We start from the raw sequence: 40453 nt of genomic DNA, 5'->3' as shown, positions 1-40453 counted from the left end.
GAGAAGGCTGGTTTTGAAGCCGATGACTTAATTGGCTCGCTGGCCGAAGTGGCCAAAAAGGAAGACGATCTGCAAGTAATCATCATGACTGGCGATCTAGACACTCTACAGCTCGTTGAGGACGACAAGGTCGTGGTCTTCACTATGAAGAAGGGCATGACCGACACTTTTATATACAACGAGAAAGAGGTTAAAAAGAGATATGACCTCGAACCATATCAGCTCGTAGATTACAGGGGTCTTAAGGGTGATCCATCAGACAACATACCTGGTGTGGTCGGGGTAGGGGAGAAGACTGCCTCGGCTTTGATAAAAGAATTTGGGGGACTAGATAACATGTATGTGGAGCTAGAGAAGAGGAGCGGTAATAAAAAAACGAAGAAGAAAAAAGGGGATCTCTCCGAAAAACTGATAGAGAAATTGCTTACTAACAAAGACCAGGCTTATTTTTCAAGAAAATTATCCGTTATATCTCGTGATGTCCCGGTAGATTTTAATATCGAGAAGGCAGAGTGGCTGAACAAACTAGACAAAGACAAGCTAGAGAAAACGCTCAAGGATTATGCGCTATTCAGCTTGGTCAAGAGAATGCCAGAGATATATACTGCCGATCCGGCTGAGACAAGTCCGAAAGAAGAGGCCGCTAACTTGGATTTATTCAGCGCCAATGACAAGACATTTGACGAAGAGATAAAGTCAAAAGACGAGATCAAGTCAGCTTTGACGGAGTTAGTCGGAAAGACTTTTAGTTTCATTGTCGTCGATAACCACTTAGTGGTTGCTGATGCAGAGAAATACAAAGTCTGCGTCATATCCTTAGATTCAATCTCGCGTTACGACGTCTTAAGGGATTCGCTCAAGAGCTTAATGGCTGATAAGGACACTAAAAAATTAACACATGATTTAAAGGAGCAGGCTAAGTCCCTGCGAAGGATGGGCATTCACATCGAAGGTACGATATTCGACTCAAAGCTGGCGGCGTATTTATTGAGTTCTGAACAAAAAGGGTATGACTTGGAAAAAATTTATTACTCGGAGTTAGAGAGGAATTTGGAAAATACTGCCAAGGGTAAAGTAATTGCCATAGCGGAGCTTAGGAGCGGGATGATGCGAAGGATGGACGTCCTCGGTCTTTTGAGCGTGTTCAATGATATCGAACTACCTTTGGCTCCTGTGCTCGGAGAATTAGAGTTGGTGGGAGTGAAGATAGACAGAAGAGTTATAGGGGATTTGTCCCTAGCCATAAATGATGAGGTGCAGAAATTAGAAAAAGGGATATATAAATTAGCAGGCGAAGAATTCAATATAAATTCGCCTCAACAGCTGGGGCATATAATATTTGACGTGCTTGGATTGAAGGGCAAGATAAGGAAAACCGGAGGCGGAGCGCTATCAACTGCGGCCGCTGAACTTGAGAAGTTAGCCGATGAGCATCCCATCATAGAAGAGATAATTAGATATCGAGAGATTAATAAGCTTAAGACGACGTACATAGATCCATTCCCGGAATTTATAAACGAAGATACTGGCAGGTTATATACGACTTTAAATCAGACTGGCACGAGCACGGGCAGGCTTTCAAGCCAAGAGCCGAATCTACAGAATATCCCAGTTCGCACAGAGATGGGCAATAAGTTCAGGCAAGCGTTTATCGCTGATGAAGGCTACGAACTTCTATCGTTGGACTATAGCCAGATTGAGCTCCGAGTCGTTGCCCACATATCTAAAGATGAAAAGATGATAGAGACTTTTAGAAATAACGAGGATATACACACCAGAACCGCCGTAGAGATATTTGATGTTAAGCCCGAAGACGTAAAGCCCAACATGCGCCGCGATGCGAAAACTTTAAACTTCGGAATACTTTATGGCATGGGCCAAGTCGGCTTCCAGAGGGCATCAGGCGTGTCGCGCGATAAGGCCAAAGAATTTATCCATAAGTATATGACCGAATTTCCTGGCGTAGCCAAGTATATGGAGAGGACGAAAATGGAGGCGCATCGAAATGGATTCGTGCGTACTCTATTTGGTCGCAGACGGCAGTTGTCGGAAATAAATTCCTCAATGCCTCAGGTGGTAAGCCAAGCCGAGAGAATGGCCATTAATGCCCCGATACAGGGGACCGCCGCTGACATGATAAAAATTGCTATGGTCAATGTAAGTAAATATCTGCACGAGAATTATGAGGAGAGCGATATAAGAATGTTGCTCCAAGTGCATGATGAACTGTTGTTCGAGGTGAAAAAGACTTTAACCAGAGAGTTGGAGCCCAAAATTAAGGAAATGATGGAGGGCGTATTGAAGATGGATGTGCCTATAACCGTAGACTCTAAAGTTGGCCCCAATTGGGCAGATATGGAACCTCTGAGATCTCAGGAGATACAATAAAATGCCAGAACTTCCCGAAGTGGAAACTATAGTCCGTCAGTTGCGCGAGAAAATAATCGGTTTAAAAATAACCGATTTTTGGGCTGATTGGCCAAGATCCGTAAGGCAAGCCGGCGGGATTGATGGAGCCAGAAAGCAGATGAAGGGCAGGAAAATTCTAAAAGTTAATCGAAGAGCCAAATACATAGTCGTAGACATCGAAGGCCCAAAAACAATTTTCGTACATCAAAAAATATCAGGGCATTTACTATACGGCAAATGGGCCAAAAACGAGCAAGGGTGGACTAGTAGGATCAAGGGGCCGCTCAGCGAAGACTCCGCCAACAAATATATTAGGATGGTTTTCTATCTAAACAACGGCTATCAGGTTGCTCTTTCTGATCCAAGAAGATTCGGCAAAATGATATTAGTCGACGATCGCGAACTTAAAAATTTAAAAGAGATTCAAGAACTTGGCCCAGAGCCTTTAGAAATTAGTCTTAGCGATTTTTCTAAGCTTTTTAAAAACAAAAAAGGAAAGATTAAGCAGATCTTAATGGATCCCAAATTTATAGCCGGCATAGGCAACATATATAGCGATGAAATATTGTGGCAGATAGGCGTGCATCCTTTATCAAAACCAGAGAACCTAAAAACTGCTCAGATAAAGAGTATGTATTCAGCTATGCAAGGTATACTCAATAAAGCCATTAAGTATAAGGGAGATAGCATGGATGACTTTAGAACCCTAACCGGAGAGAAGGGGGAATATCAGGAGATGCACAAAGCCTATCAAAGGACTGGTGATAAGTGCGACAAGAAGGATGGTGGTATAATTAAAAGAATAAAAGTCGGCGGTCGATCGGCGCACTTTTGTTCTAAGCATCAAAAATCTAAATAGATTATGACTAGTATAGCCAAGAAGATAAAAAGAATATTTTCGACTCTAAACGTAAATATAATCCTGGTGGGCATTGGGCTCGTAGCGTTTATTTTCGCAGGAACCTTTTTCGTGTGGTGGAACAAGGAGATTGTAATTAACGGAGGAGAAGGGGAGGTAATTGTAGATAACAAGCTGAGCTCTATCGCTGGCTTGCCCTGTGAAAATTATATGCAGAGGCCGATAAGCGTCATGATGCCATCTGATCCTGAGCCGCGGCCATTATCTGGCATAAGCCAAGCAGATATGGTTTTTGAAATGCCAGTTACACCCGGAGGCGTTACTAGATTTATGGCGGTTTTTCAATGCGAGAAGCCTGCAGAGATCGGCTCTATAAGGTCTGCCAGAAAAGATTTTGTGCCTTTGGCCGCGAGTCTTAAATCAATATATGCTCATTGGGGAGGAGAGCATGGCATATTGGCCGAGTTAAATAAGCATGTGATTGATAATCTTAATGCTCTAGTATATGACGGCTCAGCTTTTTTTAGAAAATCTACGGCCAAAGCTCCGCATAATGGTTTTACAACTTATGAGAAAATGCTTGGCTTAGCGGAAAAGTTAAAATACGATTTGGTTGATAATTTTTCTGGCTATCTTCATCAAACAAGTAAGCCGAATAGAAATCTCAATAATATAGTTGATAGTATCGATATCGATTATCCAAGCCCATATAATATTAGGTGGGTGTATGTGTCCAATGAGAACGTATATAAGAGGACTAGGGGAGGCAGGCCAGAGACAGACAAGAACAGTGGCCAGCAGGTAGCTGTTGGCGTCGTGATTGTTATGAATACGACCGCTAGCTTCTTATATGATCAGTATATAGACGTCAATGTTACCGGATCTGGCCCAGTTAAGATATATCAGGACGGCATGATGATTGTTGGTAACTGGAAGAAGGATCCTGCGACGCTTGATTCGAAATTATTTTTTCTAGATGATCAAGGCAAGGAGATAGAACTAGCCCCGGGAAAGATATGGGTAGAAGTAACAACGGACTAAGGTGATAATTTTTCTTTACGGACAAGACGGCTATAGGCTCAATGATAATTTCAGAAAGATCATTGAGAGCTATAAGATTAAGCATAAGAGCGGTTTCAACCTCTTTAATTTTGATTTTGCCGACAACTTTGATTTCTCAAATTTTGAGGACGCGATAAAAAGCACTTCTTTCTTTAGCGAGGTTAAGCTAATCGCCGTAAAAAATTCCTTTTTGGCCAAAAAGGAGCTTGAGAAAGTTATTGAATTGATGAAGGCATTTGATCTACCGAAGAATAAAGAGATCGTACTTCTTTTTGGGGAAAATAAAACCGAGGCGGAGCTTAATAAGCTATCTAAGGATTTATTGGCATATCTAAAAAAGAATTCTGAGCCAATTAGGAATTTCGAGCAACTGAAGGGAGCTAAGCTGGAGGCTTGGCTCAGTGGGGAGTTTGCATTGGCAGGATCGAAAATACAGCCTCTAGCCATCAGGAAGCTGATAGATATCGTGGGAGGGGATAGCTGGGCACTTAGCAACGAGATTAATAAATTGTGTAATTATAGGCCGGGAGGTACGATCGGAGCGGGAGACGTGAGCCTCTTAGTGAGTGAAAAAATCGATTTAAATATATTTGACCTTGTAGATGCACTCGGATCGAAATCAAAGGCCAGGGCCTTTGAGCTTTTATACAAAGAGATTAGCACGGGTCGCGATCCGTACTATATATTAACGATGGCCATATACCAATTTAGGAACTTGCTCATAGTAAAAGATTTAATGTCGCGGTCCATCCCCAGGGGAGAGACGGCGAAGAAGGCCGGATTGCATCCTTTCGTCGTACAGAAGGCTTCGGCTAGTGCTTCTAAGTTTTCTATGCCTGAGCTAAAAAATCTATATACAAGACTGCTTGAAATTGATATAAGTACCAAGACTGGCCGGGGCGATCTAACTGATTATCTATTCGGCTTTGTTTTAGCCTAAATATCCAATGAATAAAGACTATTATTATCTTCATGCCGGTCGCGCATCTGATCTTGAGAAAAGTGGTGACCGATTGATATATAGGGCTTTAGAAATAATGCCTGGACTAACTGCTTGGGCAACTTTCGCGTTGGTGGTCCTCCTGTCTTTTAAGACACCGGTCTTCATGGCATTTTTCATTATTGCTTTCGATGTTTATTGGCTGGTAAAAACTATATATCTATCTCTCCATCTAAGGGTTTCATATAGAAAGCTAAAGGACAATCTTAAGATAAATTGGCTTAAAAAATTAGAGACGATGTCCTCGGCTGATTATATTAATGATGGTCTAAAATCATGGCAAGAAATATATCATTTTGTTTTTCTGCCAGTATATAAAGAAGACTATGCCGTGATCTCGAGTTCGGTTGAAGCTCTTCTCAAGTCTAATTATCCTAAGACAAAAATGGTGGTGGCGTTGTGCTACGAGGGTCGTGCTGGCGTAGAGACCGAGGATACGATCAAGCGCGTAGAGACCGAATATAAAAATGGATTTTTTCAGTTTGTGACGATCAGGCATCCCGAAAGATTAATCGGCGAAATGGCTGGCAAGGGTTCAAATACGTCTTATGGGGCGGCCATCGTTAAGGAGACTATCATAGACAAATTGGGCATCGATTACGAGAAGATAATCGTCTCGAACTTTGACGTGGACACGGTTATCTATCCGGAGTATTTTGGTATTCTAACTCACACATTCCTGACGACGAAAAATGCCTTGCGAGCTTCTTATCAACCAGTACCCTTGTATGTAAATAATATTTGGGAGGCGCCATCGTTCGCCAGAGTAGTGGCCTTCGCGGCAACATTCTGGCACACCATAAAACAAGAAAAATCAGAGACGGCTACTACGTTTTCATCTCATTCGATGTCCTTTAAGTCGTTAGTCGACGTGGGCATGTGGCAGAGAAATATGGTTTCCGAAGATTCTAGAATATTCTGGCAGTGCTTCCTTCGATATGACGGAGATTATCGAGTGGTCCCGTTATACTATCCAGTATCTATGGACGCCAACGTAGCATCTTCAAGCTGGCAGACTCTAAAAAACGTATATAAGCAACAGAGACGCTGGGCTTACGGCGCTGAAAATGTGCCTTATTTTATGTTTGGCTTCATCAAGAACAAAGCTATTTCGTTCGGTAAGAAATTCTACTACGGGTTTATTGTGGCTGAAGGAAACCACTCTTGGGCTACTAATGCCGTTTTGTTATTTATACTTGGCTGGTTGCCGGTTATAGTCGGTGGGCCAAAGTTTAACCAGACTGTGCTATCTTTTAATTTGCCGTATTTGACTAGGTGGATACTGACCCTTTCTACCTTCGGTCTAATATCGTCAGCTATTCTATCCATAACCCTATTGCCGCCAAAACCGATTAAGTATGGCAAAACTAAATACGCCTGGATGTTGATTCAGTGGATACTTTTCCCGGCTACAACGATATTTCTCGGTGCTATTCCTGCCATTGATGCCCAGACTCGCCTAATGTTTGGTAGGTACATGGGCTTTTGGGTTACTCCCAAAGTTAGGAAGTAGTTATTCAAAATGAGTGAGTTTCTGGAATTGGGCTAATCGCTCCCTGAGAGGGGAGCATTTTTTTAAATTAGGATCTTGTTTAAGCAATAGCCTCGCTTCGGTGCGGGCTTTTTTTATTAATTCAATATTAGCCAAGGAGGCCATAGCTAAATCGGGTAATCCAGACTGCTTAACGCCGAAGAACTCACCTGGTCCACGGATGGACATGTCTTTTTCGGCCAATAAGAATCCGTCGTCTGTATCGACTAGGGCCTTGAGGCGTTTGTTCACGGCCTTGTCGCCGGTGGATGAGAACAAAAGACAATATGACTGGTGGATGTCGCGACCGACGCGGCCACGAAATTGATGCAATTGAGCCAGGCCGAATCTTTCGGCATTTTCAATCATCATGATTGTGGCGTTGGGTATGTCCACCCCCACTTCAATCACTGACGTAGACACCAAGATGTCGAACTCCTTATTCTTAAATTTATCCATAATCTCATTCTTCTCTTTGGCCTTCATCTTCCCATGTAGCATTGCCACTTTAATCTCTGGGAATATCTCGGTCGATAGCTTTCTATATTCCTCTTCCACGGCTTTCATGTCGGCCCATAAGATATTCATCATGCTTTGAGCACCGCGATTTTTTATTTCTGCCTTAGGGTCGCTAAGCTCAATGCGCGGGCAGATTACGAACACTTGCCGACCACGGCCAACCTCTTCGCGTATAAACTGGTATGCTGAATTTCTCTCATCCGGCGTTACGATGTTGGTTATTATTTTTTGCCTATTCTTCGGCTTCTCTCTGATTATTGAAATATCAAGATCTCCATATATGGTTAGGGCTAGGGTGCGGGGGATGGGCGTGGCGGTCATTGATAATAGGTGCGGCACGTAGCCTGCGTCTTCTTGTTTTACGAGTGCCGATCTCTGAGCTACGCCAAAGCGATGCTGCTCATCTATTATTACCAACGCTAAGTTTTTAAACTTGACATCTTTCTGAATGACGGCATGGGTGCCGATTATGATTTTTACTGAGCCGCTAGAGATTCTCTTTTTAAGCTCCGATTTTTTTATAGATTCACCATTCAATTTAGCCTGTGAACTTGTGAGCAGGCCTACGCTAGTAATCTGGCTCGAAAGCAGATTGACTATATTCCTATGGTGTTGTTGAGCTAAGACTTCTGTGGGAGCCATGAATACCGTTTGGCATCCGTGCTCGGCCGCCTGAACTGTAGCTATTAAAGCCACGACTGTTTTTCCACTGCCGACGTCGCCTTCCATTAGGCGGTTCATCGGATATGGCCTCTCTAGGTCTTTCAATATTTCCCAAGCCGCCATTTTTTGATCTCTGGTCAGCTCGAAGGGTAGCGTCGAGATGAAGTCTTTTATGAGCTCTTGGCTGAACTTAATTGATATGGATTTCTGCTGGTTTATCTTCCTTCTTTCTAGCAATGCTTTTATTTGAAAAAGAAAAAGATCATCAAACGCCAGCCTCTCTCTGGCTATGGCCACGTCTTCTTGCTTCTCTGGATAATGTATCAGGCGTATGGCGTCATTCAGGCTTAGGAGATTGTATTTTGACTTAATTTGTTCGGGCAGCGGATCGTCCAATTCCAAATTGGTCAGGATCGGTTTTAACAGGAATCTTAGATATTTAGAGCTCACGCCCTCTGTTTCCGGATATGTCGGCACTAGACCGGTAGTATGGGTCAGGCCGGTCTGTGCGATTTGCCCATAACCAACATTGCCGATCTTCTCATAGGTGGGGCTAGATAAGTGAATGCCTCTTTTCCCCAAGTTAACTTTGCCAGCCATACTGACGAGCGTTCCTTCGGTGAGGTTGTTGGCTATGTACGGCTGATTGAACCAGACTGCGTTAATCGCACCACTATCGTCTTTAACTATCGCATTGGTCACAGTCATGTGCCGTGGAAATATTTGTCGGTTAGTAATCTTTACGATCTCGCCCTGGATGCTTACTTTTTGGCCGGGCTGTACGTCTGCGATAGGGGAGACTTCCTGGTAGTCGTCGTAGCGAGCCGGAAAGTGCCAGAGCAGATCTCTTAGGGTGCTAACCCCAAGTCTTTTCAATCTAGATACGTTACGAGGTCCGACATGACTTAGATTTTCGATTGGAGTTAAGAGGTCTTGTTGCATGCGCGCATATTATACAATTTTAATGACCAAACTAAAAGCGTAACTCGATTCATGCCCTCGTGAACGGTCAAAATGAACTGCTTCATTTCGACCCCGAATTGTAGTTCGAGCTCCTGCGAGGACGTTGGACAATTCGGCAGAACATATCCCACGAAGTGGGATCAAAGTCGATTCTGTTCCGTAGGAACATGAATAAAAAACAAACAACCCTTTGAGGTTGTTTGTTTTTTATTCATTGGTGCCCTCGTGAAGAATCGAACTTCAATTACTAGATCCGCAATCTAGTGTCCTATCCGTTGAACGACGAGGGCCCTCCTAATCTCTGATTTACGTCAGAGCTTCGAAGGGCGAGCATAACCATATACAAGCTATGCTTGTCCGCCGAAGCTCGGATGCTAGGATGAGCGAAGGTGGAAACGACGAGGGCGCTTTACTAAAATCCGAATTTTTCTAACAATGCCTCAATTAATCCGCGCTCGACCCTTCTCTCGTCTAGATGATCTATCAGCAAGGATCGTACCTCGAGCGGATTTCTATTGGCTATGGATATATTTATTCTCGGTAGATACCACTTCTTCATGGTAATGATCAACCTTTTGTCTTGCCGCTCATAGTCTATCCAGAAAGAGTCAATGTCTTTATACTCATATTGTCTGTCGTCTAAACTTATACCATGGATACTCAGTATGGTCATTATCTTCGAAGGCTTTCTATTCATAGTCAAACCGACGACTATGCAAAATAGTATAAGAAGAAGCGATAGAAGCAGATTCGTTCTAAAGAATATAAGTAAGCCTGCGGCGATGACTAGGAGTACCAATAATACATGCAATCCGACTTTGTTCTGTACTGGTTCTGAGTCTGGGACTTCCCATAATATCTTCCTATCTCCACGATGGGTTTCTTCTGACTTGCCTTGTGCCGCTTGGGGCGTCTTATGATTGGGCGTTTTTAAAACCGACTCTTCTGGTGGAGTTGATTCTTGCTCGGGACCCTTCTTTCTCAGATCGATTATATTTGCCACGGTATTTTTACTAACTGCGGAGAGGGTGAGATTCGAACTCACGGTACCCTTACGGGTACGCCGCATTTCAAGTGCGGTGCGTTAGACCACTCTGCCACCTCTCCATCTTTTTTAAATACTGATGCGGAAGCGGGAGGATTCGGCCTCGGCTCTAGCTTCGCCGTCGCTCAGCTCGGCCTAGCCACCAGCTCACAATTTTTCTTGCTAGAAAAATTGTTCCGCTGTTCGAATCCTTCCACCTTACATATGGCAACATTTAAATACACCCAATGGCATATTTAAATGTTGATGCGGAAGCGGGAGGATTCGAACCTCCGATACCCTTGCGAGTATGCCTGATTTCGAATCAGGTGCTTTCAACCACTCAGCCACGCTTCCAACATTCTAACTCTAAGTAATCTAACATCAAAACCTCATTATATAAAGGTCTTAAATAAAGAAGCGCTCACCTGGGGGCAGGTGAGCGTGGTGCCAGAAGCGGGACTCGAACCCGCATGACCTTTGGGTCAACGGATCCTAAGTCCGTCGCGTCTGCCAATTTCGCCATTCTGGCACATGAGGCGAAGGGGTGGTGGGCCCAGCTGGACTTGAACCAGCGACCAGCCGATTATGAGCCGGCTGCTCTGACCAACTGAGCTATGGGCCCACATGACACTGCTAGTTGCTACCGTCGTCTGGCCACACCCCGAAGGGCATGGCCGGTGGGTCTTGGTGATCGGCATCGTGGAGTTTACCGACTTGCCGTGATCCGGCAGGGCTCACTAGACGAATGCCGAACATCATCTCGAGTTGGGCCAACGTTCTTATCGCTGGCACTTGCCGCTGAAGCAATTCGGGTCCGCCCGGTGGTGCCAAACCAACTCTCGACTTTGCCATTGCGTCCTCTTAACTCCGGCTGAGATCCGGGATGTCGGCCAGGTCTTGCCCAGCCAATTCCGGGAACTGGCTGGCCGGGATGAAGGCCGCTCTGGTCATCTGAAGGGCCTCGGCTACATCGAGCCCCGGTAGCCCCTTGCCCCGAGCGAGCATACGTCTGCGCCTGAGGCCTCTCTTGGTTACGATGACCGTCATGACCTGGGCCTTGGCCAAGTCCGCCAGGACCTGCCCATGCAAACTAGTCGAATCAAACATTTTGCCTCCCTGGAAATCGAAACATGCGATAGAAACGGGAAGGAACTTCGAATGAGCATATTATATCATCAAATATAGTATTTAGTCAAGCATAATAAAAGGCCCCGTTTGGGGCCTCATTCCCGACGGACACTATGAGCGGCGTCCTATGTCTATTTATCCTGTTTTTCCTGACAGGTGATGCACAGGATAGCCCATGGTAGGGCAGCCAGACGAGCCGGGGATATGGGTCCTCCGCAGTCGCGGCATATGCCGTAAGTGTCATCTTCGACTTTCTCTAGTGCTAGCCTAATTCCCTTATCTTGGGCGGCCAGCCGATTAAGATCGGCGGCAACTTTATTCCTTCTCTCCATCTCAGCGGCCCTCGATGCCGGATCAAGACGATTCGTCTGAGCTGGTAGCTCGCCTCGAGCTCTCTTAATCTCGTCGTTAGTTTGGGCTAGTTTAGCCCTTAGAATCTCTCTTATGTTTGTGGGCATTCTTTACCTCAGTGTGAGTTGGTAAGGGACGACAAACGATTCGGTTATTGTAATACAAATATGTCGAGAGCGTCAAACATCAGTTTGCTGCTAACCGAGTTTTCAATCCGATCAATTCGATTCTTTCATTTGTGACAACCCATCTATAGATGGCTGGGCTAACTATGGCAGATAATATGATATTTCCGATGAGGTGATTTAGGGTAAATGGGATCTGGCCAATAAATGCCGAAGAAAAGGTCTGGCCCCAAAAGATCGGCCCGATAGTTAATCCGGTTAAAGCGTCGTAAGCTATAGTTCCGATAATTCCATAAATTATATAATTCATGGCGCTACTTTTTCTGTTCTTAAAATACGCGTACGATCCTATTCCGACCAGCCCATAGGCGATAGCTGTAATCATAGTCCACGAGCCGACTTTGTTAGTGGCTATATCAAATATGACGATGCTTAGAAATCCGAACATAAATGTACCGAGCCAATCAAACTTTTTTGAGAACGGCATCATGGTTACTAGAATAGGCTCGATATTAGGTGGACGAAATGGAGTTAATCTAATGGCGAATATAACAAGCCAGCCGAGGAGATATTTTATTGAAGATCCGATGGTCATATAATTAAATAGCCACCGCAACGCGGTGGCTATTTAATTTAAATTAAAAATGAAAAAGCCTTTCGCGGGCGGAATGGTTAATTCTGAGGGACCGGACTTACCCCAAGGAGGGGATTACCGTTGCGCGACAGTGCTGGATTCTCACCAGCTTCACCTCAGACCGTTTTTATTGTTGTTAAGCTAAATAATATTAATCAATAATTATCTTTTTTACAATAACATAATTTTTTATCTGAGTTCCTTGGACTGTGATTCGTGCTCCATCTGGAAATACAGGCCTGGGACACGATTCAATAGATATTGGATCCTGACACATGGTCTTGGTATCGAAATACAATCTAACAGACATAGCCGGTGATCCAGGGGTCTCATATATCAGATAAAATTCGTTTGGCTTCAGCTTGGGATCGCTCATGTGGAAATTCCCGACGTGATTGAAATTCACCGACTTATCGGCTATGGGCGTGGCAGTTGGCGTGGGCGACGTTTCTGAGTTATTTATTCCAAGCTCTAAAACGAAAACAAAATAAATCGCAATTGCGATGAATATAGCAAGGCTAACTTTCCAGATTGAATCTTTGATAATCATTCTATTAATTATCCCAGAAATTAGGTTTTTATCCAAAGCAATATTTTACTATCAACAATCCATCTAATCCAATGTCGGTCCGTATGCTACAATTAAAGGATTAACAACTAGTAGGGGATTATCTGGGCTTAGGCCTCGACATCTTCTGCATCTATGAAAAAAGATACCATAATATGGGTCGTGGTCGCTGTGTTGGTTGTGCTCGGCATTTGGATCGTATCTAGGAGTGACGAACCAACCAGTAATAATGATTCGCAGGTCGTCTTATCGAGTACGCCAGTTTCTACGGGCGTAATAGCTAAGCCGAAGGCCACGCCGAAAGTTAGTGGAGAAACAATGACATATACTCAGGCCGTAGTGGCCTATCAGGGCAAGAGAATCCAGTTCAATGAATCGTGTCAGGGTAATCCTGGCCAAGTTGCCTTGAAAAAAGGAGATAAGATCATGCTAGATAATCGTTCAAGTATGCAGATCTCTCTAGCCATGGATGGCCGAGAAAATATTATTCCAGCCTATGGCTGGAAGATAGTCACCGTAACCACTGCCAATGCTTTGCCCTATAATTTAGGCATACATTGCACTTCTAGTAGGGACTCAGTCGGAAACGCGGCTCTCATTAATCTTCAGGCTAGTATGTCGCAGGGACTCTAGTCTGTTAATGAAATTAACAAGAGCCCCAGCTACGGCGTTGTCGTAGCTGGGGCTCTTGTTCGTCTAAATCTAGTAATTAAAAGCGGCTATTTCTAGCCGCGGTGATCGATCCCATGCTTGACTGCACATTTGGCACAAACTTGACCCATACCCTCAATATAGTTTCTGCGGTCATCTATGTGAGTGCTCATCTTGTATTCTGGCGTATCTTCTCCACACATGACACAAAAATCTGGATCGTCTGGGCCGCGTTTTCTATCGATGGCTTGTTTGACTCTTTCGTTCATGGCGAGCCTCGCCTGGATCTGCGGCGAATATATTACAATATGCGACAAGCGTCAACGGGTAGTTGCCGCCTTTTCCAAGCCCCGCTCGATAGGGGAGGCTGTCTCCAGGGTTACTATGGTAATACGAGATTTAGATTTGCTAAATTATGATAAAGAAAAAGGCGGGTAATCAGACCCGCCTTCGCAGCCTTACGAGGCTAGCCCTATGGGCGGCATATCCTAGCGATAAATATACCAGCACCATAAGTGAGTTGAACCAAATACAGTCAACGGAATAAATTGGACCATTAATTCTACCTAGTCTAGTGTGGACGATGGCTTGAAGGATGGTAATTCCATGAAAGGCCGTTAGGTAAAACGTTGGTCCTGAGAATGACTCGATCTCTCGTGAGCTCGTAAAGATCTTGCGGGCATAATAAATCATAGAGACTAGTAGGATTACCATACTTTGAACGAACCAGATTAAGTGTGATGCTGAACGGAATGTAATGCCTAGGAAGATCGTAGTCTCCATCTAGAACCTCCCCCCCCAATCATGTAAAAGAATACAAAAACAATACCGCATTTACGCGGTATTGTCAATGCGAGATTGTGGTAAAGAGAAAGCCGACGTTAGTCGGCAGAGTGTTCTAAATTATGTGGCAGCTTTAAGACCTGTTGCACTGTTTCCTTTTTTGTCGGTAGTCATTTCGGTTGCCGCATCCATGAATGCGATAAGCCGGTTGGCTTCTTCTGAACCGCTAACTAGCGCGCTTGTGAGAGTATAGGCATTGTCGACTGCGGCACGTTCGAGCATGCTGCCTTCGGCATTAACCATAGCCAGGTCCGCGGCCAATTGAGAGATTCTTCTTAATCTCTTGGCGGATGGGCAATCGCATGCCAGAACGTCGGTAGGTATATTTGAAGCTAACAACGATACGATAACGTGCTTCTTGAGGCCCCGTGCCCAATATGGGCCATCTTGATCGTAGACCCGATCGATAATTGGATCTTCTCGATTGATAATTGTAGCCAATTCTTCCAATGATCTGGCGCAGTCGCACATAGGGCACCCTCTTAGCGGAAACGAGCTGAAACTAAAATACCACTCTCGTGGGATTCGTCAATCCCATGTTGTGGGGGGGGGTGGTCTCCTACGTCAAAACTTCGGAAGACTAAAAGAGGACGTTACTGTGTCCTTCCGGAGCTCGAAGAGCGAAGGAGGAGAACCTGGTTAGCTTCTTATTATGGCAATGCTGAGTTTGGATTTATGAGATCATGGTAAATAAAAAAGACCGTTCTCGGTCAGCGAGCCAAATTAGGCATAGTTCTTATCGCTCAGCATTTCGCCACGAGCCTACCCTGTAATAGGCGGCCCAGGTGAAGTATCTCTCGGATTTTGACGGCCGGAACAGAATCCAATGCCCGTCTTCTTTCTGTTTCAGTTCATAGTCGAGATAGATACCCACGGCTTTTAAGGCCAGACCGGCTGTAGCCTCTGGGTTGTCTTTCCCGGTACCCTTGTCTACCACCCTCAGTGAATCCCAATGGGTGTCGGTCCAGTTCTGCAATTCAATAATTTGCTCGGGATAATAAACCCCAGCATATCCAGGCAAAGATACGTGCCATGCCTTCATTAGCTTGCCGTCTACGTAATCATGTCTTTCATAACCAGTGGCGATTTTGAATAATCCAAGAGTTAGGAAGATTGCGAACAAAATTGACAGAAGGTTCGTCATAAATTACTCCAGCCAGCCGAGATCTTTCAGGGCTTGACATTCATCGCAGAGATTCGGTCGCGTGGTGTAGCTTTCCGGAACTTGAATGTCGGCGCCGCAGCTGAGGCAATCGAAGTGCATCGGTGAGCCAGCGCAGAGACGACTGTTGTCGACTCGTTCTCGCGTCTTGTTCTCTTCGCGTCTGGTGGCAAGTGCCACAAGAGCCGCCTTCTTTCCTCGAGTCGTAGCTAGGGCCATATGTCTTATTCCTTTCGAAGAACACGAAACTAAAATACCACTCTCGTGGTATTTGTCAATCCCATGTTGTGGAGGTTGGGCTCCTACATCAAAACTTCGGAAGACTAAAAGAGGACGTTACTGTGTCCTTCCGGAGCTCGAAGAGCGAAGGAGGAGAACCTGGTTGAGAGGGTACTATAGTAATACAAGATTCAATTTCATGAAGAGTTGGGTATAAAAAACAAAGGACCTCGCACCAGACGGAGGATTGAGGTCCTGAGTCTTGGGGCGGGGTGTGATCTAGGCCCTGTCGGCGGCCTTGAGCAAAGGAGAAAGCCTCTCCTCTAGGTGGGGAAACATCTTCACCATTTCTGCGACGAAAAGTGTCAACATCTCGTAAACTCTTTCGACGTAGGCCATTGGAATCGTCAATCCATCATACTCATATGAAGAGTAAATGACCCTTGTTTTACCCAGTATGAACTCTACTACGATCTGCGACGGCCAGCCTTTCTTGAAGAATAGGTGCCAGGACGCATTCCCGTCGCTGAAGAATATCTTGTCATGATACTGAACAGCAGCATTAATGAGCTCGGTCGAGCCAGTAAGTCCGAGGACTGTTTTGACCACAAGGTCAATCTCATCACGCATTGCGTCAATAGTCCTCGAACCAGCAATGATTCTTCTGACGACCTCTTTCGCTTCCATGGCGTCCTCTCCTGTCTCCAGGAACCCTCTCGGGTTGTTAATATTAGGGCATCTCTGCCCAGCTAATAAAACAATACCGCATCTCTGCGGTATTGTCAATCCTATGTTGCGGGGGCAGGATTCGAACCTGCGACCTCCGGGTTATGAGCCCGACGAGCTGCCACTGCTCTACCCCGCAGAACCAGTATATATAATTATCGAAGATTTACAAACTTCATTGACAGATATCTGCGCCATGGTATTATATAGATGCGCCGTTTTAAGGAGAGGAGAGGGTGATGTGGCTACAGAACGTTCTTGCGTGGCTCGACCGGGTTATCTCTAGCGTATTCTGTCTTGAAGCTTGGGGGTGGGGCGGGCGATATCGATGACGCCTACCAGTGGACCTACTTCGTGACTATCGGTCCTGTTATCAAAATCGTAAATATGAGAGGAGAGGTAGTCGAGGCAACTGGCTACTGGTCAGTTCGTCATTATTACGATGAACAGGGGAAACTTTTGAAGCGGATCCCCGTCAGGAAGGATCTCGGATGCGGGAAGCGCCTGGTGAGGTAGTCAAGTTCTTTCGGATTATCTCCGGAGATGCGTGGCCGTTTTGAATCCTGTCGAAGTCCAGCATCCTCTGCTGACATAGCCCCGATGAGGCCGAGCCCTCATCGGGGCTTCATCTTTTTTAGTTTACAGAAGTTGATTGACTAAGGATTCTTAAAACTTTAAGATTTCGGTAGTTCGTTAACTAGAGGAGGCTTGGAATGGATGTCATCTCAGCCGCTGAACGCGAGTTAGATGTTCTTAGAGTTCAGAAGGATAGAATTAGAAATCGTCAGCTCGAGGCAATTCGAAGAAGCTTTATATCTTGTCCCAAGTGTCATAAAGAGAGTCGACTTAGCAATTGGACCTTTATCCAAATTAAATGGTATACGCCACCAAGTGGTTGCACCGAAGGAGATTACTGGAATACGTCCGAAACGAAATTTTGCTACTTAGTCTGTCCGAAATGTGGAATTGAGAGCTATGTCTATGTACATCCCCAGAAAAATAAGATAGTACGTTTGGTAGATAAGAGTAGCTTTACGACTGCGCAACTATTTAAGACGGTGATAGTTAGAGAGACTAGACCGCTTGGATAGGATTGACCAATACCACAAAAGTGGTATTTTAGTTTCACGTTCTTTGGAGAATTGTTATGCCCGAACCGTCACAAGAGAGATTAATGAAAGATGCGATACGAGTTCTCAACAATCCTTTCTGGATTAACGGTCTTGAAGCGGGGAAAGTACATCAAAGACTTCATGATGATCATGATGGTACCCATGCTGGCACTCTGAATGTACTTATAGGCCCAGATGGAGATTGCCACACATGGAATGACGGCCAGCCAGGCCAATCGCTTAGGTTTAGGGTTCCCGTCTTGGGCGGAGGCATGAGTCCGAGAGTCAGGAATGCCTTAATGATGCTTGCTTTTGCCATAAAACTAGACAATGAAGATTATCCCCAAAGGTCGGAAGATTTAGAATGACGCCCGCAACCGCGGGCTTTTTTATACCCAACTCTTTGCGATTATTTTCGTAAGTGAGTCTGCGCGTCTTGCGCTGTCTCTCGTGGGTTCTTTCTTCTGCATTTATGTATTGAAATGATGAGTTTTATGTTGTAGAATATGTGAGTTAATCGCTTTTTCTATGTCGGCGTAGCTTCCTCCTTCGCTCGTCCTAATGTCCGAGCTTCGGTGGACAGGTGTAGCTTATTCCTAGTTATACTTGTCCTTCGAAGCTCTGATGTAAATCAGAGCGTAGTAGGGTCGGCGTAGCTCAGGGGTTAGAGCGAGCGTTTCATAAGCGCTAGGTCGCTGGTTCGATTCCAGCCGCCGACACAATTTTATATATTATTACGTTAACTAGAGGTGGGAAGATGTTATTTTCGAGAGGCCCGCGCAGGCGCGACGGCGCCGAGCGAGAGGGTGATTTCTCAGGAGAGAAATACAGCCCGTACTCGAGAAAACAATATCTTCCTGCCTCCGAGATGAAATGGAACCAAAGCACAAATTACACACGTTTGAATCTGGATTGAGATTAATAACCGTGCCCATGGAGGGGACTAAGACGGCCACAGTTTTAGTTATGGTTGGTACTGGATCAAGATTCGAAACAAAGAATATAAATGGTATCTCGCATTTTCTTGAGCACATGATGTTTAAGGGTACGACCAAGAGGCCAGACAAGGTTCAGATTGCTAAGGAGCTTGAATCTATCGGAGCCGAATACAATGCTTTCACGAGTAAAGAGTATACAGGATACTATGCCCGAGCTAGCGCCGAAAAACTGGACCTAATGACTGATGTCATCTCCGATATATTTTTGAACTCATTATTAGATGAGAAGGAGATAGAGACAGAGAAGGGCGTAATCGTCGAAGAGATAAATATGTATCGTGATATGCCTAGTCGTTATATTGGCGATTTATTCGAAGGGCTACTATATAAAGATCAGCCGTTAGGTTGGGACGTGACCGGAGAGAAGGAAATAGTTACTGCGTTAAAACGAGAAGATTTTGTTAATTATTTTAATACTCATTATATCGCCGAGAATACCATAGTAGCTATAGCTGGAAATATTACTAATGAGCAGGGCCGAGCAGTTGTCGAGAAATATTTCACGAATGCTCGAGAAGGCAAGCCGATATCAAAATTGGCAGTAGACGATAAGCAGGCCGAACCGCAAGTATTGATTCATTGGAAAGAGACTGATCAGGCCCATTTTAATTTGGGCGTCAGGGCTTTCGATATGTTTGACGAGAGAAGATATGCGCTGAGTCTTTTGAGTTTGATATTTGGAGGCAGTATGACTTCAAGATTGTTCCAAGAAGTAAGAGAGAAGAGGGGGCTGGCTTACTATGTTGGCGCCAGCGCCGATTTGCTTACTGATTGTGGAATGTTTACGACTAGGGCTGGCGTCAATAAGGATAAAGCCGTCGAGGCGGTCGAGGTGGTGCTTGATGAAATGAGGAAATTAAAGAATGATGGCGTGACCGAAGCCGAACTCCAACAAGCCAAAGATCATCTTAACGGGAGTATGGCCATTTACCTTGAGAGCTCTATGAATATGGCCTCTGACTATTGCGACTCGGTATTATTTGAGAATAAGGTTTTGACGCCGGAAGAAAGACTAGATAAGATTAATAGGGTAACACTAGAAGAAGTTAATCAACTGGCTAGGGATCTCATTGATAATTCTAAATTAAATTTTGCGATTATTGGTCCGTATAAAGATACGGAGCAATTTAAAAAAATTATAAAAATATAGAGATGGCAGACAACCAACACGTCCACATAGATATATCTTCGTCTAGCATGTTCAGAGCGATCATGATTATCGTGGGATTCCTTCTGCTCTATGTTCTTAAAGACGTAGCGGTTATATTTTTGTTCGCGCTTATTGTCGCTTCGGCGATCTCGCCATTTGCTAATTGGCTCGACGGCAAGGGCTTTCCGAGAATACTAGGCGTGCTATTACTCTTTCTCATCGTAGTCGGCCTAGTCATAACAGTTTTCTCGCTTGTAGTGCCATATTTGGCTCAAGAAGCTTCTCAGTTGGCCAATGCCTTACCGAAATTCGTTGATAAAATTACCAATTCGTTGGAAGCGGCTCAAAAGGGTGCGCCTAAATATTTAGATTTTCTTGGAGAGATTCAGAATGTCCTTGATGGAATTTCGTCTTATTTCCAGCAGGCGTCTCAATCGGTGATTGGACTTGTCGTTAGCGTGTTCGGTGGCATATTCTCTTTCTTTGCCATAGTGGTCATATCTTTTTACCTATCAGTTACGAAGAAGGGTATCGAAGTTTTTATCGGTTCGATAATTCCGGAGAGATACGAGACTTATGTTTTGGATCTTTGGAAAAGGTCGGAAATAAAAGTTGGTCGTTGGTTGCAGGGGCAGATGTTGCTTAGTTTAATCGTTGGAGTTGTCGTATATATAGGATTGTCTCTTATGGGTATCAAATATGCCTTAGCTTTGGCCGTGTTGGCGATGGTATTTGAAATAGTCCCAGTTGTCGGGCCAGTGCTTTCAGCCATGCCGGCCGTATTCTTGGGCTTCATGCAGTCTCCGGCGTTAGGCGTCTGGCTTGTTATATTTTATGTAGTAGTCCAGCAACTAGAGAATCATATTCTTGTCCCATTGGTAATAGGCAGAACTACGGGTTTAAATCCGGTCGTCGTGATTATAGCCCTACTCGTGGGTGCTCAACTCGCCGGAATACCTGGCATGATATTGTCGGTACCGGTAGCTACGGTTATCGTTGAGATTCTTGACGATATGGCCAAGCACAAGGAATCAAGAAAGGGCGCCGCCTAAAACTAAGACCCTAATTCTATTTAGAATTTAGTGCTTGGAATTAAATATGTTATATATAGTCGCTACTCCAATCGGCAACCTCGAAGATATAACGTTGAGGGCTATTAATGTCCTAAGCAATGTTGATTTGATTTTAGCTGAAGATACTAGGGTCACTAGAAATCTCCTTGAAAGATACAACATCAAGAAAGATATAATTAGCTATCATCAACATAGCGATTTTAAGAAGATAGATCAGATAATAGAGATGCTTAGAGATAATAAGAAGTTAGCGCTAGTAACTGATGCTGGTACACCGGGCATAAACGATCCAGGCAACTATTTAATAATGAAGGCGTTGGAAGAGATCCCAGATCTGATGATTGTACCTATCCCGGGAGCAAATGCAGCCATATCGGCGTTGAGTGTTAGCGGCTTTGCTACAGATAAATTTGTGTTCCTTGGGTTTCCGCCACACAAAAAAGGTCGGCAGACATTTTTTAAGAACATTGCCATAATAGACGAGACAGTTGTTTTTTACGAATCAAAGCATAGAATATTGAAAGCCTTGGACGAGTTAAAGAAACTATCGAATATAGATGCCAGAAAAATAATGGTTGGTCGCGAACTAACTAAGCAATTCGAAACAATCTATCGCGGAGACATCGATCACATAACCAAATCGCTATCTGGCGATAATCTCCTCGGCGAATTTGTAGTTGTCATAGCCAATAAATAATAATGAAAAATAAATTTTACATAACGACGGCGATAGCTTACGTGAATGCGGAACCGCACATCGGCTTTGCTTTAGAATTATTACAAGCGGATGTTCTGGCTAGGCACCATCGCTTGATGGGGGATGATACGTATTTCTTAACTGGTACCGATGAGCATGGCTCTAAGATAGCTCAGGCAGCAGAAAAGCATGGCAAAGATACCCAACTATTCGTGGATGAAATAGCCCAGACATTTATTGATCTGACCAAGAAGCTAAATATCTCCAATGATGACTTCATAAGAACCTCTGATCGAGTGAGGCATTGGCCGGCGGCTCAAAAGATTTGGCAAAAATTAGCAGAAAGTGGAGACTTGTATAAAAAAGATTATGAAGGTCTATATTGTGTGGGTTGCGAGGCCAATAAAAAGAAGAGCGACCTAGAGGACGGCTTGTGTCCGATTCATAAAACCGAGCCCCAGTTAGTCAAAGAAAAAAATTGGTTTTTTAAACTCTCGAAATATACTGGAGTTATAAAAGAGAAGATAGAGAAAGATGAATTGAAAATTGTACCGACGTCGAAGAAAGGTGAAATTTTGAATTTATTGGATGATGCCGAAGATGTTAGCTTCTCTCGTCCGACTGCGACGCTTAAATGGGGGATACCAGTCCCAGGCGACGACACGCAAACAATGTATGTCTGGACCGATGCTTTAACAAATTATATCTCAGCACTTGGCTATCCCGAAGATCCAAAATTCTCGCAATATTGGCCCGTGGACGTGCATTTAATAGGAAAAGATATTCTAAGATTTCATGCCATGTATTGGCCGGCGATACTTCTGTCGGCAGGGGTAGAATTGCCCAAATCAATTTATGTCCATGGCTTCGTAACGGCTGAGGGCGAGAAGATGTCTAAGTCACTGGGAAATGTTATCGACCCCAACCAATTAATCGAAAAGTATGGTGTTGATGTGACTAGATATTTCTTATTGAGAGAGATCCCGTCCGATGATGACGGTGACTTCTCGTTTAAGAAGTTGGAGGATAGATACAACGGCGACTTGGCCAATGGTTTGGGCAATCTGGTTCAGCGCGTGGCGACTCTAATCGAAAGTAAGCTTGACGGAGAACTAGTGTATAAGAAGGAGGTCGTAGCAAAAGAGGTGGGCGAAAATCCAGAAATTAAAGAATTTTTTGACGAGTCTGGCTATGGTCAATTAGTCAACGAGTTCAAGCTTCACGAAGTTTTGGGTAATTTCATATTCTCTAGAATTGCAATCGCCAATAGATTTATTGATACCAATAAGCCTTGGGAGGTTATAAAAAATAATCCAGCCGAATTTTTAGAGATTATGACTGTTCTTGCGGCCATGATCCACAATATTTCTTGGCGGCTACAGCCATTTATGCCAGAAACAAGTCAAAAAATATTTGCCGTTTTTGGCGATAGCGGAGAGAGGCAAATTCAAGATAACTATAAATTCTTGATCAAGAAGGGCGCTGGGCTTTTCCCTCGTTTACAACAATGAAAATAATCGATACTCATTGTCATCCGCAATTTCCAGATTACGATAACGATCGTGAGGAAATGATAAAACGCAATCTAGTCGATGGCGTTTTTATGATAGCCATCGGAGCCGACCTGAAATCGTCTGAGGGGGGGATAGCTTTAGCAAAAAAATATCCTAATCAAATTTGGGCTACGATTGGAGCTCATCCTGACGAGATCGGAGAAGATTTTGCAATCGAAGATTATAAAAAAATAATTTCAAAACAAGTCGTGGCTATCGGCGAGGTTGGATTAGATTACTATCGAACGCCAGAAGAAGATAGAAGAAAAAGGCAAAAAGATATTTTTTTGGAATTTATAAATTTGTCCCACGAAGCCAAGCTGCCATTGGTAATACATTCTCGTAACGAGAAGCTAGGAAAATCGGCTCATGATGACTTGGCGGATATATTGAAATCGAATGACGGACTGACTGTGGATGGCGTGGCTCACTCGTTTACTGGAACAGTCGACGAGGCTAAGAAATACCTCGACTTAGGGTTTTATTTAGGATTCAATGGAATAATAACTTTTGCCAATCAATACGATGAGGTCGTCAGATATGCGCCCATGGAACAGATACTTCTGGAAACGGACGCGCCATGGCTGTCGCCGGTGCCATATCGTGGCCAACGAAACGAACCAATACGTGTTATCGAGGTAGCCAAGCGCGTGGCTGAATTAAAAAATATAGAATTAGCCGAAGTCGTAAGCATATGTAATCAAAATGCGAGAAAGCTGTTCGGCATAGATTTTTAGTATTAGTTGTTATAGCATGGGGTTAGCTCATTGATTGGGGCGCACATGAGATTAATACTCGGAAGCGATTTACACGGCTATTTGCCAGCGAGTGTCCCAGAGGGGGACTTGATGATATTGGCGGGAGATATTCTGCCCGAAGAGGGTATCTGGGATTTTATTACCAACAGACTTAATCCATGGCTTGCGAAAGCTCCTGTCAAACGAACTGTCTTGACTTGGGGTAATCACGACTGGCCGATGCCTGATCTGACGATGGGCGTTAAGAGCGCCAATGTCTTAGTTGAGCAGGTCATTAAAATCGGAGGAATAAAGATATATGGCTCTCCTTGGAGTCTGCCATATATGAGATGGGCATGGATGGCTCCAGAGAGGACGCTGGCAAAGATCTATCAGGACATACCTAAGGACGTCGACGTTATCGTTTCTCATGCACCACCCTATGGCTGGGGTGATATGAATAGTAAGGGGGAGCATTGGGGCAGTCGTAGGCTTAGGTTTCGTATGGAGGCATTGCCGAACTTAAAGCTTCTAGTGTGTGGGCATATCCATGAAGGTTATGGTCGATATGGTATCGTCGCCAACGTAAGCTCTGTATACAACGCCGAAGGTAGATATATCCCACGAATTGATCCGTGGACTGTCGTCGATATTTAATCCCGCCACGGCGGGATTTTTTGATTTAATGAGCCAGTTTTTATATACTGCATATATTATGAAGATATTCTTAGATGATCAGGGTAATGACGAAAGAAGGAGCTGGGCGCCTGAAGATTGGAGGCGAGCTATCAATTTTCTCGAATTCAAGGAACTAGTAGAAGAAGCTTTGAGGACGGGAGAGGTAATCGAGGCGATCAGTTTTGATAATGATTTAGGCGATGGAGAAAAAGATGGTTGGGAAGTATTGAAATGGTTGTCCGAAACACATCCTGAGATGATGGAATCGGGACCAGAACTGAGCGTACATTCAGCTAATCCCGAAGGCAGAAAAGCCTTGGAACATCACATAGATTTTTGGAGGAGAAACTATAAAGAAATGGGTGAGGCTAAAAGTAGGCCTGATCCGTGGGCAGAAATAAAGATTAAATAATGAAGAAATACAATCCAGGCAAAATAGAAAAGAAGTGGCAAAAATATTGGGAAAAAGAGAAGATGCATGAAGCCGTGGCCGGAGCGAATAACCATTTGCTATTGGTAGAGTTTCCGTATCCTTCTGGTAATCTACACATTGGCCATTGGTACGCCTTTGCCTTGCCAGATATCTTGGCTCGTTATGAGAGAATGAACGGCAAGAACGTGATGTATCCAATCGGTTTTGATGCTTTCGGTTTACCAGCAGAGAATGCGGCTATTCAGAGAGAGACTAGCCCCGGCGATTGGACCAAAAAGAATATCGCTTACATGACTAAACAGCTGAGAAGTATGGGTGCGACATTTGATTGGTCAAGGCAAGTCGAAACAATTGACTCAGAGTATTACAAATGGACTCAATGGATGTTTCTGAAGTTTTACGAAAAAGATTTATCCTATCGAGCCGAAACACCAGTCAATTGGTGTTCAAAAGACAAGACGGTCCTAGCTAATGAGCAGGTGGTAAATGGTAAATGTGATCGTTGCGGCACGGACGTTGAGCAAAGAAAGTTATCACAGTGGATGTTTAGAATAACTAAATTCGCAGATGACTTAGTTGACGGTCTCGATCGAGTCGATTGGCCCGAAACAACTAAGCTAGCTCAGAGAAATTGGATCGGCCGATCGGAAGGATCGATGATTAGTTTTAAAATAAAAGATTTTAATAAAAGCATCGAAGTATTTACTACTAGAGCCGACACTCTTTTCGGTGCAACCTATGTGGTCTTAGCACCTGAGAATGAATTAGTTAAGGATCTTAAGCCCTTCATAACCAACTGGGATGAAGTTGAAAAATATATTACTGAAGCCAAAAGAAAATCTGAGTTGGAGAGAATGACTAATGTTAAAAGTAAGACCGGAGCTCAGCTCAAAGGTGTGGTAGCTATTAATCCGATTAACGGCGAGGAAGTGTCGGTTTGGGTGGCTGATTACGTATTAGCTCATTACGGTACGGGTGCAGTTATGGCTGTGCCGGCACACGACCAGAGGGACTACGACTTCGCCAAAAAACACGGAATAGCAATTGTGGGGGTTGTATCGCCTACATATTTCGAGGGGCATGTTTCAGTCAGTGCTAACCCAATGGAACATCTAAAGAAGCTGATCTCTGATATATCATCAGGAGAACTTTGCTACGAGGGGGATGGGTTGCTTATGAGCTCTGGTAAATATACGGGGATAGGCTCGGAAGAGGCGAGAACGAAGATTGTCGAAGAGCTCAAGTCTAAGGGGCTGGGAAGATTGATCAAGCAGTATCGCTTACACGATTGGATATTATCAAGACAGAGATATTGGGGCGTGCCCATACCGATAATCAAATGCACGGAGTGCGGCTATGTACCCGTACCAGAGAAAGATCTACCAATCAAATTGCCCAAGCTAGATGATTTTAAACCATCTGACGATGGCCGATCGCCACTAGCTAAATCGGGCAAATGGCTAAAGGCGAAATGTCCCAAGTGTGGAGGTGAGGCTGAGAGAGAAACCGATACCATGGATACGTTCGTAGACTCGTCTTGGTACTTCATGCGCTACGCTGATCCTAACAACAAAGGAGAATTTGCTAGTCAGGAGAATATGGATGCTTGGTTGCCGGTGCCTCTGTATGTTGGTGGTGCCGAGCACAATACTATGCATCTTTTGTATTCCCGATTTTTCACCAAAGCTTTGCATTCGTTGGGGTATGTAAAATTCGATGAACCTTTTCTCGGTCGCGTTAATCACGGCATAATTCTTGGACCTGATGGCCAGAAAATGTCTAAATCTAGAGGTAACGTTGTCGATCCCGATGTTGAGGTAAAAAATTACGGAGCTGATACGGTTAGAATGTATTTATCTTTCATGGGACCATATGAGCAGGGCGGCCCATGGGATCCGAAAGGTATCAATGGTGTTTCAAGATTTTTGAATCGAATCTGGAATTTCGTTTCAAGACATGAAGATAAAAAACTAAAAGTTTACGAAAAGCCGGAGATCGATGTCGAGATTGCCAGGGCTATTAAGAATGTGGGGGGCGACATTAAAGAGCTGAAATTTAATACGGGCGTTAGCGGATTGATGAAGATGCTTAATAGCCTGGAAGAGATTACAGGCGAAGAATATAAATTGAGCAAAGAGCAGTATGAATTAATTCTGAAGGTGGTTGCGCCATATGCACCACACATCGCCGAAGAGTTGTGGCAAGAAGTTTTAGGTAATGAGAAATCGATTCACCTAGAATCGTGGCCGAAGTTTGATGAGACACTACTCAAAGAGGAGTCATTTAATCTGGTCATCCAGATAAACGGCAAAGTAAGGGATGCTATATTAATGAAGGCTGGCCTGCCAGAAGACGAAGTTAAAAAGTTAGTGATGGCTAATGAAAAAATACAGAAATATATAGATGGCCAAGTGATTAAAAAATTCATATATATACAAGGCCGCGTGGCCAATATTGTCATATAAATAATATGAGTCACGATATCCCAGATCGAAATATCAAATCACAAGAAAAACCAAAGCCAGAAAGCCAGGGAGTTGAATTGTCTCCGGAAATTGTAGAGAAAATAATGGAGAAAGTCAGAGATCTTAATCTGGCAGATACCGCGGTTACCGCATTGAACACTAATTTGGATGATGAGGAGTCTAGGCGAACATTGATGATACAACTTCAGAAGGGCTTACTAGGTAAGTCTCAGGCTGCTTCAATGCCATCAGATTACAATATGGATGTGTGGTATAAGCAAGCTAGAATAGAAAAGAAAGCGACCTTATGGTGCAATATCGTTGGAAGAAGCGCGAAAGAAGCATCAAAGACTTATTATTTAGATGAAATCTCAATCTGTTTTTCCCTAAAGGGATTTAGAGAGGAGTTCCCAATGCGTGATGTTATGGCTAGAAAGGTGGGCAAGGCAAAAACTTTTAGGATTAATACGCCTGCCGCAGGGTCGGAAATTCTATCAGCACTGGGCTTGGGTAGGGACTTAGATATTAGCCTTTCTGATTTAATAATAAAAATTGAGGAATATATAAAAGTAAATGGTCCAAGGTTGAATGCTGGTTGTGAAACAACAGAAAAGGATGGAGTCCTAACGTGGACACCGGGAATCAATTTATTGAACGTATTAAAAAAAATCAATGAGAAAAAGAATTTTGACCCATTATTTGCTTATATAGATAGTGAGTGGGGCTACGCGATTAAACATCGAGTTCCTCCACGTAATTTCTATGGGATAATCTTGCGGCCTCGTGAGCCAAATGGGGAATACATAACCTACAATACTAGCCAGACTGAGTCAGTCCGAGAATTCAGTAACGATCCCGAGGCGATGAAGAAAAAAGTAGCTATATTGGCTAGATTAATGGTAGTGGCATATAAAGGAAGAGAGGGGCTTATCATGCCGATTTATGATAAAGATTGTAATCTACTTTGGCCAAAGCAGATGAGTTATGAAGAAGTTAAAAGATTTGTGGCGGAAAGAGATGGGAGAGAGAAGGAAAGCGTGGACGGAGAGGTCAAGCCAGAATTGACCGGGGACTCTAAATGGGATAATATTAGCGAGTAATAATTCCTTCGGGAAGGGTCGAGAATCAAAATGAGTGCTTACTGACTGACAGTTTGTTCATGAATTTCAGCGAAGCTGGAGCGTGAACGACGAACAGTTTTAAAGACAATGGCACAAGATCGAGACAGAGAGTTTGTAGAGATGATAATCAAGGAAATCGTTAACCACCCTGATGACGTAAATGTTACTAGGACAGTTGACGAGCTTGGCGTTCTTCTCTCCGTTAAGGTTAACAGAGAAGATATGGGTCTTCTGATCGGAAGAGCTGGATCAACAGCTAAGGCCATCAGAGCTTTGGCAAGAATTGTCGGTATGAGGAATAACGCAAGAGTTAACCTCAGAATCGAGGAACCAGAGGGTGGAAGAATGGAGCCGGCTGCACCAGTTGCTGAGCCAGGCAAAACTAGAGATGTCGAAGACGTTATGAACGACCTCGGCAATCTATAATACGAATTTTAAAAAACAGGCCCCGAACGGGGCCTGTTTTTTAATTAACCCCGTTAGAGAATTTTCTCTAGCGGGGTTGGCAATAATCGTGTTTAACGAAGTGGCGTTTTGTGATAGAGTTTTCCGAGAACATTGAAAGGCTGGATACGCATGAAGGTCACCTTCATTTGTCCAAGACAGACAAATATGAACCTGGCTTCAGTTTCTTTTTTTAATCTTCCCAATCAGGCGATTCATCTACTTGCTTCTATCACGCCGACAAGCTGGGACGTCGAGCTTGTAGATGAGAGCAGGGTGGCAATTAACTTCGATACCAAGACCGATCTTGTTGCTCTGACGGCTTTATCTGCCCTAGCTCCACGGGCCTACGAGATCGCTGGCAAGTTTAGGGCGCGCGGGGTAGCGACGATTATGGGTGGTATACACGCTTCGGTGATGCCAGAGGAAGCGGCAAGATATGTTGATTCAGTTGTAATTGGAGAGGCCGATGAGATTTGGCCAGAGATACTCAGGGATTTCGAGCGTGGTGAAATGAAGAGTATATATAGACCATCCTTGCCGAGTAGCCTAGACCTTTTGGAAACCAGAGAGATTCCAAAGACGCATAGGGTTAGATTTATTGACTGGTTGCCGATATCGTTAAGAGTCACCTATATGCAAGTCGGTAGAGGGTGTCCACATAACTGCGAATTTTGCTCGGTAACCAAAATAAGCGGTCGGACAATAAGGACCAAGAGCATAGCTTATATTGTCGGCAAGATTGCAGAGGAGAAGGCGAAGGGGATGGATCTCTTATTCTTCTCCGATGATAATATCATTGCCAATAAAAGATTTGCCAGAGACTTGTTCAGTGCGATTAAGCCGCTCGGGATAAGATGGGTTTCCCAGGCCGATATAAGGATTGCCGACGAAGACATACTGGATTCAGCTGTTGGCTCGGGCATGGTTGGAGTTTTTCTCGGCCTGGAATCTATCAGCGAAGATACGCTTGGTGATGGGGTTGGAAGAGTGAAGCAACGCATGAGAGCAAATTACGAGAGTGCCATAAAGAGACTACACGATCGCGGCGTTAATGTCATGGGAGGATTGATATTCGGATTTGACTTTGAGAGAGAGGGTTCATATGACGAAACCGTTGAGTGGGCCATCGCTAACAAGATAGACATTGCTCAGTTTACGATTCTTACGCCGTTACCTGGGACGGATCTATTTGAAAGAATACATAAGGAGGATAGACTTGCTTCGATTGATTGGTCTAGATATGACTTAATGAATAATGTCTTGAGAGGCGAGGGTGCCGAGGATAAGAATTTAGAATTGGTTATTAGGAAAGCCTTTAGGCAGTTCTACTCTTATAGATCGCAAATTAGAAGATTTAGATTCTCAAAAAGTTTGTTCGATTTGGGAGTTCGACTTGCGAATTTGCAGCTTAGATGGATATCGCAACTATTCTAGGGCTTACCGTGGTGAGCCCTTTTTATATGTGCTTGGAGCGTTTAATTGACAATCACCGCAATCAGTCGTATTATATCCAGGCAGTTCTTACCATTTGGAGGCGACATGTTCCTGTGTCCGGCTTGTGCTAGAGAAACACATGGCTCGTCTTTCTGTGGAATGCGTAAAGAACCTCCCAAGATTTCGTTTGGGATGTGCGAACGCGTGGGTTGCAATAATCACAGTGCTAATTGCTGGGAATGTGTCTGCGATAAAGGAAATGAGCCGAAGGTAGAGATCAGTAAAAGAGTAGTAACAGCAGTATAGCCGACTACGATGAGGGCGGGTTACCCGCCCTCTTTCTATATAATCATCGATTTATGAAATTTAATGTTCTAACAATTTTCCCGAACTTCTTTGATTCGTTTAAGAACGAGGCTTTAATCGCGCGCGGAATTAAAAAGAAGTTATTAAAAATCGAGACTCATAATTTACGTGACTGGACGGCCGACAACCATAAGACTGTAGATGGCAGGCCCTATGGCGGAGGAGCGGGGATGGTGATGATGGTTGATCCAATTTTTAAGGCTGTTAAATCGATAAAGAAAAGTAAAAAGTCGAGAATCGTTTTACTCTCGGCCAAGGGCAAGGTTTTTAATCAGAAGAAAGCCCAAGAACTCTCTAAGTACGATCAGTTAACATTTATATGTGGACGCTACGAAGGCGTAGATGAAAGAGTGGCTAGAAATATTGCCGATGAAGAGCTATCGATAGGCGAGTATGTTTTATTTGGCGGCGAAGTGGCAACGATGGTGGTAATGGAGGCGGTCTCAAGATTAATCCCTGGCGTAGTGGCCAAAGAGGAATCGATAGAGAAAGAAAGCTTCTCGAATGGCTCAAATCGTGAGCATCCTCAGTACACTCGCCCAGACGTATATATAATGAAGGGCAAAAAGCTTATGGTCCCGAAAGTACTACTTTCCGGGGATCACAAGAAAATTGTCGAGTGGCGGGAGAAGAACTCTAAATAGTTATTAAGAAAAGCGGCCCCAACGGGGCCGCTTTTCTTCTGCTTGACCACAATTCTAATTCGACATATATTCTATTCAGCTCGTTGAGAAGGGGAGCTTGTATGTGTGAAGTGCACAAGCCTGAGAAGCGTCTGGGCGTAGATCTCAGGATAAGTAATCTATCTCAGGAAGGTTTGACATCTTTAGATGGACGCGGCGCATATATCGAAACCGATCGTGGTGATTTTATCTTGAGCAATAAATTCTTTGGAGATGAGCTAGTATACTTACTCACACAATTGACTACATCCCGCAAAATTAATTGGACAGTTGATAAGTTTAAGAATTGGCGAGGGTGGGTGGAAACTAGATATGTCTCTAAATATGATCGCTTGAATATCGTCCTAAGCCATACGGAGGGAGGTGGGCTAAACATCTCGTTAACGTTCGATGGTGATGAGCGTTTCTGTCTCACTAGCTCTAGGCTCATCGATCAACTTTATGTGGAGGTTACGCGTCTGTCTGACCCAGATAATGGGCCAGTTTACATGAAAGGAATTATGGATAAAGAGTATCTTGATATGCAGACCGATATTGCCAACCGAGCTATCGACAAACTCAGATCATTGTATAACGCCTAACGGCCCGCTGAAGTGGGCCTTTTTGTTTGGTCGGGAGCCATTTAATTCTAGCGACTGAGCGGCTCCCGGGGAACTGAGACCCTACCGTCTCAATTGATGGGATTGAGACGGTAGGGGAGGCTATCTACCGCTCATCCACAGGGCCATTGACTTAATATAAAATATGAGTAAAATGGGAGATACCACTAGATAATATTATCTATACAATTAGATGCGTAGTTGAACCACGATTGCTCGGTATTGACTGGGTAATCGTGGTTCTGCTATTCTAGCAGAGCTAGATTTGGTAAGTAGCTTGTCAATTTGATACAGTCAACCAGCGAATTTCCTATTATATTTTAGTTATTTATAACTGAATTAGGATCAATTAAGAGAGTTTGATTCTGGCTCAGGATGAATGCTGGCGGCGTGGATAAGGCATGCAAGTCGAACGGTGCAGGGTAGCAATACTTTGCATAGTGGCGAACGAGTTAGTAACACCTTGGTACATACCTCGAAGTCGGGCACAACTAGTCGAAAGATTAGCTAATTCCCGATAGTCCCGAAAGGGTAAAGTCGCAAGACGCTTTGAGAGTGGCCTAGGTCCTATCAGCTTGTTGGCGGGGTAAAAGCCCACCAAGGCTATGACGGGTAGGGGGCGTGAGAGCGCGACCCTCAACGACGAAACTGAGATACGGTTCGTACACCTACGGGTGGCAGCAGTCGAGAATATTCGACAATGGGCGAAAGCCTGATCGAGCGACGCCGCGTGCGGGAAGAAGTCCTTAGGGATGTAAACCGCTTTTGTTAGGGAAGAATTTTGACGGTACCTGACGAATAAGGGGTTGCTAACTCTGTGCCAGCAGCAGCGGTAATACAGAGACCCCGAGCATTATCCGGAATTACTGGGCGTAAAGAGCGAGTAGCCGGTTGTATTAGTCTGATGTTAAATCCCAAGGCTTAACTTTGGGACCGCGTCGGAAACGGTACGACTAGAGCAGCTGAGAGGTAAGCGGAACGTGCAGTGTAGGGGTGAAATCCATTGATATTGCACGGAACACCAAAAGCGAAGGCAGCTTACTGGCAGTTTGCTGACGGTCAATCGCGAAAGCGTGGGGATCAAAAAGGATTAGATACCCTTGTAGTCCACGCCCTAAACTATGCACATTAGCTATTGGGAGCATCGACCCTTCCAGTGGCGTAGCCAACGCGTTAAATGTGCCGCCTGGGAAGTACGAGCGCAAGCTTAAAACTCAAAGAAATAGGCGGGAATTCGCACAAGCAGTGGATCATGTGGTTCAATTCGACTCTAACCGAGGAACCTCACCAAGGTTTGAAACTCAGCTGCATACTCTGGAAACAGAGTAGCCTTCGAGGGTGCTGAGCAGGTGCTGCACGGCTGTCGTCAGCTCGTCACGTGAGTGGTCTCCTTAAGTGGATTAACGAGCGCAACCCGCATCGTCTGTTACAAGTGTCAGACGAAACTGCTTTCGTAAGAAAGAGGAAGGTGCGGACGACGTCAAGTCAGCGTGGCCCTCTGATACCTTGGGCTACACACATGATACAATGGATGTTACAATGGGTCGCCAAACCGCGAGGTGGAGCTAATCCCATCAAAGGCATCCCCAGTTCGGATAGGAGGCTGAAACTTGCCTCCTTGAAGCCGGAATTGCTAGTAATCGCAGATCAGCATGCTGCGGTGAATACGTTCTCGAATTTTGCACTCACTGCCCGTCAAGTCAAGGGAGTCGGTAATACCTGAAGACCCATATTATACATGGGGACACGGTAGGATCGATGACAGGGACTAAGTCGTAACAAGGCAAGGGTAGCGGAAGCTGCTCTTGGATCACCTCCTTTCTAAAATCTTTTTCTTTAAGAAAAGAATATTTAGAAAGGTTAGAAGTAGGAGATGAGAGATGGGAAGTAGAATTCAATTTCTAGTTTCTCACATCAAACCTCTGACCTTCTTAATGTAGTCGATACCCATATTGGGTGCGGGGTCCGACCGCTAAATCGGAGTTCTGTAATATGGTAGAACACAAAATCGTATTTCGACTGGTTGTCTGTATCAAATTGATAAATACGCAAAACAACCCCTAGGGGTTGTTTTGGTTTTAGGGAGTTAGTGATATCATATTTATATATGTCTCCGGATATACTCAGCAAGATTCCAGTTGGGCAGATTATCGTCGGCGCTTTTTTCGTTTTCTACTGGATCCAGGCTTTCTTCATAATCTACCACTTGGTTAGATTTGGTATAGGCGTCAAACCAAAAGTAGTGGCTCTCATATATTTTGTAGGAGCGATTATACTTTACACTCTGGTATCTAGTGGAGTCAGCCAATTAAGTTTCGATGGCCTAGCCGGCCTATTCGATGGCGTTGTGAACCCAGATTTTATGAGAGAAGTTGATCCGTTTAATATGATCTCAAAATGAAATATTTAGATATATTCAATTTTTCCAAATATTCTTTTGATGGCATCAAGTCATACGAGAATGTCATCTTGTATTTAAATAGACATTGGTTCGTGATGTTCGGTAAATTTCTAGCTTTTGGATTATTGCTTATAGTCCCATTTGTAATATATGCGGTATTTGGTGAAGCGATTGTGAGTATGGGGATCGATAATCTATTCTGGCTGATCGTCTCCATATATTTTCTGTTTTGGTGGAACTCGTTGTTTTACGCCATAACTATGTATTTACTAGATTCATGGATCGTGACTGACCATAGGATTATAGATAGTGAGCAGAAAGGGTTCTTTAGCCGTACCGTCTCTGAGCTGAGTCTATCTAGGATACAAGATATCTCTACTCATATAGTTGGGCCACTTACGACGATACTGGATTTCGGTGATTTAGAAATCCAGACTGCTGGAGCCGAGCCTAAATTTGTTTTTAAAGAAATTCCTGGCCCCAACGCGGTGAAGTCAAAAATAATGGTTGCGCATAATGAGTTTGTGAGTATGCACAAGGGTGACGTAGAGGTTCACGAGGGGATAGGGAAAGGATTAATGTAATTAAATCAATAATAAAAAGGCTGACCCATTACGGGTCAGCCTTTTTATTATTCTATTTTATTTAATCTGATAAGTTAAACTGACATTTACAACTATCTCATTCTCCCCGGTCGATATCGATGGACTGGGAGCTTCAGCTGTGCCACCCGCGCTGTATTTCATATCAGTATACATCGGCATTGTTTGTCTATCGCCACTCTCCGAGAAATTTACTATTTTACCTAGCTCGATCCCTAGCTGTTTTCTCAATTCTTTGGCCTTGCTCTTAGCTTCGGCAATTGCCCTCTCTCTGGCTTCGGCTCTAACTTTCTCCATGTCGTCTATGGCGAATGTTAGTTGACTGACTTCATTAGCTCCAGCAGTTACCACGCCGTCCAAAATTGAGCTGACCTTATCTAGATTTCTAATTTTTATTTCAATAGATTGTCTAACTTGATAGCCAGTGATCCCTGGGCGGCGACTACTTAGCGGGGAGTAGTCATATTGGGGATTTAGGTTGTATCCAACCGTTTTAATATCCTTTTCAGCCACGCCTTGTTTTTTGAGAAAGTCGCTGACAGCGCTAGACTTTTTAGAATTGCTATCCTGAGCCTCTTTCGATGTTTTGGCCTCAGTAACGATCGAAGCGGTAACTAGGCCGATGTCTGGCTTTACGGTTATTTTGCCTTCGCCGCTAAACGATATAGTGTTCGTATTTGCACTTAATCTATCGTTTTTATCCATACTCGATAAGAAGTATATGCACAATATGGCTAGAAACACCGTCGCGACCCAAATGAGATATTTAAAATTGTAATTCATGCTATATATGATACTTTTGTTACATGGAAAAGCAAGGACTAATTCTCGTATTAGATAATATCAGGAGCCGAGAAAATGTGGGCTCGATTTTTCGTACGGCCGATGCGGCTGGGGTTTCCAAGATATATCTTTCCGGGATTACGCCGATTCCGCCTCATGAAAAAATCTCGAAGACGGCGCTAGGTGCCGAGAATGTTGTTCCGTGGGAGCATGTAGCTCAGTCTTGGCGCCTTGTTGAAAAGCTTAAAAAATCTGGCCATATCGTTGTTGCTTTAGAGCAGTCGGGTGATAGTAAAAATATTTTCGATTTTAAGCCAGGATTTCCGCTGGCATTAATTGTCGGCAATGAAGTTAATGGCGTCAATAAAAATTTATTCAAATATTGTGATCATATTTTAGAGATACCCATGTTAGGGCAGAAAGAATCCTTGAATGTCTCGGTGGCGACTGGGATTGCTTTATTTGAGATTATAAATAAGTAGATGCAATCGCCGAATGAGAACATAGAGCGTAAATATTTAAAATCTGGCTATGGCCAGGTTATTGGCATCGACGAAGTTGGGATGGGTTGTTTAGCTGGACCAGTCGTGGTGTGTGCTGTGTATTTTGACAAGAAATTCTATGCTACGAAATTAACTAGCCTACTCGGCGTGAACGATTCAAAGAAATTGTCTGCGAAGAAGAGGGAAGAGATCGTAACAGAGTTGATCGGGAATAAGTTATTCAGGTACAAGGTATGCTCGTGTCAGCCGAAGACTATAGACAAGCTGAATATTCACAAAGCATCTAAATTGGCTATGAAAAGGGCGGTGGAGGCTGTTGCAAAGGACGCCTTTGTACAAAGGCGTCCTTTGCAAGTTATTGCCCTAGTTGATGGGCCACATAGAATTCCAAATTTACGTATAGACCAGCGGGCGATTATAAAAGGTGATCAAAAAGTTTTCGTCATCGCCTGTGCATCAATCATCGCCAAGGTCTATCGCGACAAGATGATGGCTAAATATGCCATAAAGTATCCCAACTATGGATTCGAGATCCACAAAGGATATGGCACCAAACAACACTATGCTCAGTTGGCGTCTATTGGCCCATGCGCTATCCATCGCAAATCTTTCAGGTTGATTTAGCGGCGCTTACTGGCCTTTTTTGTTTACGCTGATTTTGTTAACATTAATCCATGGCGAAAATAGCAATAAACGGATTCGGTCGAATAGGACGACACTTTTTGAAACTGGCGATTGAAAAGCCAGAACTTGAGATTGTTGCGATCAATGATCTTGGTGATTTAGATTATCTAGCCCATCTGCTGAAATACGATTCAGCTTATGGTCGTTATAATAAAATAGTTTCGACTAGAGTAGATGGTGATAGGAAATATATAAACGTAGCCGGCAAGGACATCTTGTTTATCCAAGAGAAGGATGCGACCAAATTACCTTGGGGTACTCTTGAGGTGGATATTGTTGTCGAGGCGACAGGTGTTTTTGAGAGTTATGAAAAGGCTGCCGTACACAAGCAGGCTGGCGCCAAGAGAGTGGTCTTGACTGCTCCGGCCAAAGACGAAGACGGACCAGATGCCAAGACCGTACTGATGGGTATAAACGAAGAAGATCTAAAAGCATGTACGATGTCTTCAAATGGTTCCTGCACTACTAACTCTGTTTCTCCGGTGATGCAGATTCTCTCTGAGAAGTTGGGAGTTAAAAAAGCATTTCTAAATACTGTTCACGCCTACACTGCTACCCAAACTTTAGTCGATGGACCAACCAAGGGTACTGATCTAAGAAGGGGACGAGCGGCGGCAGTGAATATCGCCCCATCCACGACTGGTGCCGCTATCGCCGTGACTAAAGTGGTTACGAATCTAGCTGGCAAATTCGACGGTATGTCATTGCGTGTGCCGGTGGTCGCGGGTTCTATCTCTGTCATCACTTTTGTATCAGCAAAGCCAACAACCGTGGAGGAGATAAACAGTTTCCTGAAGGAAGCCGAAATCGATGTACGTTGGGAAGGCATATTTAAAACTACAACCGAGCAGATTGTCTCCGCTGATATTATCGGCGAGTCATACGCAGCCGTGGCTGATCTCTCATTGACGAAAGTTGTCGATGGCGACCTCTGCACTGTTTTCTCCTGGTACGATAACGAGTTTGGCTATACCAATACATTGATCAAACACGTTCTCGAAGTTGCTAAATTAATTTAATAAATATGGCAAACAATAAAGAGTTACCCAGCAGGGAAGAGCTTCAGGAAGAATTTCGTGGAGCTAAGATGCTGAGAGATATCCAACGAACTCTCAAAGAACATGGGATTGATATTTCTATCGAGGCCGTAAAGGCTACCGTGGCTGAATATGAGAGGTTGCATTCTGAGGCACTTTCAGAGAGCGATTCGCAAGAAGTTGCTATCGATGGAGATATGATTAAAGCTCCTACTTCCAACGACTCGAATAGTGTCACATAAAGTAGCTTAAGAGGTGTTTATAAAAAACCATAAAATTGTTGGTGCGTATGGCTGGTATGGCATGGTGGCTATAGTTTTGGCGTATGCGCTAAACAATTTTGGGGTAATCAGCGTATCTGGTTATTGGTATCCGTTTCTGAATATCACCGGATCTCTTGGAATTATCGCCGACTCTTGGTATCACAAAGCTTGGCAGTCGGTGATTTTAAATGTTGTTTGGATTATTGTAGCGATCTTTGCTCTGATCAAATCCCTATATTTTCAATGATCGAAGAAAATAAAATTGTCGAATTGAGGGAGAAGGCTAAAGAAGCCAGGAAGCTAGTTATTGAGATGTTGGCCGAAGCGGGCTCGGGACATACTGCTGGCTCGCTAGGCATGGCTGATATTTTTGTGGCCTTTTATTTTAATATTCTAAAACACGATTCGAAGAACCTAGAGTGGGCCGAACGAGATCGACTATTTTTATCAAACGGCCATATATGCCCAATCCAATATGCAGTTATGGCCATGGCGGGATATTTTCCATTAGAGGAATTAAAAACTTTGCGTAAGTTAGGTTCAAGATTGCAGGGACATCCCGATATGGGGAGATTGCCTGGAGTTGAATCTACCTCTGGGCCTCTCGGCCTGGGCCTGGGTCAAGCCGCTGGCTACGCCTTAGCTTCCAAGCTTGATGAAAAGTCTGGTGGCGATCGGATCAGAATATATTGCCTAACATCAGACGGCGAGCACGATGAAGGTAATACGTGGGAGTCTATCATGTTCGCAGCAAAGTATAAGCTGGATAACCTAATAGTCGTGATAGACAGAAACGGGATTCAACTGAGCGGGAAAACTGAAGATATTATGCCTTTGGAATCTTTATCGGCCAAGTATCAGTCTTTTGGCTGGCAAGTCTTGGAATGCAATGGAAACGATATAGAGGAATTTATCGAAGCCATTGGAGAGGCTCGAAGTATAAAAGATAGACCAACTGTGATTATCGCTAACACCGTGCCGGGTAAGGGCGTGTTAGAGATAGAAAATGATTGGAAGTGGCATGGCAAAGTGCCAACCGAAGAAGAGGCCAAAAGATTTATTAACCAGCTAGAATAACAATAAGCATGCGAAATAATTCTACGTTTAAATTTATAAGATAGATGATCGATAAAGATTTGGGATCAATAAGGGATGGATTTGGGGAGGGGATTGTTGAGGCCGCCGAGAAGGACGACAGAGTTGTTGCGTTAACCGCGGACCTTGGCGGATCTCTTAGACTGACCGAATTTAAAAAGAAATTTCCAGAAAGATTCATAGAATGTGGTGTGGCCGAGCAGAATATGGCTACGATTGCTTCGGGCATAGCCAATTATGGCAAGATTCCTTTTATGTGTTCCTTTGCGGCTTTTAGCCCGGCTAGAAACTGGGAGCAAATAAGAACCACGATTGCTATGAATGGCCTATCAGTAAAGATCATAGGCGGGTATGCTGGAGTGGTCACTGGCCCAGACGGCGCTACTCATCAGGCGCTGGAAGATATCGCGCTGATGCGTGTATTACCAAATATGACCGTGGTAGTACCGTGTGATTCCGAAGAGGCCAGAAAGGCCACGCTAGCTCTAGTCGATAAAGATGGCCCAGGATATTTAAGATTGAGCCGAGAGAAGTCTCCGACAATTACTTCGATTGAAGATGAATTTGAGATTGGAAGAGCTAATATATTAAGGGATGGAAGCGATGTAACTATTGTTGGTTGTGGCTGGATATTAAACGAGGCCATGTTAGCGGCTGTGGATTTGTCTAAAGAGGGGATCGAGTGCGAAATTATAAATATGCACACGATACAGCCGTTTGATTCAGAAGCCATAATCGAGTCCGTAAATAAAACAAAATGCGTGGTGAGCGTGGAGGATCATCAAATTGAAGGTGGGCTAGGCTCAGCCGTAGCCCAAGTGCTAGCTCTTATGCGTCCAGCACCACAAGAGTTTATTGCTGTGAGGCATCGATATGGTCAATCAGGTACGGCTGCAGAGTTAATCAAAGAATATGGTCTGGATGCGGAGACCATAAAAGAAAAGGTTAAGATAGCTATCTCTAGAAAATAAAAACACGGCCTTCGGCCGTGTTTTTATTTGAAGATTGCAATGCTCTGGGTGCGCGCGCTTGGAATCGAACCAAGGGCCTCTGTCTTATCAGGACAGCGTTATACCACTTAACTACGCGCGCAATCAAA

General features: G+C 44.1%; 43 protein-coding genes, 8 tRNA genes, 1 rRNA gene and 1 riboswitch. Of the genes, 33 read left to right on the top strand and 19 right to left on the bottom strand.

All coding sequences use genetic code 11. From position 1 onward, the window contains the following. From DEG18_01755 to DEG18_01735, 5 genes are all read left to right on the top strand, one after another. The coding region (locus tag DEG18_01755; GenBank protein ID HBX58311.1) for a DNA polymerase I at window positions 1–2388 on the top strand (2388 nt) is incomplete at its 5' end. Window position 2389: 1 nt separating this feature from the next. Then, the gene (locus tag DEG18_01750; GenBank protein HBX58310.1) at window positions 2390–3268 is read left to right on the top strand and encodes a hypothetical protein; all 879 of its coding nucleotides are present in this window, start codon (window positions 2390–2392) and stop codon (window positions 3266–3268) included. A 3-nt stretch (window positions 3269–3271) separates the two neighbouring features. Next, window positions 3272–4309, top strand: a complete 1038-nt coding sequence (locus tag DEG18_01745; GenBank protein HBX58309.1) for a hypothetical protein — start codon at window positions 3272–3274, stop codon at window positions 4307–4309. Window position 4310: 1 nt separating this feature from the next. After that, window positions 4311–5270: a DNA polymerase III subunit delta gene (gene holA / locus DEG18_01740; GenBank protein ID HBX58308.1), complete on the top strand. Its 960-nt coding sequence runs from the start codon at window positions 4311–4313 to the stop codon at window positions 5268–5270. A 7-nt stretch (window positions 5271–5277) separates the two neighbouring features. Continuing rightward, on the top strand, window positions 5278–6843 hold the full coding sequence (locus DEG18_01735; GenBank protein ID HBX58307.1) for a hypothetical protein: 1566 nt from the start codon (window positions 5278–5280) through the stop codon (window positions 6841–6843). Here the strand turns inward: DEG18_01735 and DEG18_01730 are convergent, their stop codons facing one another. The 12 genes from DEG18_01730 to DEG18_01675 all read right to left on the bottom strand — a co-directional run bounded on the left by DEG18_01730 (window position 6844) and on the right by DEG18_01675 (window position 12821). Next, window positions 6844–8985, bottom strand: coding sequence for a DNA helicase RecG (locus DEG18_01730; GenBank protein HBX58306.1), 2142 nt, complete (start codon window positions 8983–8985; stop codon window positions 6844–6846). Between the two features lie 236 nt (window positions 8986–9221). Further along, window positions 9222–9296: transfer RNA gene (locus tag DEG18_01725), tRNA-Arg, on the bottom strand. Window positions 9297–9418: 122 nt separating this feature from the next. Beyond that, window positions 9419–10009 carry a hypothetical protein gene (locus DEG18_01720; GenBank protein ID HBX58305.1) on the bottom strand — a complete coding sequence of 197 codons (591 nt, stop codon included), beginning with the start codon at window positions 10007–10009 and terminating at the stop codon, window positions 9419–9421. Window positions 10010–10026: 17 nt separating this feature from the next. Next, a tRNA-Ser gene (locus DEG18_01715) sits at window positions 10027–10113 on the bottom strand. 187 nt (window positions 10114–10300) lie between these two features. Then, window positions 10301–10387, bottom strand: a tRNA-Ser gene (locus DEG18_01710). A gap of 88 nt (window positions 10388–10475) precedes the next feature. Further along, a tRNA-Leu gene (locus tag DEG18_01705) sits at window positions 10476–10562 on the bottom strand. Between the two features lie 16 nt (window positions 10563–10578). Further along, window positions 10579–10655 (bottom strand) — tRNA-Met (locus DEG18_01700). Window positions 10656–10666: 11 nt separating this feature from the next. After that, complete coding sequence (locus tag DEG18_01695; protein HBX58304.1) at window positions 10667–10885, bottom strand: hypothetical protein; 219 nt, start codon at window positions 10883–10885, stop codon at window positions 10667–10669. Window positions 10886–10894: 9 nt separating this feature from the next. Continuing rightward, a complete protein-coding gene (locus tag DEG18_01690; protein ID HBX58303.1) occupies window positions 10895–11140 on the bottom strand; it encodes a hypothetical protein in 246 nt (81 codons plus the stop codon). A gap of 152 nt (window positions 11141–11292) precedes the next feature. Beyond that, a complete protein-coding gene (locus DEG18_01685) occupies window positions 11293–11619 on the bottom strand; it encodes a hypothetical protein (GenBank protein HBX58302.1) in 327 nt (108 codons plus the stop codon). A 79-nt stretch (window positions 11620–11698) separates the two neighbouring features. Continuing rightward, on the bottom strand, window positions 11699–12232 hold the full coding sequence (locus tag DEG18_01680; GenBank protein ID HBX58301.1) for a hypothetical protein: 534 nt from the start codon (window positions 12230–12232) through the stop codon (window positions 11699–11701). A gap of 91 nt (window positions 12233–12323) precedes the next feature. Beyond that, window positions 12324–12381, bottom strand: a riboswitch (cobalamin riboswitch). 41 nt (window positions 12382–12422) lie between these two features. Then, the gene (locus DEG18_01675; GenBank protein ID HBX58300.1) at window positions 12423–12821 is read right to left on the bottom strand and encodes a hypothetical protein; all 399 of its coding nucleotides are present in this window, start codon (window positions 12819–12821) and stop codon (window positions 12423–12425) included. 153 nt (window positions 12822–12974) lie between these two features. Between DEG18_01675 and DEG18_01670 the strand changes: the two genes are divergently transcribed. Then, window positions 12975–13472 carry a hypothetical protein gene (locus DEG18_01670; GenBank protein HBX58299.1) on the top strand — a complete coding sequence of 166 codons (498 nt, stop codon included), beginning with the start codon at window positions 12975–12977 and terminating at the stop codon, window positions 13470–13472. A 92-nt stretch (window positions 13473–13564) separates the two neighbouring features. Here the strand turns inward: DEG18_01670 and DEG18_01665 are convergent, their stop codons facing one another. The 5 genes from DEG18_01665 to DEG18_01645 form a co-directional block, all read right to left on the bottom strand. Next, window positions 13565–13759, bottom strand: a complete 195-nt coding sequence (locus DEG18_01665; protein HBX58298.1) for a hypothetical protein — start codon at window positions 13757–13759, stop codon at window positions 13565–13567. A gap of 634 nt (window positions 13760–14393) precedes the next feature. Further along, window positions 14394–14804, bottom strand: coding sequence for a hypothetical protein (locus tag DEG18_01660; protein HBX58297.1), 411 nt, complete (start codon window positions 14802–14804; stop codon window positions 14394–14396). 265 nt (window positions 14805–15069) lie between these two features. Then, complete coding sequence (locus DEG18_01655; GenBank protein ID HBX58296.1) at window positions 15070–15477, bottom strand: hypothetical protein; 408 nt, start codon at window positions 15475–15477, stop codon at window positions 15070–15072. Between the two features lie 516 nt (window positions 15478–15993). Continuing rightward, window positions 15994–16401, bottom strand: a complete 408-nt coding sequence (locus tag DEG18_01650) for a hypothetical protein (protein HBX58295.1) — start codon at window positions 16399–16401, stop codon at window positions 15994–15996. Window positions 16402–16507: 106 nt separating this feature from the next. Next, window positions 16508–16579, bottom strand: a tRNA-Met gene (locus tag DEG18_01645). A 119-nt stretch (window positions 16580–16698) separates the two neighbouring features. On the opposite strand from DEG18_01645, the gene DEG18_01640 reads away from it, so the two are divergent. From DEG18_01640 to DEG18_01545, 20 genes are all read left to right on the top strand, one after another. Further along, window positions 16699–16956, top strand: a complete 258-nt coding sequence (locus tag DEG18_01640; GenBank protein ID HBX58294.1) for a hypothetical protein — start codon at window positions 16699–16701, stop codon at window positions 16954–16956. A gap of 197 nt (window positions 16957–17153) precedes the next feature. Next, window positions 17154–17531, top strand: a complete 378-nt coding sequence (locus tag DEG18_01635; GenBank protein ID HBX58293.1) for a hypothetical protein — start codon at window positions 17154–17156, stop codon at window positions 17529–17531. Between the two features lie 56 nt (window positions 17532–17587). Then, on the top strand, window positions 17588–17920 hold the full coding sequence (locus DEG18_01630; protein HBX58292.1) for a hypothetical protein: 333 nt from the start codon (window positions 17588–17590) through the stop codon (window positions 17918–17920). A gap of 278 nt (window positions 17921–18198) precedes the next feature. Beyond that, a tRNA-Met gene (locus DEG18_01625) sits at window positions 18199–18274 on the top strand. A gap of 151 nt (window positions 18275–18425) precedes the next feature. After that, window positions 18426–19700 (top strand): hypothetical protein, encoded by a 1275-nt coding sequence (locus DEG18_01620; protein HBX58291.1) that lies wholly within the window; start codon window positions 18426–18428, stop codon window positions 19698–19700. A 2-nt stretch (window positions 19701–19702) separates the two neighbouring features. Then, on the top strand, window positions 19703–20752 hold the full coding sequence (locus DEG18_01615) for a hypothetical protein (GenBank protein HBX58290.1): 1050 nt from the start codon (window positions 19703–19705) through the stop codon (window positions 20750–20752). Between the two features lie 46 nt (window positions 20753–20798). After that, entirely contained in the window at window positions 20799–21470 is a 672-nt protein-coding gene (rsmI, locus tag DEG18_01610; protein ID HBX58289.1) for a 16S rRNA (cytidine(1402)-2'-O)-methyltransferase, read from the top strand. Further along, on the top strand, window positions 21467–22981 hold the full coding sequence (locus DEG18_01605) for a methionine--tRNA ligase (GenBank protein ID HBX58288.1): 1515 nt from the start codon (window positions 21467–21469) through the stop codon (window positions 22979–22981). Before rsmI ends, DEG18_01605 begins: the two co-directional genes overlap by 4 nt. Then, window positions 22978–23760, top strand: a complete 783-nt coding sequence (locus DEG18_01600) for a hydrolase TatD (protein ID HBX58287.1) — start codon at window positions 22978–22980, stop codon at window positions 23758–23760. The genes DEG18_01605 and DEG18_01600 overlap by 4 nt, the downstream gene beginning before the upstream one ends. A gap of 45 nt (window positions 23761–23805) precedes the next feature. After that, on the top strand, window positions 23806–24417 hold the full coding sequence (locus tag DEG18_01595) for a hypothetical protein (GenBank protein HBX58286.1): 612 nt from the start codon (window positions 23806–23808) through the stop codon (window positions 24415–24417). A 28-nt stretch (window positions 24418–24445) separates the two neighbouring features. After that, window positions 24446–24850, top strand: a complete 405-nt coding sequence (locus tag DEG18_01590) for a hypothetical protein (GenBank protein HBX58285.1) — start codon at window positions 24446–24448, stop codon at window positions 24848–24850. Continuing rightward, window positions 24850–27336, top strand: a complete 2487-nt coding sequence (locus DEG18_01585) for a leucine--tRNA ligase (protein ID HBX58284.1) — start codon at window positions 24850–24852, stop codon at window positions 27334–27336. The genes DEG18_01590 and DEG18_01585 overlap by 1 nt, the downstream gene beginning before the upstream one ends. A gap of 5 nt (window positions 27337–27341) precedes the next feature. Then, entirely contained in the window at window positions 27342–28436 is a 1095-nt protein-coding gene (locus DEG18_01580; GenBank protein HBX58283.1) for a hypothetical protein, read from the top strand. Between the two features lie 108 nt (window positions 28437–28544). After that, window positions 28545–28883: an RNA-binding protein gene (locus DEG18_01575; GenBank protein ID HBX58282.1), complete on the top strand. Its 339-nt coding sequence runs from the start codon at window positions 28545–28547 to the stop codon at window positions 28881–28883. Between the two features lie 150 nt (window positions 28884–29033). Further along, entirely contained in the window at window positions 29034–30338 is a 1305-nt protein-coding gene (locus tag DEG18_01570) for a hypothetical protein (GenBank protein ID HBX58281.1), read from the top strand. Window positions 30339–30697: 359 nt separating this feature from the next. Further along, a complete protein-coding gene (locus DEG18_01565) occupies window positions 30698–31348 on the top strand; it encodes a tRNA (guanosine(37)-N1)-methyltransferase TrmD (protein HBX58280.1) in 651 nt (216 codons plus the stop codon). 101 nt (window positions 31349–31449) lie between these two features. Continuing rightward, window positions 31450–31968: a hypothetical protein gene (locus DEG18_01560; GenBank protein ID HBX58279.1), complete on the top strand. Its 519-nt coding sequence runs from the start codon at window positions 31450–31452 to the stop codon at window positions 31966–31968. Window positions 31969–32339: 371 nt separating this feature from the next. Then, window positions 32340–33810: ribosomal RNA gene (locus DEG18_01555) — 16S ribosomal RNA — on the top strand. A gap of 283 nt (window positions 33811–34093) precedes the next feature. Beyond that, entirely contained in the window at window positions 34094–34387 is a 294-nt protein-coding gene (locus DEG18_01550; GenBank protein ID HBX58278.1) for a hypothetical protein, read from the top strand. Next, window positions 34384–34971, top strand: a complete 588-nt coding sequence (locus tag DEG18_01545) for a hypothetical protein (GenBank protein HBX58277.1) — start codon at window positions 34384–34386, stop codon at window positions 34969–34971. Before DEG18_01550 ends, DEG18_01545 begins: the two co-directional genes overlap by 4 nt. A gap of 57 nt (window positions 34972–35028) precedes the next feature. Here the strand turns inward: DEG18_01545 and DEG18_01540 are convergent, their stop codons facing one another. Further along, on the bottom strand, window positions 35029–35772 hold the full coding sequence (locus tag DEG18_01540; protein HBX58276.1) for a hypothetical protein: 744 nt from the start codon (window positions 35770–35772) through the stop codon (window positions 35029–35031). Window positions 35773–35795: 23 nt separating this feature from the next. On the opposite strand from DEG18_01540, the gene DEG18_01535 reads away from it, so the two are divergent. From DEG18_01535 to DEG18_01505, 7 genes are read left to right on the top strand one after another with little or no spacing between them, the layout of a single operon-like run. Beyond that, the gene (locus tag DEG18_01535; GenBank protein HBX58275.1) at window positions 35796–36254 is read left to right on the top strand and encodes an RNA methyltransferase; all 459 of its coding nucleotides are present in this window, start codon (window positions 35796–35798) and stop codon (window positions 36252–36254) included. Next, complete coding sequence (locus DEG18_01530; GenBank protein HBX58274.1) at window positions 36255–36899, top strand: ribonuclease HII; 645 nt, start codon at window positions 36255–36257, stop codon at window positions 36897–36899. It abuts the gene before it with no gap. Window positions 36900–36949: 50 nt separating this feature from the next. Further along, window positions 36950–37978: a type I glyceraldehyde-3-phosphate dehydrogenase gene (locus DEG18_01525; protein ID HBX58273.1), complete on the top strand. Its 1029-nt coding sequence runs from the start codon at window positions 36950–36952 to the stop codon at window positions 37976–37978. 5 nt (window positions 37979–37983) lie between these two features. Then, window positions 37984–38238, top strand: coding sequence for a hypothetical protein (locus tag DEG18_01520; protein ID HBX58272.1), 255 nt, complete (start codon window positions 37984–37986; stop codon window positions 38236–38238). A 13-nt stretch (window positions 38239–38251) separates the two neighbouring features. Continuing rightward, a complete protein-coding gene (locus tag DEG18_01515) occupies window positions 38252–38506 on the top strand; it encodes a hypothetical protein (protein ID HBX58271.1) in 255 nt (84 codons plus the stop codon). Further along, complete coding sequence (locus tag DEG18_01510; GenBank protein ID HBX58270.1) at window positions 38503–39336, top strand: transketolase; 834 nt, start codon at window positions 38503–38505, stop codon at window positions 39334–39336. The genes DEG18_01515 and DEG18_01510 overlap by 4 nt, the downstream gene beginning before the upstream one ends. A gap of 44 nt (window positions 39337–39380) precedes the next feature. Then, window positions 39381–40325 (top strand): transketolase, encoded by a 945-nt coding sequence (locus DEG18_01505; protein HBX58269.1) that lies wholly within the window; start codon window positions 39381–39383, stop codon window positions 40323–40325. Between the two features lie 46 nt (window positions 40326–40371). Here the strand turns inward: DEG18_01505 and DEG18_01500 are convergent. Continuing rightward, a tRNA-Ile gene (locus tag DEG18_01500) sits at window positions 40372–40446 on the bottom strand. Window positions 40447–40453 lie beyond the last annotated feature (7 nt).

The organism is Candidatus Yanofskybacteria bacterium (assembly GCA_003514055.1).
In the GTDB taxonomy this organism is placed as follows: domain Bacteria; phylum Patescibacteriota; class Minisyncoccia; order 2-02-FULL-40-12; family GWA2-44-9; genus UBA12115.
This window is presented reverse-complemented; position numbering and strand designations above follow the sequence as displayed.

Bases quoted from the DNA above. Each gene is read 5' to 3' on its own strand.
- DEG18_01615 (HBX58290.1), top strand. From the start codon at position 19,703: ATGGCAGACAACCAACACGTCCACATAGATATATCTTCGTCTAGCATG.
- DEG18_01675 (HBX58300.1), bottom strand. From the start codon at position 12,821: ATGATTATCAAAGATTCAATCTGGAAAGTTAGCCTTGCTATATTCATC.
- DEG18_01730 (HBX58306.1), bottom strand. From the start codon at position 8,985: ATGCAACAAGACCTCTTAACTCCAATCGAAAATCTAAGTCATGTCGGA.
- DEG18_01575 (HBX58282.1), top strand. From the start codon at position 28,545: ATGGCACAAGATCGAGACAGAGAGTTTGTAGAGATGATAATCAAGGAA.
- DEG18_01690 (HBX58303.1), bottom strand. From the start codon at position 11,140: ATGTTTGATTCGACTAGTTTGCATGGGCAGGTCCTGGCGGACTTGGCC.
- DEG18_01665 (HBX58298.1), bottom strand. From the start codon at position 13,759: ATGAACGAAAGAGTCAAACAAGCCATCGATAGAAAACGCGGCCCAGAC.
- DEG18_01745 (HBX58309.1), top strand. From the start codon at position 3,272: ATGACTAGTATAGCCAAGAAGATAAAAAGAATATTTTCGACTCTAAAC.
- DEG18_01530 (HBX58274.1), top strand. From the start codon at position 36,255: ATGCAATCGCCGAATGAGAACATAGAGCGTAAATATTTAAAATCTGGC.
- DEG18_01505 (HBX58269.1), top strand. From the start codon at position 39,381: ATGATCGATAAAGATTTGGGATCAATAAGGGATGGATTTGGGGAGGGG.
- DEG18_01695 (HBX58304.1), bottom strand. From the start codon at position 10,885: ATGGCAAAGTCGAGAGTTGGTTTGGCACCACCGGGCGGACCCGAATTG.
- DEG18_01635 (HBX58293.1), top strand. From the start codon at position 17,154: ATGGATGTCATCTCAGCCGCTGAACGCGAGTTAGATGTTCTTAGAGTT.
- DEG18_01620 (HBX58291.1), top strand. From the start codon at position 18,426: ATGGAACCAAAGCACAAATTACACACGTTTGAATCTGGATTGAGATTA.
- DEG18_01535 (HBX58275.1), top strand. From the start codon at position 35,796: ATGGAAAAGCAAGGACTAATTCTCGTATTAGATAATATCAGGAGCCGA.
- DEG18_01650 (HBX58295.1), bottom strand. From the start codon at position 16,401: ATGGAAGCGAAAGAGGTCGTCAGAAGAATCATTGCTGGTTCGAGGACT.
- DEG18_01540 (HBX58276.1), bottom strand. From the start codon at position 35,772: ATGAATTACAATTTTAAATATCTCATTTGGGTCGCGACGGTGTTTCTA.
- DEG18_01670 (HBX58299.1), top strand. From the start codon at position 12,975: ATGAAAAAAGATACCATAATATGGGTCGTGGTCGCTGTGTTGGTTGTG.
- DEG18_01680 (HBX58301.1), bottom strand. From the start codon at position 12,232: ATGACCATCGGATCTTCAATAAAATATCTCCTCGGCTGGCTTGTTATA.
- DEG18_01655 (HBX58296.1), bottom strand. From the start codon at position 15,477: ATGACGAACCTTCTGTCAATTTTGTTCGCAATCTTCCTAACTCTTGGA.
- DEG18_01750 (HBX58310.1), top strand. From the start codon at position 2,390: ATGCCAGAACTTCCCGAAGTGGAAACTATAGTCCGTCAGTTGCGCGAG.
- DEG18_01565 (HBX58280.1), top strand. From the start codon at position 30,698: ATGAAATTTAATGTTCTAACAATTTTCCCGAACTTCTTTGATTCGTTT.
- DEG18_01595 (HBX58286.1), top strand. From the start codon at position 23,806: ATGAGATTAATACTCGGAAGCGATTTACACGGCTATTTGCCAGCGAGT.
- DEG18_01590 (HBX58285.1), top strand. From the start codon at position 24,446: ATGAGCCAGTTTTTATATACTGCATATATTATGAAGATATTCTTAGAT.
- DEG18_01520 (HBX58272.1), top strand. From the start codon at position 37,984: ATGGCAAACAATAAAGAGTTACCCAGCAGGGAAGAGCTTCAGGAAGAA.
- DEG18_01735 (HBX58307.1), top strand. From the start codon at position 5,278: ATGAATAAAGACTATTATTATCTTCATGCCGGTCGCGCATCTGATCTT.
- DEG18_01510 (HBX58270.1), top strand. From the start codon at position 38,503: ATGATCGAAGAAAATAAAATTGTCGAATTGAGGGAGAAGGCTAAAGAA.
- DEG18_01545 (HBX58277.1), top strand. From the start codon at position 34,384: ATGAAATATTTAGATATATTCAATTTTTCCAAATATTCTTTTGATGGC.
- DEG18_01550 (HBX58278.1), top strand. From the start codon at position 34,094: ATGTCTCCGGATATACTCAGCAAGATTCCAGTTGGGCAGATTATCGTC.
- DEG18_01585 (HBX58284.1), top strand. From the start codon at position 24,850: ATGAAGAAATACAATCCAGGCAAAATAGAAAAGAAGTGGCAAAAATAT.
- DEG18_01630 (HBX58292.1), top strand. From the start codon at position 17,588: ATGCCCGAACCGTCACAAGAGAGATTAATGAAAGATGCGATACGAGTT.
- rsmI (HBX58289.1), top strand. From the start codon at position 20,799: ATGTTATATATAGTCGCTACTCCAATCGGCAACCTCGAAGATATAACG.
- DEG18_01660 (HBX58297.1), bottom strand. From the start codon at position 14,804: ATGTGCGACTGCGCCAGATCATTGGAAGAATTGGCTACAATTATCAAT.
- DEG18_01525 (HBX58273.1), top strand. From the start codon at position 36,950: ATGGCGAAAATAGCAATAAACGGATTCGGTCGAATAGGACGACACTTT.
- DEG18_01580 (HBX58283.1), top strand. From the start codon at position 27,342: ATGAGTCACGATATCCCAGATCGAAATATCAAATCACAAGAAAAACCA.
- DEG18_01600 (HBX58287.1), top strand. From the start codon at position 22,978: ATGAAAATAATCGATACTCATTGTCATCCGCAATTTCCAGATTACGAT.
- DEG18_01560 (HBX58279.1), top strand. From the start codon at position 31,450: ATGTGTGAAGTGCACAAGCCTGAGAAGCGTCTGGGCGTAGATCTCAGG.
- DEG18_01685 (HBX58302.1), bottom strand. From the start codon at position 11,619: ATGCCCACAAACATAAGAGAGATTCTAAGGGCTAAACTAGCCCAAACT.
- DEG18_01570 (HBX58281.1), top strand. From the start codon at position 29,034: ATGAAGGTCACCTTCATTTGTCCAAGACAGACAAATATGAACCTGGCT.